The organism is Chitinophaga sp. Ak27 (genome assembly GCF_012726295.1).
Classification (GTDB): Bacteria; Bacteroidota; Bacteroidia; order Chitinophagales; family Chitinophagaceae; genus Chitinophaga.
Genome location: NZ_JABAOB010000002.1, coordinates 461,374 through 519,044 on the forward strand (window position 1 = coordinate 461,374; position 57,671 = coordinate 519,044).

44 protein-coding genes (2 of these 44 only partly in view) are annotated in these 57,671 nt (G+C 48.5%); 36 read left to right on the plus strand and 8 right to left on the minus strand.

Annotated features, from left to right (window positions below):
* Both HGH90_RS09695 and HGH90_RS09700 read right to left on the minus strand, forming a co-directional pair.
* A protein-coding gene (locus tag HGH90_RS09695; protein ID WP_248276989.1) for a M28 family metallopeptidase crosses the window boundary here: on the minus strand, window positions 1–778 show its start. It extends 842 nt beyond the left edge of the window; only the first 778 of its 1,620 coding nucleotides appear in the window; it begins with the start codon at window positions 776–778; its stop codon lies beyond the left edge, outside the window.
* A 60-nt stretch (window positions 779–838) separates the two neighbouring features.
* Window positions 839–3,538 carry a gliding motility-associated C-terminal domain-containing protein gene (locus HGH90_RS09700; RefSeq protein WP_169190967.1) on the minus strand — a complete coding sequence of 900 codons (2,700 nt, stop codon included), beginning with the start codon at window positions 3,536–3,538 and terminating at the stop codon, window positions 839–841.
* 215 nt (window positions 3,539–3,753) lie between these two features.
* Between HGH90_RS09700 and HGH90_RS09705 the strand changes: the two genes are divergently transcribed.
* From HGH90_RS09705 to rpiA, 5 genes are all read left to right on the plus strand, one after another.
* Window positions 3,754–4,677: a dihydrodipicolinate synthase family protein gene (locus HGH90_RS09705; protein WP_169190968.1), complete on the plus strand. Its 924-nt coding sequence runs from the start codon at window positions 3,754–3,756 to the stop codon at window positions 4,675–4,677.
* Window positions 4,674–6,263 (plus strand): aldehyde dehydrogenase (NADP(+)), encoded by a 1,590-nt coding sequence (locus tag HGH90_RS09710; RefSeq protein WP_168764185.1) that lies wholly within the window; start codon window positions 4,674–4,676, stop codon window positions 6,261–6,263. Before HGH90_RS09705 ends, HGH90_RS09710 begins: the two co-directional genes overlap by 4 nt.
* 12 nt (window positions 6,264–6,275) lie before the next feature.
* Window positions 6,276–7,277, plus strand: coding sequence for a 4-hydroxyproline epimerase (locus HGH90_RS09715; RefSeq protein ID WP_168764184.1), 1,002 nt, complete (start codon window positions 6,276–6,278; stop codon window positions 7,275–7,277).
* Window positions 7,278–7,290: 13 nt separating this feature from the next.
* Window positions 7,291–8,535 carry an NAD(P)/FAD-dependent oxidoreductase gene (locus tag HGH90_RS09720; RefSeq protein WP_169190969.1) on the plus strand — a complete coding sequence of 415 codons (1,245 nt, stop codon included), beginning with the start codon at window positions 7,291–7,293 and terminating at the stop codon, window positions 8,533–8,535.
* 124 nt (window positions 8,536–8,659) lie between these two features.
* Window positions 8,660–9,361: a ribose-5-phosphate isomerase RpiA gene (gene rpiA / locus HGH90_RS09725; RefSeq protein ID WP_169190970.1), complete on the plus strand. Its 702-nt coding sequence runs from the start codon at window positions 8,660–8,662 to the stop codon at window positions 9,359–9,361.
* Here the strand turns inward: rpiA and HGH90_RS09730 are convergent.
* Complete coding sequence (locus HGH90_RS09730; RefSeq protein ID WP_169190971.1) at window positions 9,327–10,610, minus strand: MFS transporter; 1,284 nt, start codon at window positions 10,608–10,610, stop codon at window positions 9,327–9,329. The genes rpiA and HGH90_RS09730 overlap by 35 nt on opposite strands.
* 258 nt (window positions 10,611–10,868) lie before the next feature.
* On the opposite strand from HGH90_RS09730, the gene HGH90_RS09735 reads away from it, so the two are divergent.
* From HGH90_RS09735 to HGH90_RS09855, 25 genes are all read left to right on the plus strand, one after another.
* Window positions 10,869–11,060 carry a cold-shock protein gene (locus HGH90_RS09735; protein WP_079472790.1) on the plus strand — a complete coding sequence of 64 codons (192 nt, stop codon included), beginning with the start codon at window positions 10,869–10,871 and terminating at the stop codon, window positions 11,058–11,060.
* A gap of 191 nt (window positions 11,061–11,251) precedes the next feature.
* The gene (locus HGH90_RS32090; protein WP_169190972.1) at window positions 11,252–13,492 is read left to right on the plus strand and encodes a helix-turn-helix domain-containing protein; all 2,241 of its coding nucleotides are present in this window, start codon (window positions 11,252–11,254) and stop codon (window positions 13,490–13,492) included.
* Window positions 13,493–13,767: 275 nt separating this feature from the next.
* Entirely contained in the window at window positions 13,768–14,523 is a 756-nt protein-coding gene (locus HGH90_RS32095; protein ID WP_169190973.1) for a (Fe-S)-binding protein, read from the plus strand.
* Complete coding sequence (locus HGH90_RS09750) at window positions 14,504–15,883, plus strand: lactate utilization protein B (protein WP_168764178.1); 1,380 nt, start codon at window positions 14,504–14,506, stop codon at window positions 15,881–15,883. The genes HGH90_RS32095 and HGH90_RS09750 overlap by 20 nt, the downstream gene beginning before the upstream one ends.
* Window positions 15,880–16,449 carry a lactate utilization protein C gene (locus tag HGH90_RS09755; RefSeq protein ID WP_169190974.1) on the plus strand — a complete coding sequence of 190 codons (570 nt, stop codon included), beginning with the start codon at window positions 15,880–15,882 and terminating at the stop codon, window positions 16,447–16,449. Before HGH90_RS09750 ends, HGH90_RS09755 begins: the two co-directional genes overlap by 4 nt.
* 982 nt (window positions 16,450–17,431) lie before the next feature.
* Window positions 17,432–19,243: a polysaccharide biosynthesis protein gene (locus tag HGH90_RS09760; RefSeq protein WP_248276990.1), complete on the plus strand. Its 1,812-nt coding sequence runs from the start codon at window positions 17,432–17,434 to the stop codon at window positions 19,241–19,243.
* 48 nt (window positions 19,244–19,291) lie between these two features.
* Window positions 19,292–20,110 carry a polysaccharide biosynthesis/export family protein gene (locus HGH90_RS09765; RefSeq protein WP_168764176.1) on the plus strand — a complete coding sequence of 273 codons (819 nt, stop codon included), beginning with the start codon at window positions 19,292–19,294 and terminating at the stop codon, window positions 20,108–20,110.
* Window positions 20,111–20,127: 17 nt separating this feature from the next.
* Window positions 20,128–22,518 carry a GumC family protein gene (locus HGH90_RS09770; protein WP_169190975.1) on the plus strand — a complete coding sequence of 797 codons (2,391 nt, stop codon included), beginning with the start codon at window positions 20,128–20,130 and terminating at the stop codon, window positions 22,516–22,518.
* A 50-nt stretch (window positions 22,519–22,568) separates the two neighbouring features.
* A complete protein-coding gene (locus HGH90_RS09775; protein WP_168764174.1) occupies window positions 22,569–23,882 on the plus strand; it encodes a nucleotide sugar dehydrogenase in 1,314 nt (437 codons plus the stop codon).
* Window positions 23,883–23,930: 48 nt separating this feature from the next.
* The gene (locus tag HGH90_RS09780; protein ID WP_168764173.1) at window positions 23,931–25,448 is read left to right on the plus strand and encodes an oligosaccharide flippase family protein; all 1,518 of its coding nucleotides are present in this window, start codon (window positions 23,931–23,933) and stop codon (window positions 25,446–25,448) included.
* A complete protein-coding gene (locus HGH90_RS09785; RefSeq protein WP_168764172.1) occupies window positions 25,448–26,542 on the plus strand; it encodes a polysaccharide pyruvyl transferase family protein in 1,095 nt (364 codons plus the stop codon). The genes HGH90_RS09780 and HGH90_RS09785 overlap by 1 nt, the downstream gene beginning before the upstream one ends.
* Window positions 26,543–26,548: 6 nt before the next feature.
* Window positions 26,549–27,097: a serine O-acetyltransferase gene (locus HGH90_RS09790; protein WP_168764171.1), complete on the plus strand. Its 549-nt coding sequence runs from the start codon at window positions 26,549–26,551 to the stop codon at window positions 27,095–27,097.
* A complete protein-coding gene (locus HGH90_RS09795) occupies window positions 27,088–28,245 on the plus strand; it encodes a glycosyltransferase family 4 protein (protein WP_168764170.1) in 1,158 nt (385 codons plus the stop codon). Before HGH90_RS09790 ends, HGH90_RS09795 begins: the two co-directional genes overlap by 10 nt.
* Before the next feature lie 4 nt (window positions 28,246–28,249).
* Window positions 28,250–29,623 (plus strand): hypothetical protein, encoded by a 1,374-nt coding sequence (locus tag HGH90_RS09800; RefSeq protein ID WP_168764169.1) that lies wholly within the window; start codon window positions 28,250–28,252, stop codon window positions 29,621–29,623.
* A gap of 6 nt (window positions 29,624–29,629) precedes the next feature.
* Window positions 29,630–31,762, plus strand: coding sequence for a glycoside hydrolase domain-containing protein (locus tag HGH90_RS09805; protein ID WP_169190976.1), 2,133 nt, complete (start codon window positions 29,630–29,632; stop codon window positions 31,760–31,762).
* A 12-nt stretch (window positions 31,763–31,774) separates the two neighbouring features.
* The gene (locus tag HGH90_RS09810) at window positions 31,775–32,737 is read left to right on the plus strand and encodes a glycosyltransferase family 4 protein (RefSeq protein WP_168764167.1); all 963 of its coding nucleotides are present in this window, start codon (window positions 31,775–31,777) and stop codon (window positions 32,735–32,737) included.
* A 4-nt stretch (window positions 32,738–32,741) separates the two neighbouring features.
* Window positions 32,742–34,109: a hypothetical protein gene (locus tag HGH90_RS09815; RefSeq protein ID WP_169190977.1), complete on the plus strand. Its 1,368-nt coding sequence runs from the start codon at window positions 32,742–32,744 to the stop codon at window positions 34,107–34,109.
* Between the two features lie 15 nt (window positions 34,110–34,124).
* Window positions 34,125–36,302, plus strand: coding sequence for a bi-domain-containing oxidoreductase (locus HGH90_RS09820; protein ID WP_168764165.1), 2,178 nt, complete (start codon window positions 34,125–34,127; stop codon window positions 36,300–36,302).
* An 85-nt stretch (window positions 36,303–36,387) separates the two neighbouring features.
* Complete coding sequence (gene wecB / locus HGH90_RS09825) at window positions 36,388–37,506, plus strand: non-hydrolyzing UDP-N-acetylglucosamine 2-epimerase (protein ID WP_168764164.1); 1,119 nt, start codon at window positions 36,388–36,390, stop codon at window positions 37,504–37,506.
* Window positions 37,503–39,395 (plus strand): alginate lyase family protein, encoded by a 1,893-nt coding sequence (locus HGH90_RS09830; protein WP_168764163.1) that lies wholly within the window; start codon window positions 37,503–37,505, stop codon window positions 39,393–39,395. The genes wecB and HGH90_RS09830 overlap by 4 nt, the downstream gene beginning before the upstream one ends.
* Before the next feature lie 6 nt (window positions 39,396–39,401).
* Entirely contained in the window at window positions 39,402–40,679 is a 1,278-nt protein-coding gene (locus tag HGH90_RS09835) for a glycosyltransferase family 4 protein (protein ID WP_169190978.1), read from the plus strand.
* Complete coding sequence (locus HGH90_RS09840; protein WP_168764161.1) at window positions 40,654–41,265, plus strand: sugar transferase; 612 nt, start codon at window positions 40,654–40,656, stop codon at window positions 41,263–41,265. Before HGH90_RS09835 ends, HGH90_RS09840 begins: the two co-directional genes overlap by 26 nt.
* 19 nt (window positions 41,266–41,284) lie before the next feature.
* On the plus strand, window positions 41,285–41,866 hold the full coding sequence (locus HGH90_RS09845; RefSeq protein ID WP_168764160.1) for an acetyltransferase: 582 nt from the start codon (window positions 41,285–41,287) through the stop codon (window positions 41,864–41,866).
* Between the two features lie 15 nt (window positions 41,867–41,881).
* On the plus strand, window positions 41,882–43,057 hold the full coding sequence (locus tag HGH90_RS09850) for a DegT/DnrJ/EryC1/StrS family aminotransferase (RefSeq protein ID WP_317166139.1): 1,176 nt from the start codon (window positions 41,882–41,884) through the stop codon (window positions 43,055–43,057).
* Between the two features lie 96 nt (window positions 43,058–43,153).
* The gene (locus tag HGH90_RS09855; RefSeq protein ID WP_169190979.1) at window positions 43,154–44,731 is read left to right on the plus strand and encodes a gliding motility-associated C-terminal domain-containing protein; all 1,578 of its coding nucleotides are present in this window, start codon (window positions 43,154–43,156) and stop codon (window positions 44,729–44,731) included.
* Here HGH90_RS09855 and HGH90_RS09860 read toward each other — a convergent pair.
* Together HGH90_RS09860 and HGH90_RS09865 are read right to left on the minus strand one after the other, a co-directional pair.
* Entirely contained in the window at window positions 44,721–45,461 is a 741-nt protein-coding gene (locus HGH90_RS09860; RefSeq protein WP_168764158.1) for a tyrosine-protein phosphatase, read from the minus strand. The genes HGH90_RS09855 and HGH90_RS09860 overlap by 11 nt on opposite strands.
* Before the next feature lie 37 nt (window positions 45,462–45,498).
* On the minus strand, window positions 45,499–45,972 hold the full coding sequence (locus HGH90_RS09865; RefSeq protein WP_168764157.1) for a GAF domain-containing protein: 474 nt from the start codon (window positions 45,970–45,972) through the stop codon (window positions 45,499–45,501).
* Between the two features lie 178 nt (window positions 45,973–46,150).
* Here HGH90_RS09865 and idi point away from each other — a divergent pair, with 178 nt between their 5' ends.
* A complete protein-coding gene (idi, locus tag HGH90_RS09870) occupies window positions 46,151–46,681 on the plus strand; it encodes an isopentenyl-diphosphate Delta-isomerase (protein WP_169190980.1) in 531 nt (176 codons plus the stop codon).
* Window positions 46,682–46,876: 195 nt separating this feature from the next.
* A complete protein-coding gene (locus HGH90_RS09875; protein ID WP_168764155.1) occupies window positions 46,877–47,851 on the plus strand; it encodes a terpene synthase family protein in 975 nt (324 codons plus the stop codon).
* Window positions 47,852–47,897: 46 nt separating this feature from the next.
* Here HGH90_RS09875 and HGH90_RS09880 read toward each other — a convergent pair whose 3' ends face one another.
* Window positions 47,898–48,926 carry a hypothetical protein gene (locus HGH90_RS09880; RefSeq protein ID WP_168764154.1) on the minus strand — a complete coding sequence of 343 codons (1,029 nt, stop codon included), beginning with the start codon at window positions 48,924–48,926 and terminating at the stop codon, window positions 47,898–47,900.
* An 11-nt stretch (window positions 48,927–48,937) separates the two neighbouring features.
* Window positions 48,938–49,645, minus strand: coding sequence for a TMEM175 family protein (locus HGH90_RS09885; protein WP_168764153.1), 708 nt, complete (start codon window positions 49,643–49,645; stop codon window positions 48,938–48,940).
* Between the two features lie 166 nt (window positions 49,646–49,811).
* On the opposite strand from HGH90_RS09885, the gene HGH90_RS09890 reads away from it, so the two are divergent.
* Genes HGH90_RS09890 through HGH90_RS09905 form a run of 4 tightly spaced genes read left to right on the plus strand, consistent with a single transcriptional unit; the run spans window position 49,812 to window position 56,315 of the window.
* Window positions 49,812–51,158 carry a TolC family protein gene (locus HGH90_RS09890; protein ID WP_168764152.1) on the plus strand — a complete coding sequence of 449 codons (1,347 nt, stop codon included), beginning with the start codon at window positions 49,812–49,814 and terminating at the stop codon, window positions 51,156–51,158.
* A gap of 33 nt (window positions 51,159–51,191) precedes the next feature.
* Window positions 51,192–52,349: an efflux RND transporter periplasmic adaptor subunit gene (locus HGH90_RS09895; protein WP_168764151.1), complete on the plus strand. Its 1,158-nt coding sequence runs from the start codon at window positions 51,192–51,194 to the stop codon at window positions 52,347–52,349.
* A 20-nt stretch (window positions 52,350–52,369) separates the two neighbouring features.
* Window positions 52,370–55,543, plus strand: coding sequence for an efflux RND transporter permease subunit (locus HGH90_RS09900; RefSeq protein WP_168764150.1), 3,174 nt, complete (start codon window positions 52,370–52,372; stop codon window positions 55,541–55,543).
* 10 nt (window positions 55,544–55,553) lie between these two features.
* A complete protein-coding gene (locus tag HGH90_RS09905; protein WP_169190981.1) occupies window positions 55,554–56,315 on the plus strand; it encodes a class I SAM-dependent methyltransferase in 762 nt (253 codons plus the stop codon).
* A gap of 74 nt (window positions 56,316–56,389) precedes the next feature.
* On the opposite strand, the gene HGH90_RS09910 is transcribed toward HGH90_RS09905, so the two are convergent.
* A protein-coding gene (locus tag HGH90_RS09910; RefSeq protein WP_248276991.1) for an FAD-binding and (Fe-S)-binding domain-containing protein crosses the window boundary here: on the minus strand, window positions 56,390–57,671 show its 3' portion. 1,649 nt of this gene lie beyond the right edge of the window; the window shows 1,282 of its 2,931 coding nt (coding positions 1,650–2,931); the start codon falls outside the window, past its right edge — the gene reads right to left on this strand; it ends in the stop codon at window positions 56,390–56,392.

Sequence of the window (57,671 nt, forward strand, 5' to 3'; positions counted from 1 at the left end):
CGGGCGAAACACCGGCCAGCTGGAAGATCTTTTTGGCAGCATCCATTGTAATCCACCCCTCCAGCGCGGTGCGATGCTGGTTGTTATCGGCCGTTTGCAGGTGCAGTTTGGAGTTAGACCAGCCGCTGCGTACCACTTTCCAGGGATAGCTGGCAGCAGCAGTTTCATGGATGATGATCACCCCCGTGGCGCCTTGCCGCGAAGCCTCTTCAAATTTATAAGTCCAGCGGCCATAGTAACTCATATTACGTCCTTTAAACAAGCTGCTGTCGGCAAATCCCGGATCATTGATCATCACGATCACTGTTTTGCCCTTTACATCCAGCTCTTTATAGTCATTCCATCCGTATTCCGGGGCTACAATGCCGTAACCGGCAAACACTAATTCCGAATGTGAAATGCTTACCTGCTCCTGTATACGGCGGGTGGCGGCTACGAAATCGTCGAGGTACGACAGCGTTACTGCGCCGCCGGCGCCTTCAATCACCAGGTGGTCAGCCGGGTGGGAGCTGATCGACACCATGGGTACTTCCTGGAAATAGCTGTTGCCATTACCGGGTTGTAACCCCAGCTGCCGGAACTGGTCCGCCAGGTATCGGATGGTGCTGTCTTCGCCGCGTGTAAATGGTTTACGCCCTTCAAAGGCATCCGAGGCGAGTACTTTTATATGTTGCGCTAAAATGTTGGCATTGATAGCCTGGATGGCGGCTGAATCCTGCGCATTAGCGGCTGATCCCAGCAAAGCGCCTGCCATAGCGAGAATAATCGGTCCCTTCAAAGTATTACAAGTTTTTTCCGGGCAAAATTTAGCGGAGTTCGGCAACAATTCCAAAAATGGCTAGCGAACCAGTACCGTGGTCCCTTTCCGGAATACCCGTTTCCCGCTTTCTTTCTCGGTATACTCCAGCATCCATACGTAAGTGCCCAGGTCGGCAGGTTGTCCTTTCACGGTACCATCCCATTTGCGGGTCCAGTCAGTGGTTTCAAATAAAAGATTGCCTACCCGGTTATATACGGCAAAATGAAGGTCTACGGCCTTATAGGCATTGAGTGGATAGAGATAGTCGTTCTGCCCATCGTTATTGGGAGAGAAGGCGGTAGGTACGTCTATATAACAGCTGGATACCACGGTAATATAATGATCGGCGGTATCCAGGCAATTGGCATCATTTTTCACAATGAGCCGGATCAGGTATTGTTGCTCTTTTTGGGTGGGGAAATATTGCATCCGGGTGGCTTGCGGACCGGTGGTGACAGCGCCGTTGCCGTAGTACCAGGTCCAGGCCTGTATTTTACCGAGACTTTTATTCTCCGGCAGTACCAGGTCCATAGGGCAATAGGGGCCGGGACTCACATCGAAGAGAGCGGTGACTTCACTTCTGAGTAAGGTATCTAAGCTTTTGGTATCGGTGCAAATGCCATTGCTCACGGTCAGTTGCAGGTGCTTCATGCCCAACGAAGTATATGTTTTTGTTACATTTTGCGTGGTATACGTATCTCCATCGTCGAATGACCACGTCCACTTGTTGACGGCATGCTGACCATCATGCTGTAGGTGTAGGGTGGATACACGGCAGTCCTGCTGAATGGTGTAGCTGAAGCCGGCATTAACGGTATCGGCTGTGCGAAAATTGCTTACCTGGTTGATAGCGGCGGGCTGCCAGCATTCGCTCAGCAGGGTGTTACCGTCTGTACCGGTTTTGAGGGTTACCTGGTAGTCGCCTGCTTTTAGAATAGGAGCGGAGAGTTGCAGTATAATGGAATCCGCCAGGTTACTGCTGTTGCAAACGCCCGTGGCTTTTATGATCTGGATGCCGCCAGGGCCGGTGAGGGTAAAGTCGCTGCCATCGGGCGCAATCGTGTTGCATTGCACAGGAACCGACAATCCCACTTTCACGGACTGCGGACTGCAGGCGATGGGCGCTATAGCTCCCAGTACCACGGCTGGTTGCGGTGCAATGGTAAAGGGTTGTTGCGATCCCGCCGGTGTTTCCTGCCAGCACTCGCTCAGCAGGGTATTACCGTCTTTTCCCGTTTTCAATACTACCTGGTAGTTGCCGTCTTTTAATATACGGTCTTTCAGTTGTAAGGTAATTACTTTCGTCATGCCGCTGGCGTCACAGCTGCTGCCGGCGCCGGTGATTACTACTGTAGCAGGACCGGTGATCGTGAAATCGCTGCCATCGCCTGCTACGGAGCTGCAACGAACAGGGGCCGCCAGCACCAGCTGTATCGTGTTTGGGCCGCAGGCCGGTGGTGTTACAGGACCCAGCGGCACAAAGGGCTCATGGGGAATATTAAACTTCGCAGTGCCACCGGGTGGAGTAGGTACGTGACATTCGTTTTCGATGGTGTTGCCATCGGGGCCGGTGGTCAGTGTTACGGTATAATTGCCTTCCTGTGTAATGTGTTTGTCCAGTTGAAGGGTAATGACGGTAGTAAGTCCATCAGCGCTGCAATTGCCGCTGGCGCCGGTGATCTTCACGGCCGAAGGGCCACTCAGCACAAAATCTTTTCCATCGGGCGATATAGAGGCACAGCGGATAGGCGCGCTGAATTGAAGTTGCAGCTGATCGGGCCCGCAGGCAGGTATCTTAATACTGCCCATGGGCACGGGGGGAGAGGCCAACACGTCAAATCTGGTCTGATCGCCTACGAGCATAGCATTGCCACAGGCATCCAACACCGTGTTGCCATCTTTTCCGACCCGGGAAACAATGGTATAAACGCCTGGGACCAGGGGCTTATCCAGTTGCAATAAAATAGAGTCAGTATCAAACCCGCTGCTACAGCCTACGCCGGTAGCGCTGACGATTTTTGGGCTCGCAGCGGTAAAGGCAAAATCGCTGCCATCGACAGCAATACTGCCACAGTTAACTTTTTTGGTGAGCTTCAGTCCTATCGTATAGGGGCCACAGTTATAACCGGACAGCTTCAACTCAGGAATAGTTGGATCGGTGATCACCGCCGTACCACCGCCAAATGCCAACTGGTAACCGCTTTGCGAACTGCCGGAAAAATGGCTGATGAGCAACAGGTATTCATGCCCTGCCTGTATGTTGGCCATTTTGCTGAATAACGGTTGGTTCATGCCACCACATACAGAAAGCGAGGTGCCGGCGGAAGAAGCCCCTGTGACACCCGATTCACCCGACCAATTCATGGTCACGAATAAGTTGATATCGGTAAATACATCATTCGGATTGCGGCCGGTGATATCGAAAACCTGCCAGTCATAATCGTCACTCAGTTGATTGGGCGTAATGGTAAATCCCAGTGTCCCCGCTGTATAACAGGTAAATTTATACCAGTAGGGGTTCATGTCCATATGATTTCCATCATCCGGGTTATTACAAACCGGGCCAGGAATACTATTGATGCCACATACCGGTACTTTATCTTGTTTGAATATTTTGGTGCCACAAACCGGGAAAGCAGAAGTGGGCGTTTGACCAATTTCCGTGCAGGCTTGTCCGCTCGCTGTTGCAGCAAGGGCGCAGAAAAGCAGACAAAAAGCAATAGTTTTCAAATACAGCATAGAGATGGATTACACAACGGGTAACATGAGAAATTAGGACAATTTTTCCGAAGTGCGGCCGAAAATTTTTCAAATAGAAAATACGCGGATTTTTATTAAATAGGAAGTAAAGGTTGTTTTTTTAGGTTAAAATTTGCGCATAATTGATTAATTACAGTAGCATACTGTCGGGTAGCACCTTCTATTTTTGTTGACATAAAAAAACAGATAGGAAAATGGCACAAGTTAACTGGCAAGGCGTATTTCCCGCATTGCTCACCCCCTTCACTGCTGATGATCATATTGACTATGATATGTTCGACAAAAACCTGCAAGCTCAGGTAGATGCAGGCGTAAATGGTATTATTCTGGGCGGCTCACTGGGAGAAGCCAGTAGTTTGCAGAACGACGAAAAGTATGCGCTGGTAAGACATGCCGTCGCTTTTCTCGCTGGAAAAATACCTGTGATCATGAATATTGCAGAGCAAACCACCACAGCGGCGGTTGCTTGCGCTAAGGCAGCCGAAGAAGCCGGTGCTGCTGGTTTGATGTTGCTACCGCCTATGCGCTATAAGGCAGATGACAACGAAACCGTTGCATATTTTCTGGCAGTAGCCAATAGCACACATTTACCCATTATGATCTACAATAATCCGATCGATTATAAGATTATGGTGACGCTCGACATGTTTGAGCAATTGGCAAAAGCACCCAACATCCAGGCAGTAAAAGAATCTACCAGGGATACTACCAATGTAACCCGTATGATCAACCGTTTTGGCGACCGCTTCAGTATCCTCTGCGGCGTAGATACCCTGGCGCTGGAATGTATGCTGATCGGGGCCAATGGCTGGGTAGCCGGACTGGTGGATGCTTTCCCCCGTGAAACAGTAGCTATCTACCGACTTGCTAAAGCCGGACGTATCGCAGAAGCGCTGGCTATTTACCGCTGGTTTATGCCGCTGCTGGAACTGGATATTGTTCCAAAGCTGGTACAATACATCAAAATGGCCGCTGCAGCTACCGGTATTGGCACCACCCATGTAAGGGCGCCACGCCTGCTGCCACAGGGCGCTGAAAAAGCATATGCGGAAAATGTGATTGCCACCGCATTGGCTAACCGCCCTGCACTGCCCGACTATTTAAAACTCCCTGCATGATTAGTGGAAAAAATATAATTGGTTTTGACACTGTCGCCGCCGGGGCCGACGTACTTCGTGCATACAGCCCCGTTAGTAATGCTACCATGCCGGAAGCATTCATGGTGGCTACCAACGCGGAAATAGCGCTGGCAGTAGACAAAGCGACCAACGCTTTTCAAATCTACCGCCAGACTTCCCCGGAAGCACGGGCGGTATTCCTGGAGGCGATTGCCACCGAAATACTGGCTATCGGCGATCCGCTCCTGGAAAGAACAGTGGCAGAATCCGGACTGCCACTGGCCCGGATCTCCGGTGAGCGCATGCGCACCGTGTCCCAACTCCGCCTCTTCGCCGCCGTGTTACGGGAAGGCTCCTGGGTAGATGCTACTATCGATGTGGCGCTGCCAGACCGTACCCCGCTACCGCGACCGGATATACGAAAAATGCTGGTGCCCCTGGGCCCGGTGCTGGTATTTCCTGCCAGCAATTTTCCGCTGGCATTTTCTACCGCAGGAGGCGACACCGCCTCGGCCCTGGCCGCAGGTAATCCTGTCATCGTAAAGGCCCATGAATCGCATCCCGGCACCAACGAACTGGTAGCCCTGGCCATACAGAAAGCTGCACAGCAATGCGGTATGCCAGATGGCGTATTTTCCAGTATCAGCGGCCCCGGCGCTACGGTAGGACAACAACTCGTAAAACATCCCGGCATCAAAGCCATCGGCTTTACCGGCTCATTTAAAGCCGGCATGGCTATTTTTGAGGCAGCCAATAAAAGACCAGTGCCCATCCCGGTATATGCGGAAATGGGAAGTATCAATCCAGTACTGCTGCTGCCCGCTAAGCTGGAAGCGGCGGCCAGCGACGTGGCTGTTCTGTATGCCCGGTCTATCACACTGGGAACAGGTCAGTTCTGCACCAATCCCGGCTTACTCATTGCGCTGGCCGGCGCTGCTACAGCGCAATTTACGGCTACCCTGCAGCAGGAGCTGAGCACCACTGCTGCAGGCACCATGCTGAACCCCGGTATCTGTCATCATTATTACGAAACCAGGGACCAGCTGGCAGGCAGGAAAGGCGTACAAACGCTTTTTGCCGGCCCGGCTGAAACGGCGCAAACAAAAGGTGCGCCAGCACTGTACCAGGTAAGTGCCCGCGATTTTATCAATGATCCGCAATTGCAGCAGGAAGTATTTGGGCCGTCATCTTTATTGGTGATATGCGATGATGCCACGGAATTGTCAGCACTGCTGCAATCACTGCACGGGCAACTCACCGGCACGGTGATGGCTACTGCAGAAGATTTGCAGTCTTTTGCACCGGCAATTGCTATCTTGCAGGAAAAGGTAGGCAGGATCATTTTTAATAATGTACCTACCGGTGTGGAAGTGGGCTATGCCATGCAACACGGAGGACCGTTTCCCGCTACTACCGATGTAAAAAGTACCTCGGTGGGCGCATCGGCGATCCTGCGTTTTGCCCGCCCGTTATGCTTGCAGGACTGCCCGCAGTCGCTGCTGCCCGATGCCCTGAAAGATAACAACCCTTTAGGTATCTGGCGTCGCATAGAGGGACAATTAACGAAAGATGCTGTTAGATCATAACCAGGAGAATTTATGTCAGCCAAAACATTTTTTTGTATAGATGCACACACCTGCGGCAACCCGGTAAGACTGGTTGCCGGAGGCGGGCCCTTATTGAAAGGGAACAACATGATGGAGAAACGTCTCCATTTTTTGGAAGAATTCGACTGGATTCGTAAGGGACTGATGTTTGAACCCAGGGGTCATGACATGATGAGCGGAAGCATCCTGTATCCGCCCACCGATGCCGCCAACGATATCGGCGTGTTGTATATCGAAACCAGCGGCTGCCTGCCCATGTGCGGGCATGGCACCATTGGTACGGTCACTATCGCCATCGAACAGGGGCTCATTACCCCTAAAGTTCCGGGTCAGCTCCGCCTGGAAACGCCAGCAGGACTGGTATTGGTCAGCTACATACAGGAGGGCGCTAAAGTGAAATCCGTAAAGCTCACCAACGTAAAGTCTTTCCTCGCCGCAGAAAACCTGGAAGTACTGTGTCCTGACTTGGGCATGTTACGGGTAGATGTGGCCTACGGCGGTAACTTCTATGCCATCGTAGATCCGCAGGAAAATTTCCGGGGACTGGAAAACTACACCGCCGATCAGCTTATTTCCTGGAGCCGGGTATTACGGCAAAGGTTAAACGAAAATTACCGCTTTGTACACCCGGAAAATGAACACATCAAAGGGTTAAGCCATTTGCTGTGGACCGGCGCTACCATCAGCCCGGAAGCCACGGCGCGTAATGCGGTGTTTTACGGCGATAAAGCCATTGACCGCTCTCCCTGTGGTACGGGTACCTCCGCGAGGATGGCCCAGTGGCACGCCAAAGGAAAGTTGAAGAAAGGCGATCGCTTTATTCATGAAAGCATTATCGGTTCCCAGTTCATCGGTACTATTGAAGATGAAACCACCATGGCCGGCTTGCCGGCCATCGTACCTGGTATTGAAGGCTGGGCCAAGGTAACAGGCTATAACACTATTATCCTGGACGACGATGACCCGTACGTACACGGTTTCCAGGTGATCTAATATTTTTAAGCATATGAAAGCAATCGTCATTGGTGGCGGTATTATTGGCCTTTGCAGCGCTTACTATTTGGAGGAAAGCGGCTGGGAGGTTACGATATTGGATAAAGGAGATTTTAGTGATAACTGCTCCTATGGCAACATGGGAATGATCGTGCCCAGTCACTTTGTGCCGCTGGCGGCGCCGGGCATTGTATCACAGGGTATCCGCTGGATGTTTAACAGCAAAAGCCCTTTTTATGTAAAACCTTCTTTGAGCCAGCAGCTGATCAGCTGGGGGCTTAAGTTCATGAAAAGCGCCAATGCCAGGCATGTAACGGAGTCCGCTTTACCCTTGCGGGATATCAACCTTTTCAGCCGTTCTTTATACAGTACCCTGGCGCAGCAAGACGGATTTAATTTCGGGCTGGAGCGGAAAGGGATTATCATGTATTATAAAACGGACGCCGTAGCGGAAGAAGAAGCACACCTGGCAAAGCAGGCCAACAATATGGGCCTGGATGCAGCAGTGCTGGATAAAGCGGCGCTTCAGGCGCTGGAACCCCAGGTACAGCTGGATGTGCTGGGAGGCGTGCATTACCGCTGCGATGGACATCTATATCCCAATGACCTGATGCAGCAGCTGATTACCTACCTGAAACAACGTGGGGTGCGGTTTTTGACAAATAGTGAAGTCACTGCCATCAAATCTTCCGGAAAAAAAATAACCTCAGTACAAACCGGACAAGATACTCACACGGCCGATTTGTTTGTACTGGCTACCGGCTCCTGGTCGCCCGCAGTGGCCCGGATGGCTGGCGTAAAAGTAGCCATGATGCCAGGTAAGGGGTATTCCGTTACCCTGAATGCTCCTTCGGTAAATCTGAATATCCCGGCCATTCTCTGTGAAGCCCGGGTAGCGTTAACGCCTATGGGCAACCGTTTACGCTACGGCGGCACCATGGAAGTGGCGCCGGTAAACGACCAGGTAAACATGAATCGCGTGGCAGGTATCGTTGACTCCGTTCAACATTATTTTTCCAATCTCCCCATTAGTATGCCCGAAAAAAGCAGCGTATGGAGCGGTTGCAGGCCCTGTTCACCGGATGGACTGCCCTACATTGGCTATGCACCTCAGTATAGCAACCTGTTGCTGGGCACCGGCCATGCCATGATGGGCTTAAGCCTGGGCCCCGCCACAGGCAAGCTGATAGCAGAACTGGCCAATAACGAAAGCACCAGTATTGACCTGGCTGCCTTCTCGCCGGCGAGATGGAGCTGAGGAGCGGAAAGCAAAAAGCAAAAAGCTATTGCAGCGAGTGATTATAGCGGGTAATTATCCGCATTGGTCATCCGCTGCAATAGCTTTTTGCTTTTTGCTTTCTGCTTTAAGTTATCTTTGAGTCATGCAAACGAACATTGGTAAAAAAGCAGCCGGCGAAAAGGCCGCCGGGTATATCAAACCTGGGATGACCGTTGGTTTGGGCACAGGCAGTACTGCCTATTATACTATTCTTCGTATAGGCGAACTCGTAAGAGAGGGCCTGGATATAAAAGCAGTGGCAACGTCTGCGCAATCAGAGGAATTAGCCCGGGAGCAGGGTATTCCTTTAGTTGATTTTGACCAGGTAGACGGTATTGATATAGATATCGACGGGGCCGACGAAGCCGATGCACAGCTGCAGCTGATCAAAGGGGGAGGAGGGGCATTGCTCCGGGAAAAGATTATTGCGGCCGCATCAAAAGAGATGGTAGTCGTAATAGACGAGCAAAAACTGGTGAAGCACCTGGGAAAATTTCCATTGCCGGTAGAAGTGGCCACCTTCGCGTGGGAACTTACTTTCCGGCAGCTGGTGGCGATGGGTGCTCACCCGGTGCTGCGGATGAAAGATAACCAGCGTTTCCTGACCGACAATGGGAACTACATACTGGATTGCCATTACCAGAAAATCCATAACGCAGCAGCCTTGCAGGCTCAGCTGAACAATGTGCCAGGCGTAGTGGAAAATGGCTTATTCCTGCACTACGCCACCCGCCTGGTTATAGGTGCAGCAGATGGCAGTGTCAGGGAAATTACGCATCCTTATCCAGCAAAGACGTCTTTTTAGTATCGCGGGACGTAATATATACCAGTAACGAAATAAAGACACAGGCGGTCACGTACCAGTAGTACATCGATTCATGCCCCTCTTTTTTAAAGTATAGGGCGATGGATTCTGCTGTGCCCCCAAAAAGCGCTACCGTCAGCGCGTAGGGAAATCCAACTCCAAGGGCCCGGATTTCTGCGGGGAACATCTCTGCTTTTACCACGGCATTGATGGAAGTATAGCCGGTCACAATCACCAATGCGGCCAGGATCAGCCAGAAAGCGGCCCATTCGGAGCTGGTTTGGCTGATGGCTGTGAGGATAGGCACCGTAAACAGCGTGCCGAGCAGGCCAAAGCCCATTAGCAGCGGTTTCCGGCCGTAGATGTCTGAAATCCAGCCAAATACAGGTTGTAAACAGGCAAATATCAACATCAGGAAGAAAGTGATGGTGGTGGCTTTTTCTATGCTCAGGTGCACCGTGTTTACAAGGAATTTCTGCATGTAGGTGGTATAAGTGTAAAACGCCAGTGTACCGCCCATAGTGAGACCTACCACGGTGAGCACTGCCCTGGGATGCTCTGTAAATAGGCGTTTCAGGGAACCTTTATCCTTTTCATTCCTGATTTTTTCAAAAGAAGAAGATTCCTGCATATGCCGGCGCAGGTAAAGCGCGAAAAAAGCGAGGGCTGCCCCAATTGCAAAAGGGATACGCCATCCCCATTCCTGCAGCTGTGCCGGTGTCAAAAATACCTTTTGCAGCAACATTTGCACGCCCAGGGCTATTAATTGTCCCCCGATCAGGGTCACATACTGAAAACTGGAATAAAAGCCACGCAACTCCGGCGTGGCTACTTCACTTAAATAAGTGGCAGAGGTGCCATATTCGCCTCCTACGCTCAATCCTTGCAGTAACCGTGCTACCAGCAGCAATGCTGGCGCAGCCAGGCCAATGGCGCGGTAGGAAGGCGTAAATGCGATGAGCAGGGAACCCAGTGACATCATCAGCACCGATAGCGTCATAGACGCCTTCCGCCCGCTTTTATCGGCAATCCGGCCAAATAGCCAGCCGCCTATAGGGCGCATCAGGAAGCCTACTGCGAAAATAGCCGCCGTATTCAGCAACTGGGCTGTGTAACTGCCCTTAGGAAAGAAAACAGGCGCAAAATAAAGGGAAAAAGTGGCGTAAATGTACCAGTCGTACCATTCTACCAAGTTGCCCGCCGACCCGGTTAAGATGGCTTTTATGCGCCAAGCGTCAGGATGTTTCATATATGAGGCAAAAATATACTTTAATGTGGAATCTGCGCCGGCAGCCCTTGTAAGAACAAAAAGTTTAAAATAAATTAGGGTTGTATTCAATAAAACACCTATCTTCGTTCCGCTTCTTAAAGATAATGTATTTCAATTCTGTTGGTAGATCACCTCTCACATTCAGCTTTTTTTTACAGTTTTTCTTCTAGTCGCCCAGGTAGCCGCCTGCTGTAAAGTAAATGGCGAGAACACGTTCACAATTAAATATTAAATATAATGCAAACAGGTGTAGTAAAATTTTTTAATGAAGCTAAAGGTTTTGGATTCATTAAAATCGAAGGTTCAGGACAAGAAATTTTTGTTCACGTATCTGGTATCAAAGAAAGCATCGGCGAAAATGACCGCGTAGTATTCGACGTGGAAGAAGGCAGAAAAGGCCCGAATGCTGTTAACGTAAGACTGGCATAATTTATTTTATAATAGTTTTTGTCGACCGTCCTGGCTTTGCCAGGACGGTTTTTTTATGCGCTTCAATCTAATTTTCGTTTATTCGTTGCCGTTACTACCCGTTGACGAAATGAGCGACCCTGCCCACACCGTTCATTTAACGCGCTTTTCGCCGGATTTTCTGTACATTTGCCTTTTCAATTTAAACAGAAATGCCCCAACCGGATCATACAAATACCATCTTTCACCTGGCGGCAGATTTCATAAATCATACTCACCGCCATATCTTCCTGACCGGTAAAGCCGGAACAGGGAAAACTACGTTTCTCAAGTATATTAGAGAACATACCCGCAAGAATACAGTAGTTGTGGCGCCCACAGGAGTGGCTGCCATCAATGCCGGCGGCGTTACCATGCACTCCTTTTTCCAGCTGCCTTTCGGACCATTCATCCCCGGCACAAAAAGAGGATTTGGCATGGATGAAATCAGCAGCACCGACAAACATAGCCTGTTTCGCAATATCCGTTTCACCAACGATAAAAAGGTACTGCTGCAGGAAATGGAATTGCTCATCATCGACGAGGTGAGTATGGTACGCTGCGATATGCTGGATGCCATAGATGTGATACTCCGCCATTTCCGCAATAAACCCCTGTTGCCCTTCGGCGGCGTACAGGTATTGTTTATTGGCGACCTGTATCAGCTGCCCCCGGTGGTACCCGATGCGGAGTGGCGGCTTCTCTCGGAATATTATAACAGCACCTTCTTCTTTGCTTCCAAGGTAATTGAACAGGCGCCGCCGCTTTACATAGAACTGAAAAAAATATACCGGCAAAATGAACAACTCTTTATCGATGTGCTCAACCGGGTACGTAATAACGAAGTATTACATGAAGACCTGCAGCTGCTGAATGAACGCTATCAGCCTCATTTTACGGGAGAAGATGAAGAATACATCGTACTCACCACCCATAACAGGAAGGCCGATGAAATCAATGCCCGCCGCCTGGCCGACATGCCGGGAAAAGTATATCGCTTCGAAGGCAAAATAGAAGGCGATTTCAGTGATAAAGCCCTGCCCACCGAGCTATTGCTGCAACTAAAAGTAGGCGCCCAGGTAATGTTCCTGAAAAACGACCTCGCCCAGCCCCGCCGCTACTACAATGGCAAGATAGCCACGGTAAAGGAAATCGACGATGATGAAATAGTACTGGTGCTGGCAGGCTCCCATGAAGAACTTAAACTGGGCAAAGAAACCTGGAGAAATATCCGCTATTCCTACAATGCGGAAGAAAATAGCATCGAAGAAGAAGAGATAGGCAGCTTCACCCAGTTTCCTATTCGCCTGGCCTGGGCTATTACCATCCATAAAAGCCAGGGGCTTACCTTTGAACGGGCCATTATCGACGCAGGCTACGCCTTCGCACCCGGACAGGTATATGTGGCCCTGAGCCGCTGTACCTCGCTGGAGGGACTGGTACTACATTCCCGTATTGGTCATGGTAGCATCAAAACAGACCGCCAGGTGATCGAGTTTGCTGAAAAGGAAAACGAGCCTAATGAACTGGTGGTACTGCTGGAAATGGAGCGCAAGAAATTCCAGGCTACCTCCCTGTTACAGCTATTTGACTGGTATCGCATGCAGGCAACGGTACGCACCCATGCCGTATGGATCCAGGATAAGAAGGTCCCCGACTTCGATGCCGCTCTTACCCTGAGCCGGCAGCTGTCCACTAAAGTGGATCAGCAACAGGAAGTAGCCGCCAAATTCGTTTTGCAACTACACCAGCTGCTGGATACCGCTGTACAAACAGGGGAAATGGAACAGCTGCAGCAACGGGTCAACAAAGCCATCGGGTATTTTACCCAGAGCATTTATGAAGACCTGATAGCGCCGCTACAGGCGCATATCACCGCCGTTAAAAAGGCGAAATCCAAGAAATACCTGCTGCAACTGATGGCCCTGGAAGCTGATTTCTGGAATAAACTGCGCCATGTCTGGGAAGTGTCTTATGCCGACCTGGTATTTACCACCGGATTAAAAGATTATACCCGCCTGCGCGACGCGGAGGCCGCCGCAGCTGCGGCGCCCATCACTGCTGCCAAAGAAAAGGCCGCTAAAGGTAAGGTAGAGAAAGGAAGCAGCCGCAGGGGCACGCTGGAACTCTACCTGGCTGGCAAGTCGATCGCAGATATTGCCACTGCCCGGCAGTTGGCCATCGGCACCATCGAAAGCCACCTGGCCCAATGTATCGAAGCAGGAGAAATGGAAATCGGCCGCTTCGTATCCGAGAAAACGATGCGCCTTATCCTGAAACATATCGGAGAGCTGGGCGCTACCGCCGCCGGCCCTATCAAGGAACGGGTGGGAGATGCCGCCAGCTTCGCGGAAATACGCGTGGTACAGTGGTATCTCAAGAAGAAACAAGAGGAGCAAATAATGAATGGGTAAGCAGAAAGCATAAAGTAGAAAGCAAAAAGCTATTGTAGCGGATGACTGATGAGGGTAATATTCGCCCAGGTTGTTACTCGCTACAATAGCTTTTTGCTTTCTGCTTTAGGCCTTCCGCTCTACAGCAGGATGGACCGGGTTGGCAACACCAATCCGGTTCTTTATTTTGTACCAGTGAAAAATAAGTCAGTAACCGGTAAAAAAGAGGTAGGATTACTATTACGTTGCCCGCTAAATTTGCAGGGTCAGCAATGATCATTTAAATTACTTTACCCGTGAAAGTAGGATTATTTATACCATGTTATATTGACCAGTTCTACCCGCAGGTAGGTATTGCCACCCTGCAGCTGTTACAGAAACTGGGATGTGAAGTGGACTTCCCGCAGGGGCAAACCTGCTGCGGGCAACCCATGGCTAATTCAGGATATGAGCACCTGACGCACCAGTGCAATAGCCTGTTCATCAAAAACTTTGCTGACTACGATTATATTGTAGGCCCTTCGGGCAGCTGTGTGCTCCATATCAAGGATCACCTGCATGATCCGGTGGCGGAACCGCAGGCAGAGAAAATACGCCAACGCATATACGAACTCACCGAATTCCTGACCGATGTGCTGAAGGTAACCTCGTTGCCGGCCAGGTTTCCCTGTAAAGTAGGACTGCACCAGAGCTGCCATGGACAGCGTGGCCTTGGCCTGGCGCAGATGAGCGAGCTGGTGGCCGCGCCTTTCTCCAAACCGGAGCAGTTACTGCGTATGGTAGCAGGAGTAGAGCTGGTACCGCTGGACAGAACAGATGAATGCTGCGGCTTTGGCGGTACTTTTTGCGTAGCCGAAGAAGCTGTGTCAGTAAAAATGGGAAAAGACCGTGTAGCCGACCACGTTAAACATGGCGCAGAAGTCATTACCGGAACGGATGTTAGTTGTCTCATGCACATGGAAGGTATTTTACGCCGGCAGCAGGCCGGCGTGAAAGTGATGCATATTGCTGAAATACTCAATCAATACACAGATGAACAGGCAAACAGCTGATCACGCCACACTGGCCGACAAGTTCAATGAGAACGAACCCCGGGTAAACTGGCATGACCAGACCCTGTGGTGGGTGCGCGCCAAGCGCGATCGCATGGCATGGACCATCCCGGAATGGGAGCAGTTGAGAGATACTGCTTCCCGTATCAAGCTCAATGCGCTGGGCAACCTGCATGATTACCTGCTGCAGTTTGAACAACAGGCTCAGCAGAACGGCGCCATTGTACACTGGGCGGCGGATGCGGCAGAACATAACCGTATCGTGACGGACATCCTCCAAAAGCATGGGGTGAAGCGTATGGTGAAGAGTAAATCCATGCTCACAGAGGAATGCCACCTGAATCCGCACCTGGAAGCCAACGGTATTGAAGTGATTGATACAGACCTGGGCGAAAGGATTGTGCAGTTGGCCAAAGAGCCGCCCAGCCATATCGTATTACCCTGTATTCATAAAAAGAAAGAAGAAATCGGCGAGTTGTTTCATGAACACCTGGGTACTCCCGCCGGCAATGCCGATCCGCAATTCCTCACAGCGGCCGCCCGCCTGCATCTCCGCAAAGAGTTTCTCCAGGCCGATGCCGCTATTACTGGTGTAAATTTCGCCGTAGCCGAAACAGGAGAGATGGTGGTATGCACCAATGAAGGTAATGCCGACATGGGAGCACACCTGGCTAATGTACATATCGCCTGTATGGGCATAGAAAAAATAATCCCGCAGCGTAAGCACCTGGGTGTTTTCCTGCGCCTCCTGGCACGCAGCGCCACCGGGCAACCCATTACCACCTACTCCAGTCATTTCCGGAAGCCCCGCGAAGGGCAGGAGCTGCATATTGTGCTGGTAGATAATGGCCGTTCCCGGCAATTGGGACGGGAAGACTTCCGCAATTCACTTAAATGTATCCGTTGCGGCGCCTGCATGAATACCTGCCCCGTATACCGGCGTAGTGGAGGACATAGCTATCACAATGCCGTAGCGGGTCCTATTGGCGCTATCCTGGCGCCTAACCTGGATATGAAGGATTATGCCGACCTGCCTTTTGCGTCAACGCTCTGCGGATCCTGTTCCAATGTATGCCCTGTGAAAATAGATATTCACCAACAGTTGTACAAGTGGCGGCAGGTATTGGTAAAAGAAGGCTATACCAGCCCGGCTAAGACCGCTGGCATGAAAGTGATGACGGGTGTATTATCGGCTCCCGGAGTCTATAAAACTGCTGGTAAAATGGGCCGCTGGGTAATGCGTGCATTTCCAGGGATGGTGAACAACCGGATGAATCCCTGGTATAAACAACGGGAAATGCCAGCGCCGCCGGCACAATCATTTTCTGAATGGTATAAGAAAAATAAAAAGTCAACATGAGCAGCAGGGAAAAAATATTAGCCGCCATAAAACAACATCAGCCGGAAGCGTCCGCTCTTCCTTCGCTGACCGGTTTATCCGGTGATATGCCCGGTACACTGGAGGCTTACCGTAAAGTGCTGGAAGGATTAGGCGGTGTGCTGTTCGAAATAAAAGCCGAAAGCGAAATACCCGCTATACTGGCGCAACAGTACCCTGGTTTACAGCGGGTAATCACTGCCAGCGATATACAACGGGTGTGGGCCAACGAAGATCCTCATCTCCTGGAGGATGTGGATATGGCGATTGTGCCGGGACAATGGGGAGTGGCAGAAAATGGCGCCATCTGGGTTACCGAACAGGATATACATGCGCGGGTATTGCCCTTTATTTGTCAGCACTTGGCTATTGTATTACCACGTGAACGGTTATTGCCTACTATGCACGAGGCCTACGAACAGATTGGAGCCCCTCAGTCCGGTTTCGGCGTCTTTATTGCCGGACCTTCCAAAACCGCTGATATAGAACAATCCCTTGTGCTGGGAGCACACGGGGCTAAAAGCCTGGTGGTATTTGTCATCGGATAAATTACGTAGGTGCTACCCGTTAGGTGCATGATCATATAAATTACGTATATACTGCTGCGTTAGCAGGTATAGAACGGCCTCACCGGTTAAACGGTGGGGCCGTGCTGTTAGTCAGGTGTCCTGATAGATGTATAATATAAATATTTTAGTAAATTTTTAAAGACAGCATTATTTGTTTAAATAGTTCGTTAACTTTAGATCATAAAAATAAATAAATTGTCAAAGTTGGTATGGTGTTTGTTCCTTGTGCGGGCATTGTAAAGTAGTCATTGACGCAGATTTTTTTGACCATATCGTATAGCCATATTTTTTAGTAACTGCGTTAACCAGAAAATTGAAAGACCATGTATCATCACTTAGCAAACACTTTAGAGCTGTCAAAGAGAAGCAAATTATCAAATAAGCAGCAGCTACTCCGTCACCAGGGTAGCAAATCAGGTAAAATTTCTGTAGTTATAGGTCATATGAATAGCAGATGTTGCTGATCTGATCTGTATTCGTGTATACGTCAGGGTTATTTCTGTATTGTGCGTACAGGTAGCGTTTGAACGAATAATCCTTCCGATACGGTGTTGTCATAATCGCTTGTCAAAGCCGGTTCGGATTCCTTATGCACTGTCGTTTTATCAAAAGATAGAGCTGTTGAAAATTTTTTTTCACACTTTACTTTTTGATAACAGAAGTTATCAAATTTAGTAGTTACTTTGTGATAACTTTGAAAACCGATAGTTTATAATCATTTATTTTCGTTCTGACATTAACTGAAAGCGCCCTTATGAAAACCTTGAAAAACCTGCGCGAATGTAGTTAGTCAGCCGAGCATATTTATATTTAATAACCATATCTTATTATTGAACCTATGGTGCGTAGTTCATCGTGGATTACCCCGTCATGGCTAATTCTTTTGTTAGACCTCGGGTGTTCCGTTATCGCAATTAATATCGCATTCCTCCTCCGGCTTAATTTTGATCTTGAGGCTTTAATGGCATATGCAACGGTAAAAACCGCCGCGATTGTGTTGGGTGTAAACCTGTGCTTGTCGCTCTTGTTGCGGACTTATCGCGGCATTGTAAGATATACGAGCCTGGCGGATATTGGCCGTATTGCCGGACTGAATATTACCAGTTGCCTGATATTGTTTACGATAGGTTACAGCCGCTTACCGGATGCGGAAATGAATGTCTTCCCTATATCCGTTATCCTGATTAATTTCTTTGTTAGTTCCTTCCTGTTATTGTCTTACCGGCTACTGGCAAAATGGATATTCCGGTATTATAAAAAAATTCTGCGGCGCAACCGTACCCGCGCAGCTATTTATTATACCGGGCATTCCAGTATGATGTTGCGTAAAGCCATCAGTGATGACCCGGCGGCCGATATCCGGATCACCGCATTCCTGGCAGATACCAACTCACATGCCGGCAAATCCATAGAAGGGCTTCCGGTATATGCTTCCCGGAAGGGGCAACTCTTTAAAATGGTAAAGGAAGGAAACATCTCCTTACTGCTTATTCCTAACGATCACCTGGATCCAGCTCACCTGAATGAACTGGTAGAAGAGTGCATGGCATTAAACATCCGGGTGCAAAAAATTATTCCCGTGAGCCAGTGGACAGAAGGTGCCAGCAACAGCATAGAGCTGAAAGACATTAATATTGAAGACCTGCTCGAAAGGTCTGTTATCAACATTAAGAATGAACAGCTGAATAAAGACCTCAAAGGGAAGAGCATATTGGTAACCGGCGCTGCAGGCTCTATAGGCAGCGAAATAGTACGGCAGCTGTTGAATTATAAACCATCCGTTATTGTCCTATGCGATAAAGCCGAATCACCCCTGCATGAACTGGAGCTGGAAATTGCAGAGAAATCAGGTGGCATACAGGTGATTCCATATATTGGTAATGTATGCGACCGGATCAGGATGCAGCAGCTGTTCGATATCTATGCGCCTGCCGTGGTGTACCATGCTGCTGCATACAAACATGTTCCGATGATGGAGAAAAACCCATCTATTGCGGTGATGAACAATGTGCTCGGGACGAAGATCGTAGCGGAATTGTCGGTCGATTATGGGGTGGAAAAATTTGTAATGGTATCCACCGACAAGGCGGTAAATCCCACCAACGTGATGGGCGCCTCCAAACGCATCGCGGAAATCTTCACGCAATCTTTCAGTAACTATCTCAGTGAAAAATACCAGAAGATGGGCCCTATTTACGGCGCACCTCCTACCCGTTTTATCACCACCCGCTTCGGAAACGTACTGGGCTCAAATGGTTCAGTAATTCCCCGGTTTAAACAACAGTTGGAAAAAGGCGGCCCTTTAACCGTTACGCACCCGGAAATCACCCGCTATTTCATGACCATCCCTGAAGCCTGCCAGCTGGTACTGGAAGCAGGTTCTATGGGACAAGGGGGAGAGATATTCGTTTTTGACATGGGCCAACCCATGAAGATTGCAGAGCTGGCCCGTAAAATGATACGGATGACCGGTAAAGAACCCGGAAGAGACGTCCAGATCATTTATACCGGCCTGCGCCCGGGAGAGAAGCTCTATGAAGAGCTGCTGAATAATGCAGAAAATACATTGCCTACATACCACGAAAAAATTATGATCGCCAAAGTAAGAGCATCTGATTTTACAGAAGTGAACGAGCAGGTGAACCAATTGATAGAATCTGCCAGGAAGCATTATCTCACGCCAACAGTGGCCAGGATGAAGCAGCTGGTACCAGAGTTTATCAGTAAAAACTCTGCCTACGAAGAACTTGATAAGGGAAAAATGATTATCTAATCACGCCCCCTTATTCATTACTAAACCAGCAACTAGAGTATTTATAATATGTGTGAGCGATCTATCAGAGATTTCAAAGGAATTATTGTTTTATTATCAGGAGTCATCACTTTATTGGTCAGCTCCTGTTCAGCGCCTAAAAATATAACTTATTTCAAGGACGTACCGGACACTGTCAGGCAACATGAAATTCAACAGGCGGCTTATTCAACGCCCCTGATCCAGGTGGATGATATCTTACAGGTGACCATCCAGACATTGGACCCTACCGCTACGGCAATGCTGAATCAAGCCAGCGCCCCCATACCGGTAAGTGGCAATACTACTTCTTCTGCAGCTGCACCCGCTGCTATAAGTGGTTACCTGGTAGATAAAGACGGGTATATCGTATTGCCCCTGATAGGGAAAATAATGGTACAGGGTAAAACCACCGACAGCGTAAGAGAAAATATCAAAGCGGTAGCCGCTACCTATTATAAAGACCCGGTAGTGAACGTACGCTTTGCCAATTTTAAAATAACGGTATTAGGAGAGGTAAACAGGCCATCTACCTACGTGATGCCCAATGAGAAGGTAACCTTACTGGATGCACTGGGCGCCGCAGGCGATCTGACCATCTACGGAAAAAGAGAAAATGTGCTGCTGATCAGGGATAACAACGGCAAGAAAGAATTTATCAGGATGAACCTGAACCAGAGCAATATCTTTTCCTCTCCTTACTTTTTCCTGAGACAGGGAGATGTAATATATGTAGAGCCCAATAAGGCCAAAGTATCCAGCACAGACTTGGCGCAGGTAAAGCGCATTTCTATCATGGCATCTGTTCTATCACTGTTGATCGTAGTGGTGTCGAGAGTCAAATTTTAAATTTTTAAATGGAAAACATGCCAGAGCACATCTTTAAAAATCAGGGCGCCCATTTAAATGGGCACGAGGCCAGGGAGCCAGAGAAAGACAATGGTATCAGTCCCCGTTATATACTCGATACCCTTATGCGGCATTGGTACCTGTTTGTCATCTTTGTGATCATTGGAGTAGGCGCCGCATGGCTGTATCTCCGCTATGCCACCCCAGGCTATAAGATCAGCGCCAAAGTATTGGTGAAAGATGACCAGAAAGGTGGTGACATCCCCGGCCAGGAAATACTCCAGCAACTGGAAGTGTTTTCTAATAAGAGCAGTGTCGACAATGAAGTAGAGATATTGACATCACGTACACTCATGCAGAAAGTGGTCAACAACCTGCAACTAAATACTTCCTACTTTGTAGAAGGAAGGGTAAAGGAAACCGAACAATACGGTAACCTCCCTTTTGCACTGCAATGGCTTTCCCTCAAAGATACCATTATGAAAACCTCCTATGTGGTATCGCCGATAGGAAAAGACAAGTTTGAACTGTCTGGCGAAAAAGGCACCCGTACCGCCTCCTGGAATGATACCCTTCATCTCCGTGAGGGCGTCGCCAAGTTTGTGCTTACCGGGATACCCTTTACAAGATATGCATATACTGTGAAAGTAGCATCTGTAGATGAAACGACGGCGAACTATCAGCTCCTGCTGGATGTACGTATTCCGAATAAACAGGTAAGCACCATCGACCTGACCCTCAATGCCAGGGTCCCTGAAAAAGGAGAGAAAGTGCTGAATGAACTGCTGACAACTTACCTGAAAGCCAGCGTGGAAGATAAAAACCGTATTGCCGACAGTACTATCGCCTTTATCGATAACCGCCTGGTGATCGTTACCCAGGAGCTGTCGGGCGTGGAAAAAAATATCCAACAGTTTAAACAAGCCAATGAACTGGCCGATATCGAAGCCCAGTCGAAATTACTGGTACAAGGTACCGGCGATGCCCGCAAACAACTGCTCGATCAACAGGTACAGCTGAACGTAGTAGAATCGCTGGAAGAATATATGCGCGATACGGAAAATAGTAAAAGGGTAGTGCCCTCTTCCCTGATTGTGCAAGACCCTACCTTCGTTGGACTGGTACAGCGGTACAATACCCTGCAGCTGGACAGGGAGCGGCAACTGATGTCCAGCACGCCTACCAACCCGGTAATTGTGACAATGGATCAGCAGTTGGCCGGTATCCGGGCAGACCTGCTGAGCAACCTGGCTTCCCTGAAGAAAGGAATTGAGGTAGGCATCGCCGAGCAACAAAAGAATGCTGGCGCCCTCGATCAAAAGATCCGTCAGGTGCCGGCCAAGGAAAGAATATTCCTGGATATCTCCCGCCAACAGTCTATCAAACAGGAACTGTACCTCTTTCTCCTGAAAAAGAGAGAGGAGTCAGCGATTTCCAAAACATCTAACCTCGCCATCGCCCGCATTATCGACGATGCCAAAAGCGATCCGCTGCCTTATAAGCCCAAACGCCTCCTCATGCTCCTGGTAGGAGTGGTGCTTGGCTTAGCGCTGCCTGCGGCCTATCTCTACATGAAGGAACTCCTGAGCAGGAGAGTGAAGAATAAACAGGATGTGATCAGCAATACGCCTGTTCCTGTATTGGCAGAAATTGGTCACAGCCCTAACAATATGATTATTACCAAAACGGATTCCCGTTCGCCGGTAGCAGAACAATTCCGCGCATTAAGGACCAACCTCCAGTTTGTGTTGTCTGATATCAGTAATAAATCAGTGATTGTTACCTCCAGTATGGGAGGGGAGGGGAAATCTTTCGTATCTACCAACCTGGCAGCCGTGTTGGCCATTTCGGGTAAAAAAGTAGTGCTGATGGAAATGGATTTACGCAAGCCCCGGATTGCAGAACGACTGGGATTGCCTAACCATGAGGGCTTTAGCACCTACGCCATCGGCAAAACTTCTATCGATGCGCTGATCAAACCATCGGGTATTCACGATAACTGTTGGATAATCAGTTCCGGGCCTATTCCGCCCAATCCTACCGAATTGTTCCTGCAGGCCAGAACGGAAGAGTTGTTTAAAGAACTGAACGAACGCTTCGATTATATCATCATCGACTCCGCTCCGATAGGACTGGTTACCGACGCGCAGATCCTGGGCCGCTATGCAGATGCCACACTGTACCTGGTACGTCATGGCTTTACTTTCAAGCAACAGCTGCAGATCTCCAAAGATCTTTACCTGCAGCGTAAGCTGCCAAGGCTCAACATCGTGATCAACGACGTGAAAAATAACAGTGCCTACGGATATGGTTATGGATATGGCTACGGCTACGGATATGGAGAAGAAAGCCAACGCAAGGGCATCCTCGGAAGACGGAAAAAGAAAGCGGTGCTGGATGGAAAGTAAATAAAACAGTATCACAAGACCTAAAAAAATAAAAGAGGAATAAATATTTTATGGTGAAGATTAACAACAGCGTTGAGAATATCCACCTGGCCGTTATTGGCCTTGGCTATGTTGGTTTGCCGTTAGCAATAGAATTTGGCAAAAAATACGATGTATTAGGATTTGATATCAACAAGGAAAGAGTTCAGGAATTGGCTGCAGGCAGCGATCGTACCAGGGAAGCCAATATGGAAGACCTGACTGCGGTAATGGCCCTCAAAGCCGATAAGAAATCTGATATCGGGCTCTCTTTTTCTTCCAGCATTGCTGAGCTGAAAAAATACAACACCTTTATCGTTACCGTGCCTACACCGATAGATGAGTTTAAGGCGCCAGACCTGGGGCCGCTGATCAAAGCCTCCGAAATGTTGGGAGGTATACTTAAAAAAGGAGACCTGGTTATTTATGAGTCAACCGTATACCCCGGTTGCACAGAAGAAGATTGCGTACCGGTACTGGAAAAAGTATCGGGACTGAAATACAACACCGATTTTTTTGTAGGCTATTCCCCGGAAAGGATTAATCCGGGCGACAAAATAAATACCCTCACAAAGATCCGGAAAGTAACCAGCGGCTCTACCCCGGAAATTGCCGATAAAGTAGATGCCCTGTATGGTTCTATCATTGAAGCAGGTACCCACAAGGCGCCCAGCCTGAAAGTGGCCGAAGCTTCCAAAGCGATTGAAAATGCACAGCGCGATGTAAACATTTCATTTGTGAATGAACTGGCGCTGATCTTCGATAAAATAGGTATCGATACCAATGATGTTATTGATGCTGCCGGTACCAAATGGAATTTTCTAAAGTATAAGCCAGGATTGGTAGGCGGTCATTGCATTGGCGTAGATCCTTATTACCTCGCACATAAAGCAGAATCGGTAGGCTACCATCCGCAGGTAATCCTTTCCGGCCGCCGGGTAAATGATCATATCGGCCACTTTGTAGCCAATAAAGTAGTGAAACTGATGATCGATAAAGATCATAAGATCAAAGGATCCAGGGCGCTTATTATGGGCATTACCTTCAAGGAAAATTGCCCGGATGTACGTAATACCCGCGTCGTAGACATCTACCACGAACTGCAGCAGTTTGGGCTGAATGTAGATATCTATGATCCCTGGGCTGATCCGGCAGAGGTAGAAGAAGAATACGGCGTAAAAATATTAAATGCTATAGATAAAGCAGCGGTATATGATGCCATTGTTGTGGCGGTTGCCCATAAAGAGTTTTTAACCTTTGATTACCTGAAATACAGGCGTAACAACGGGGTCATTTTTGATACCAAATCTTGTGTAGACAGAAGCCTGGTGGATGCCAGGCTGTAGAACCGGTAACCAACATATAGGTATAAGTAAATTGTAAATTGATAGTTGATGTCAATGAAAGGAGTGAGCTATGAGATGTCGCTGAACCTGGGGACTAACTTTTTAGCTTTGGTTTTAAATATTCTATTAGGACTGGTAGTTGTACCGTTCTATATAGCTAAGATTGGTGTAGATGGCTATGGTATTATAGCGTTGGCTACTTCTTTCAGTTCATACCTGTCTATTATAACGATTGCTATCGACGCATCGGTAGGCAGGAACTTTACGCTGGCAATGAGAAAGGATGATCATGCGTCTTCCAACGCTATCTATTCATCCTCTATTATCTCAGCTTTGCTGTTGATTGTTGCCATCTTACCGTTGATCGGTTGGTTCCTGTATAAAATAGACAGCCTGGTGAGCTATCACGGACATACCGTGAACGAAATGAGGTGGGTGTTTGTCGCTATCATTACCTCCTTCGTACTCACCTTTATCCGCGGGTTATTCCTGGTACCGGCTTTTGCATCGAATAAAATATACATTCAACGCATTATTGCCATCCTGGAAATAGTGGTCAGAACGGCGCTGGTATATTTATTACTCAATGCTTCAGCCCAGCTAAGCCTGATAGGGATAGCCTTTTTCCTGGCATCGCTGGTATCATTTGTGGCCGCTTTGATCTGGATTATCCGGAAGTTCCCGTTCCTGAAACTGCGGGCTTCCAGCTTTGATAAACAGATCGTGAAGTACGTAGGATCTATGAGCTTTTGGTTGGTCATTAACCAGATCGGTACATTGCTCTTTATTAATATTGATATCATCTTACTGAATCATTATTATGGACCTACAGCTACCGGGGAATTCAGTACAGTAGCGCAATGGCATACCCTGTTGCGCTCTTTCGCGGGGGTGTTTGTGGCCATCTTTACGCCGGTGGTATACAAGTATTACGCAGAGAAGGATTTTAATAACCTGCTGAAATTCTCGAGGTATTCTGTGGTGGCCATGGGAGTAGTGCTCGCAATTCCTATCGGCATTATTGTAGCCTATTCGGATGTGATACTGAAACTTTGGATTGGTGAGCGGTTTGTTCATTTTTACCCGTTGATGATCCTGCTGACAGGCCATTTGATATTTAACCTGTCGGTGCTGCCGATACTATCGATCAATGCGGTATACAACAAAGTAAAAATACCAGGACTCACCTCTTTTTTTTGTGGAGGGCTTAACCTGGTACTTGGCATATTGATCATCAAATATTTTGATTTGGGTATTTACAGTGTAGCCATAGCATCCGCTATCCTGCTTACTTTAAAGAACCTGATCTTTTCCCCTACTTATGCTGCTAAGATATTAGAACAACGTTTTTGGTTTTATTATCCCAGCATAGGCCGGGGAATGGCATTATTTCTATGGGTATTGCTCATGTCGTGGGGTTGCAGGCATTTCCTGGTACCCGGTTCCTGGGCGGCGATGTGTGTATCATGTGCACTGATTGGACTGGCAAGCATACCCTTCGCCTGGTTTGTAACATTGAATAAAGACCAGCGATTATTAATTGAAAAACTTATAAGGAGAAGGTAATGAAGAAGGCACTGATAATTAATGAGGGATTTTCTAATAACCTGGGCGACCAGGCTATCAGGGAAAGTATGACCAGCTTATTGCGGGATAGTGACTTTAGTACGGAGTTCGCCTATTTTACTAATCCGCGGTTGGCGCGATTGCCCGAATATGATTACCTGGGCGCCGCGGCTACCGGCAATGTAATAGCGCCTATGTCGCTCAGCAGTAAAGTAAGATTGAAATTGGCTTTCTACTATTGGATCGGCATCAACTATAACGCTATCCGGAAGAAATTATCAGAAGGGGCATATGATGTGATCGTTATAGGAGGTGGACAGTTGATAGAGTCATCTGGTAAAGACTATCCCAGCAGGTTTTCTATTGCTTTATACTGGTGGACATATCTGATTAAAAAGTTCAGCCAGGCTAAGATCTATATTATCGGGGTTGGCGTTGGCACAACGTTCAATGCCAAAGAAAAAAGCCTGTTTGCCAAAGCCTTATCCCAGGTAGACCTGATATGGGTGCGGGATCAGTTTTCCAAAGTACGCCTGCAGGAACAATTTGGTCATAAAGCCATCGTGACACCGGATATTGCCTTCTACAGCGGCAAAAACAGGATGGAGGAAGCAAATCCCAACCGGAAAGCACTGATCGGTATTACCAACTACAAAGAAGTTTTTTCTAAGTATAACAAACTGGCAAAGTCGAGCGAAGCCTATTACGAAGAGTGGTATGCGGAAATAAATAACTACCTGCGCCAGGGGCTAACGGTGGAACTGTTTTATACCACCATTACTGACGCGGCAGAAACCATTGCCTTCCGGGATTATATACGCAGTAAATACAATGTAGAAATTCCCGTCGCTAAACTGGCCTCTATCGAGGATTTGAAACAGCTATATAAGTCAGCATCAGACGTGTATTCCGGGAGAATGCACGCCCTGATACTGGCCATGAAACACCAGTGCAAGGTAAAGGCCTACCTGATTTCACAGAAACTGAAATCCTTTAACGAGGAGTATATTTCTTCCGGCACGCAAACAATTGAATATAGCAAGAAGATCCGGGGCACATTCAACGACCTGATGATTGATAATATTAAACTATAGGATAGCATGAGCGCCTGGAAGCTGATAAAGTCAGATTTGTACCGATATCATGGAAGAACCGGTGGAAAAGATTTACTGAAAGGATTTTTCCTGATAGAGGGATTCCGGTATATGTTTTTTTTCCGGTTATGTGCTGGCAGTAAAGGGTTGCTGCGGCTTTGGTGGCGCCTGTTTCTCCGGCATTATGCTTATAAGTATGGATTCCAGATACCACACACTACCCGCATAGGAAAAGGTTTTTATATCGGGCATTTTGGTACGGTGGTGATCAACGGAAATGCCAGCATTGGTGATAATGTAAATATTTCACCAGGGGTGATTATCGGGCAGGTGAGCAGGGGGCGGCTAAAAGGAGTACCTACAATAGGCAATAGAGTATGGATAGGTTCCAATGCAGTGATTGTGGGAAATATTACGATAGGAGATGAAGCACTGATTGCGCCTGGTGCTTATGTAACCATGGATGTGCCTGCCGGCTCGCTGGTAATGGGCAATCCGGGTGTGGTTTCACCAGGTAAAGGCGTAGAAGGTTATATTTTGAATGAATGCAGATGATGAAAAATGTATTAATCATATCTTATGAATTTCCACCCATCATTGGTGGGGCGGGCGTATATGCGCACGACCTGGCAATAGGGCTGGTGAAAAATGGGCATAAGGTGAGCCTGCTGACCTACAGCACCCCCAATAACCGGCAGTTCCTGGCCGATTTTGGGAAAAAATACCAGGTGGCTTGTTATACGATACCCGCCAGAAAAATTATTCACTTTTACCTGCTTTACCTAAAATTTAAGGAGATACTGAAACAGGCATCATTCGATACCATCATCTTTAGCGATGGCCGCTCAAAGAAGATGGGAGCCCTGTTTCAGTCTTCGCTAAAAGGTATCCTGGGACGGTCGGTTTCTATTCTTCACGGCAACGAGAAAAATAGTTTCTTCGAAAAGCCTTCCCTGGCACTGAGATTGTTTGGCATGCAGAAAAGAATGCTGAATTTTTTCCTGCAACAAAAGAAGATCATTGTGGTGAGTGAGGCAGAGCTCAGCATATGGCAGCAAACACCGCTGAAAAACCAATTGCACTTAATCAGGCACGGTATTGACACTGATATCTTCCAACCCAGAACAACGGCAGAAGTAACGGTGCTGAAAGCCCAGCTGGGTATTGATAAAGAAAGACCCGTACTGCTCAGCGCGTCCAGGATCGTAAAAGAAAAAGGACAGGAAGTGGTGCTGGAAAGCCTGGATAAAATATTGCAGTCGGTGCCAGATTTACTTTTTGTGATTGTAGGCAATGGTGATCATTTGCCGCAACTGCAGCAGATGGTGGCTGCACGTGGATTGCAAAACCATGTGGTTTTCGCAGGTGGCGTGTCCAGGGATATATTGTCTACCTACCTCGCTGTTTGCGACCTGTTTATTTTGCCCAGCCAGTATTATGAGTCATTCGGATTGGTATACCTGGAGGCCGCGGCTTGCGGTAAAGCAGCTATTGCAGGCAACCGGGGAGGCACCAATGAAGCGGTGGTAGACGATGTAACCGGGTACCTGGTAGATCCATTGTCGAGAGAAGCGATTGCCGACAAGGTGATCAACGTATTACAAAATAAGCCGCTGAGAGAACGTTTACAAACCAACGCCCTGAAAAGAGCGACCGCCGAATTTTCAAATATGCGCATGGCGGAGCGGATAATAAATTTTTGATCGGATGATAAGGAACCGAAGCGCCCATATTAATATTTTATGCCTGCTGAACTTCGTTTTTGCAGGAATAGCCGGCATCGTATCTGTTAGCCTGGCTACTTTCCTGTTTAACGTATTGTTGGTGCTGTTTGGAATGGGCTGCATTCACCTGATGGCTAAAGACGCAGTAAAACGACAATCATCCTATACGATCTTCCTGTCTTTTTTCCTGGTGTACGGTACTTATATGATGATTACCAACCAGCTCTTTGTACAGGACCCATTCAAGGATATCTTCTATGCAAAGGATTCGGTAACCTTCTATACGTACGTCGACAAAGTATCAGGTGCGGGCAGCATCGGCGAAATCGGAACTTACTATCGTAACGACTTCTTTGCGAACGACTGGAAAGGATTTGCCTATTTTTCTACTGTGGTAGCCTTCATTGCAAAAGGTATAGACATCAACTCCTTACTGCTACAGAAGTTACAGATTGTGGCCTGTTCCAGCGCCATACTGGTTATCCTCTATAACCTGCTGGCCAATTATATCACGGACGAATACAGTGTGCGGATGACCGTTATATACGGCTTCCTTTCCTATAACTTCTTTTATTCTGCCATTTACCTGCGGGATGTGCACATAGGCTTGTTCTTCGGGCTTTATTTCCTGTTGATCGTTTTCCGGAAAGGGTTTGCAGGCATCTTTTACGGCCTTTTGCTTACCGTTGTGATCTTTTTCTTCCGGCCTGAACACGGTTATTTTTCTGTGTCTTTTCTGTTCGCCTATATTTATTTGCTGGTAACAGATAAGAATAATGTAACGGCCAATAAATTTAAGATTCCCATCCTGATTATGCTGGCATTACCGGCACTCACACAGATTGCGGTGCTGCAGGAAGGGCTCAATACGATACAGAATACGAGCGACAGCTATCGTGATTTCTCCTCCTCCAGCGCGGGGCTGGGCTCCTTTGGCAGCATGTTGCTTCGCCTGCCTTTTGGGGTGAGACATATTGCGGTGGGCCTGTTTTCTCAAACGCTTCCCTTCCCGTTCTATTCGGTTTGGGAAGAAAATCTCTTTTTCATACCCTGGTCTGTTGCCGCGGTATTCTGGTTTGTGGTGTGGGTAGTGATTATTTACACCAGCCTGGTAAAGCCGAGGAACCCGTTATTCCAGTTTAAAGAATTGAATATTTTATTTGCGATTGCCATCCTCTTGATCCTGGGTGCCAGCGCAAATGCAGATACACGAAGAATTATGTCGGTATACCCCGTTGTCTTTGTCATTTTTTCGGGGGGCATTTTATCACTGGCTAAAGCAAGACGAAAGCAACTCGTTGCCCGGGGATTGTTGTTTTATTTCACCCTGATTTTTGCTTACGCCTTAATAAAATAAAGAACGATGATGCGCAAAATTCTTAACATAATATGCTCCGGCGGAACCCGATACGCGAAGATGTGTATCATCATCGCGGGTTGCCTGATGACTTCCTGTGCAGACACGTTTTCCCAAAATATTGCAGACAAGGCGGCGATTGCTGTTACGCCGGCGCCGAACTATACATTGACGAAAGACAAGAGCCAGAAAGAAATGCTGACAGATGGCCGATACGCCAGCGTACTTTCCTTTTGGAAGGATCCCGCGGCACTGGGTTGGCAGAATGTGAAGCAGGTGACCATCGACTTCTCTTTTGATAAACCGGTACAGGTATCCCGCGTTAACCTGAATACTGTAACGGGGCAGAAAGCAGAAGTGAGTATGCCACTCAGCGTGCTGGTATTTATCAGTAACGATCAGCAGCAGTGGCAGTTCCTGGGCGATATGACGGAGCAATCTGGCGCCAAAGATGAGTATTATAAAATTATCCCGCTGTCTTTGAAGGGACTTCAGGCCAGCGGCAAGTATGTGAGAGTACTGGCTATTCCGAATGGCAGCTACTTTTTTACAGACGAAATACAAATAATAGCCGGTAAAGATAATGCCGGGAAAGCCGGCGCCTATAAAACTGTAAGCGATAACGACCTGCCGGGTTTTATTAAGACCTGCCGGGATGCAGCTATCGGCAAGCGCTTTTCAAATGAGGCGAGCAGTGCAGCGGTAGCCAAAAGCGCGCCACTGTCGGTGATGTCGGCTACCACTTCCGGTCAGTCGGGTGTTACCCTGGTACCGCTGGCGTCGCCGTTTTCGCCGGACCTGCAGGCGGTAAATAGCCCTGTTCCAATAGAAACGTTTAAGGGACTGTCGTCCTACAGCGGATGGCTGATCTCCAACCCTGGCAGCCAAAGCGCCACCGTTACGTTGTCATACACCAGCAGCGCCGCAGATCTGGGCGTAAACGTGTATTGGGCCAAACCGGTGAAAAGCCGCGATTTTAAAGTGATCCCCGATGCCCTGATGGAACTGCAAAGCGGCGCCTCCGTTGAACTCGCGCCGAAGGAAAACCGCCTTATCTTAATGAAAACCCAGGCTAGAAGCGCGGGGAATGGCAAGGTAACACTGAGCATAAAAGACCCGCGCCATACAGCCAGCAGCGAGCTGCCGGTTAGTGTGGGCAATGCCTCTTTATCGGGCTATATGAACCTTCGCCCCGACGTAAACGTATGGGCCTATTTTAGCGATCCACTGCTCCAGGGCCGCGAAGCTAGCGCAAGGCAGGATTTGCTGAATCACTATGTAAATACCTTCGTGATTCCGCCAGGCATATTGCTGCCCAATGTGCCGGTTGCCAGCAACCAGAAATTACAGGCTTACCTCCAATACATAAAAGGATTTGATAAGGTATTACTTTACCTCGATTTCTCTGTGAATGCGAAGTCCGGCTTCCTATCTGATGCCTGGAAGCAATCTTTCCTTACCTGGTACGATGCGTTGATGAAAGCTATTATGAGTGCCGGTATATCCGCAGATAACGTATACCTGTACCCGTTTGATGAAGTGAAACCCGCGCAGCTCAATACTTTCCAGCAGTTTGCCGACTGGATTAAATCTGCCCGGAAAGACGCCCGCATTTTTGCCACTATTTCCAATGCCGGTACTTTAAAGTCGATAGGCAACAACCTGGATATCTGCCAGCTGTTTTGCAGCCCTAATATCCTACGGGAGAAGCAGCAAAACTATGCACCCCGTGGTAAAAACTGGCTATACGATATTAAGAAACCTACCAAGTCGCTGTCTCCCTACGGCTATTACCGGTTAATGGCCTGGAAGGCATATGCCTCGGGTATTACCGGGATCGGCTTCTGGCAATATGCCGATGTAGGGCATGAAGCTAATGCCACCTCCGTATGGGATGATTTTGATGGTAAGTCGGCCGATTTTGCGGTGATCTACGATGACGGCAATAAGGTATTATCCAGCAGGAGATGGGAAGCTTTTAAGGCAGGTGTGGAAGATTATATGCTGTTATCGGCCTACGCCCGGAAAGCGGGGCAGCAGGCGGCGATGGACTTGTGCCGCAATGTGCTGGCCAACGAAGGCCAGGCCCAGGCAGCAGAGGATGCCAGGAAGAAAATGATTAAAACACTGGGAAATTAAGATGAATAAAAGATGAGAAAACCGGCACTATTGATATTGGCTACCATGCCGCCTCCCATTGGCGGAATCACGATGCACATCAAGCGGCTGCGGCAGTTCCTGGATGGTAACGGTTACGATTATACGTTTTCAGATATCAGGAGAACCAAACCTGCCGACACCTTGAAAAGTATCTGGCAGCACCGGTTTGTTCATTTTCATGTGTCCAATCCCCTGTTGAGATGCGCACTGGTAACAGTCAGTACCTTGCTGGGCAAGAAAGTGGTATTTACTTACCATGGAAATGTGGGACAATATAATGCCATGAAAAACCTGGCCGACAACTGGTCGTTCCGCCTGGCTTATCAGCCAATTGTACTGAACCAGAGGAGCATGGAGCTGGGCAGCAGGATGAATAAACGTACCCGGTTTATCCCGGCATTTATACCGCCAGGGAAGGAGGAAGCGCTGCCGGCAGCTGTAAAGGAGGTGGTATTGCAACAACACGCCCGCCTGGTTTGCGCTACCAATGCATCCAGCGTTTCGAGGGATAAGCAGGGACGGGAAATCTACCAGGTATCGTTGCTGGTAAAAATATTCAACACATGGCCGGAAGCGTGTCTGATCATTTCCGACCCGTCGGGCAGCTATAAAAGATATTTTGCCGAAACAGGAGAACACCTGTCGGATAATATCATACTCATTGACCAGCCGCATAGTTTTTTCGAAGTGCTGAAAATGTCGGATGTGTTTTTACGGATCACCACCACGGATGGTGATTCTTTGTCGGTGAAAGAAGCACTGTACCTGAAGAAACAGGTGCTGGCAACAGATGTGGTAAACCGCCCTGCCGGCGTGCAGCTGGTACCGCTCAACGAACAAGCCATAGAACAGGCGATCCGTCAACTTAAAAAAGGAGATAATAATATACCAGGAGTTCATTTAAAGAATGCAGCCGCCGAATTATTGGAGCTGTACCAGGAAGTAATCAATTAGCTGTATGAGTTTAATCGTTTTTGTTAAAAAGAATCTGAATATAAATAGTCCTTTGATCGGGAAGGCTTTGTCGCTGATCCCCTTTGAAAGCAGACCCGGCGTGGGAAGTGTGTACCAGCGCAGGCGGTCGGATATTGAGAGCTATGAGGCCCTGGATATAGAAGGAAAGCGGGCATTTATATTTCAGCGCTTTCGTAACATATTAAACTATGCTTATGAGCAGGTACCGTTTTATAAATCCTACTACGATCAAAAAGGATTTTCTCCGAAGGAAGTACAATCTTTTGACGATATACAACGGGTACCCGTGATCAATAAAGAGATACTGAAGCGATATGCTGTGGAAGAAAGAACGGCCGACATAAAAGATAAGTACATCGCTAATACCGGTGGATCTTCCGGTAACCCGCTTTCGTTTTATGTATCCTCGAAAATGATTGCCAACGAATGGGCGCATATGCATCATATCTGGGAACGGCTGGGATATAAACCAAGCAGCCTGAAATTGACCTTTGCGGGCAGAAGTGAGTTTAAGAAAAACTGCGTGGAATATGATGCCTTGCGTCATAGCTACGGGGTAAATATTTATGAAGACCTGAAATTGTGCGCGGCAGAGCTGAAGAAAATTCTGAAAAGGCAGCGGATTGAATACCTGCATGGTTACCCCAGTGCGCTGTATGAATTCAGTTTGTACTGCCGGGATCATGACCATGAATTGATCGGGCTCCTGAAAAAGAACCTGAAAGGGGCTTTCCTGAGCTCGGAATACCCGATGCCCTTATTCAGGGATACACTGGAGAAGGTATTTGGCATACCTACTATTTCCTGGTACGGGCATACAGAAAGATGCGTATTGGCCTACGAAACGGAGAAGTTTGTATATACGCCTTTTCAGACCTACGGATATACCGAGGCGTTAGATAATAACGCCGGCAACGGTACACAAAACCTGGTAGGTACAGGGTTCTATAATATGGCTTCTCCCTTAATCAGGTATGATACCTACGATGAAATCAACGATGCAAAGTCAACCCATGGGGTATTGCAGTCATTTTCCATCGCAGGGGGAAGGGCCGGCGAGTTTGTGCTGGATGCAAAAAACAAAAGGATTCCTTTGACAGGGCTCATTTTTGGGCGTCATCACCGGTTGTTCGATATGTGCTCGCATCTCCAGATTGCTCAACGGCAGCCGGGAGAGGCGACGATTCTGTATGTACTGTCTGACAGTATCTCCGAATTACAACACCCGGAAAAATTATTTGATAGCAGTAATGTAGATATACGATTTGAGTTTAAGTTAATTGATCGTCCTATTAAAACCGTTTCAGGAAAGGTAAACCTGTTGGTGAACCATGCTGAAATAACAAACTAATAAACTATTGAAGCAATGAAACAATTGATCCAGTCTTTCAAAACAGGAGAAACCATATTGGAGGATGTGCCAGCGCCGGGTATCAGCCGGGGTTGTGTACTGATCCAAACTACCCGTAGCCTGGTGTCGCTGGGAACAGAGCGTATGCTCGTGGAGTTCGGGAAAGCCAACCTGATCCAGAAAGCGCGTCAGCAGCCTGACAAGGTAAAGCAGGTATTGGATAAAGTGAAAACGGAAGGTTTAATGCCTACCCTGGAAGCTGTATTTAATAAACTGGGACAACCACTTCCTTTAGGATATTGTAATGTGGGAAAGGTAATTGCCGTAGGAGAAGACGTACGTGACTTTAAAATAGGCGACCGCGTGGCCTCCAACGGGCAGCATGCGGAATTTGTATGCGTACCACAAAACCTGGTGGCAGCCGTTCCCGATAACGTATCGGATGAAGAAGCGGCGTTTACCGTGATTGGTTCTATCGGGCTGCAGGGTATCCGGTTGTGCAATCCTACCCTCGGTGAAACAGTGGTGGTAATCGGCCTCGGCCTGATCGGTTTAATGACCGCAGGCTTGCTGGCAGCCAATGGCTGCCGGGTCATAGGCGTAGATCTCGATGCAAAGAAAATAGCACTGGCGCGTGAAAAAGGTATTATCGGTATTAATCCCCGGGAAGGAACAGACGTGGTAAAAGCCGTGATGGACCTCACTGGTGGCATTGGCTCCGACGGTGTTATTATCACCGCCTCCGCCAAAACAGATGATATCATTTCCCAGGCTGCCCAGATGAGCCGCAAGCGTGGTAGGATTGTGCTGGTAGGCGTAATCGGACTCAACATCAGCCGGGCAGAGTTTTATGAAAAAGAGCTCACCTTCCAGGTATCCTGTTCGTATGGGCCTGGCCGTTATGACGAAAATTATGAGCAACGTGGCCAGGATTATCCATTGCCTTTTGTGAGATGGACGGAAAAAAGAAATTTCGAAGCCATACTCCAGGCCATCAGTGCCGGGAAGCTGGATGTAGCTTCTTTGATCACCGAGCGGGTGCCATTGGCAGAATACCAGAAAATATACGGAGACATAGGGCATAGCAATGCTATTGCCTCCATCCTGGTATACCCGGAACAGGCCACGGCGGAGCGGGTAGTACAGGTGATTCCGGGCGCTTCCTTCAAAGGCTCCAAAGGCGTTTTTGGCATCGTGGGTGCGGGTAATTTTACCAAGATGACCATGCTGCCAGCCCTGGAAAAGGTAGGCGCCAATATTAAATACATAGCCAGCGCCGGCGGCGTTACCGGTACTGCCCTGGCCAAAAAGCATAAGATCGCCTACAGCACCACCGATTACCAGGAACTGCTGCAGGATGCAGATACTGACGCCGTGCTAATCACCACCCGTCATAACGCGCACGCAGGTATGGTAACAAAAGCCCTGCAAGCTGGTAAACACGTGTTCGTTGAAAAGCCGCTGGCACTCAACCGGGAAGAACTGGAAAGAATTGTGGCGGCGTACAACGGATCTGTAACACTCACCGTAGGATTTAACCGCCGTTTTTCGCCGCATGTGCAAAAAGTAAAACAACTGGTAGGCAACACGCCCATGAATATCATCGCCACGATGAATGCGGGCGCTATCCCGGCCAACGTTTGGGTGCACGACATGAAAGTAGGCGGCGGCCGTATCATCGGAGAAGCCTGCCACTTTATAGACCTGATCACCTATCTGACCGGTAGCAAGGTGAAGGCCGTTTGCATGAATGCCATGGGCACCAACCCGGCAGAAAATACAGACAACGCCTCCATTTTACTGCAATATGAAAACGGTTCCACCGGCGTAATCAACTATTTCTCCAATGGATCCAAAACATACGCAAAGGAAAGGATAGAAGTGTATTCACAGGAACGGACAGCGGTCATCGATAATTACCGGGTCACCGAAGGATACGGGTTTAAAGGGTTCACCAAATTGAAAACCAGCATTGATAAAGGGCATAAGGCCCAATTCGGCCTGCTGACAGAGCGTATCAAAAATGGCGGCGCGGCACTCATTCCTTTTGATGAAATCATCAATACCACCCTGGCCAGCTTCGCCGCAATTGATAGCCTGAAGCAAGGGAGGTGGGTAGCTGTAGAGCCTATAGGCGCTGCCGCGAAAACCCGCACGGAGAAAGCGGAAGAGAGATCCATAGCAGTAGTATAGATTCGTCTGTAGTATATATGTGAAGAACCATGTAGCAATAGCCATAGCCGAAACACCATTAATCATATTTAAAAACCATATCGATATGAAGTTAACCATCATCGCGGGAGCGCGCCCTAATTTCATGAAAATAGCTCCTATCATTGCCGCCGTCCAGGAAAAACGCCGGGAGGGATACAATATCAGTTACAGACTGGTGCATACCGGCCAGCATTACGACAAAAACATGAGCCAATCATTTTTTGAACAGCTGGGAATACCCGAGCCAGATGCTAACCTGGAATCAGGCGGTGGTACACAGGCGGAACAAACAGCCAATATTATGGTCCGCTTTGAAAAGGAACTGACGGCGCATCCCTGCGATTTGTTGCTGGTGGTGGGAGATGTGACTTCTACATTGGCCTGCGCCATTGTAGCCAAGAAAATGAAGATCAAGGTAGCACACGTAGAAGCAGGCATCCGCTCCGGTGATATTACCATGCCGGAAGAAATTAACCGCCTGGTAACCGATGCCATCACCGACTATTTCTTTACCACCTCTGTAATTGCCAATACCAACCTGCAAAAGGAAGGAAAAACTGCTGAACAGATTCTCTTTGTAGGCAATACTATGATTGATACGCTCCTGAAACAACGGAGTCGTTTTACGCCGCCACCCATATGGGAAAAAGCCGGCCTGCAACCCCAGCAATACCTGGTAATGACGCTTCATCGCCCCGCGAACGTAGATGAAGAAGATAACCTGTCCTTGCTGATCAATGAAATTATGAACAATAGCCAGCAATTGCCGGTCATTTTCCCGGTACACCCGCGTACGGCCAAGAACCTGGAAAAAATAGCAGTGGCGCATCCCCGTCTACACCTGGTAGAGCCACTGGGTTACCTGGAATTCAACTACCTGGTAGAAAATGCAAAAGCGGTGATCACCGACTCCGGTGGCATTACTGAAGAAACTACCGTCATGGGAGTACCCTGCATGACACTGCGGGATTCTACCGAACGTCCCGAAACATGTATTACCGGCACCAACGAATTACTGGGCACCGATCCCAAAGCATTGGCGCCCGCTATGCAGAAATTATTTGCCGGGCAGTGGAAAAAAGGAGCTGTCCCCGCGCTATGGGATGGCAAAACATCAGAAAGAATTGTAGAACACCTGACAAAAATATTTGCTGTAAAACAGCAGGAGACAGCAGTAGTATGAGTAGCTTGAATACAGTAATAAATGGACTGAAAGTAGTGCGGAACATGGGTTGGCGGTATGTGGCATTCCGTTCTGTTCATGAGTTGAACCGCAGGACGGGACGCCTTAAAAAGCGTTTTCCACAGGCGCCTGCGTTTCAACGTTACTTGTCATTGGATGAGTGGAAGCAACAATCAGTAGTGTTTTTCTTCCAAAGCCGCGAAGAAGTAACTGCCGCGCGCAAGCCTACGCCTGCGCTGGCCGCGCGGTTTAAACAGCTCAAAGAAGGAAAACTCACCTTCTTCAATGGCGCTTCTTTATCGCTCGGCAAAGACTTTTCCTGGATGAAAAATCCGGATTCAGGATTTTTATATAATGGAGAACAGCACTGGACCGAAGTAAACGACTATTCACTGGAGGCAGGCGATATTAAATTTGTATGGGAGAAAGCACGTTTTGCCTACCTGTATGACATTATCCGCTATGACCATCACTTTGAAAAGGATAATGCCGCACTGGTGTTTAATGACATCCTTTCCTGGATCAGCGCTAACAAGGTAAACAGCGGGCCACACTACAAATGCAGCCAGGAGATCAGCCTGCGGGTGCTCAACTGGACGTTTGCCCTGTACTTTTACCGGCATTCACCGGCGCTGACAGCAGAAATTTTTGACCAGGTACAGTATGCTATTTACTGGCAGCTGCACCATGTATTTCATAATATCAATTTTTCCCGTATCGCCGTACGTAATAATCATGCCATCACGGAAACGCTGGCATTATATCTCGGCGGACTCCTGTTCCCGTCCCTGCCAGGCGCTGCTGCCTGGAAAGAGCTGGGTAAGAAATGGTTTGAAGAAGAAATTGCTTACCAGGTATACGACGATGGCACCTTTTTGCAGTTTTCCATGAACTACCACCGGGTGGTGATCCAGCTGTTTACCTGGGCATTACGGTTATCGGAGCTCAACGGCGAATCGTTTGCGCGGCAGGTGAAGGAGAAAGCAGTTAAATCATTGCGTTTCCTGCGGGTATGCATGAATGATAGCAACGGTTGGCTGCCGAACTATGGCGCTAACGACGGCGCCTTATTCTTCCGCCTCAACGACCAGCATTACCGCGATTACCGGCCGCAATTAGAGGCGCTGGCAGTGTTGTTGCAAATGGGCGCCGGATTCCCGGAAACCAACGAAGACCTTTACTGGTATGGATTGCGGCCGGCGGCTGGCAATGACACCGTATTGGAGAAAGATAAAGTACTGTATTCATTCCCGGAGGGCGGATATTTTGTTTGCAGAGAGAAGGAAACGCTGACTTTCCTCCGTTGTGGCAATCATAAAGACAGGCCCTCCCAGGCAGATAACCTGCACCTCGATATCTGGCATAAAGGTGAAAACCTGCTGATGGATGCAGGTAGCTATAAGTATAATACCGATGAAACCACCCTGCGTTATTTCATGGGTACCGCTTCCCACAACACCGTGATGCTGGGTCATTACGACCAGATGCTGAAAGGCCCCCGTTTTATCTGGTATAACTGGACGCAGTGCTCACGGGCAAGGTTATACGAAACGCCGGATGAATATATCTGGGAAGGCGCTATCAGTGCCTTTCAACAAGTGGGCGCCGACATTGTTCATATCCGCCAGGTGCGGAAGAAGAAGAATGCGGCGGAGTGGATAATAAAAGACCATATCCAACATAAACCTGGCCACCTGTCTATGCGGCAGTTGTGGCACACCTGTACACCGGAAAAATTGAATACCAGGTCGGAAGATAGCAGTGGCGCCATTTTGCAGCCTAGTTGTCAGCCAGGCATGTATTCATCTCTGTATGGGGTAAAAGAAAAGAACAGCAGCATCGTTTTTACGACCACTGCTGATACTATTATTACTGAGATCATAATATAATTATCCATGAAAATTTTATTAGTACACCAATACTTTTTGGAAGAAGATGATCCCGGAGGTTCCCGATGGAATGAGATCACCAAATCCTGGACAGAGCAAGGCGCCGAAGTAACGGTGTTAGGCGGCATGATGCACTACAACGGCTCCGCTAAAAGAGAAGAGTACAAGGGGAAATACTTTGTGAAGAAGCAACAGGGCGCCATCACCGTATGGCGCTGTCATGTGTCGGAATCTTACAACGCTAATTTTCTCGGCAGGTTGTGGGGATATTTCTCGTTCATGTTTTCTTCCCTCTGGGCAGGCCTCTTTAAGGTAAAAGGTAAGTTTGATGTAGTAGTAGTTACTTCTCCGCCATTATTCGTAGGCTTTTCAGGATACCTGTTGTCCAGGCTAAAGAGAATGCCATTGGTATTTGAAGTACGTGACCTCTGGCCGGAGTCGGCCATCGACACGGGCGTACTGAAGAATAAACTCGTGATCAAACTGGCTTATTGGGTAGAGGATTTTATTTATCGGAAGGCAGCCATGATCAATGTATTGACGCCGGCTTTCTATAATACCCTGCGCGACAAAAAGAACGTACCGGAGCAAAAACTCATCTTTATTCCCAATGCGGCAGATTTCTCCTTGTCGGATCACCTGCTGGAGTCGTTCGACCGGGACAGCTTCCGCCGTGAGCACCAGTTGAGCGACAAATTCGTGATTACCTATGTGGGAGCACATGGCGTGGCCAATCACCTGGAGCAAGTGCTGGATGCCGGCAAAGCATTGGAAGATACACCTGTGTTATTCCTGTTGATCGGGCAGGGGATGGAAAAGCCCCGGTTACAGCAGCTCGCGGCAGAAAAAGGCGTGAAGAATGTACGCTTCCTGGATGCTGTTCCCAAGGCAGATGTATTTAAATATATCCTGGCTTCTGAAATGGGCGCTTCTATACTGAAGAAAGTAGACACCTTTAAAACGGTGTACTCCAATAAAACATTCGACTACATGGCTTGCCGTAAGCCTATCCTTATGGCGATCGACGGGGTGTCGAGAGAGCTGGTGGAAACAGCAGGAGCAGGTTGTTACGTGGAGCCTGAGAATACAGCCGCTTACAACACGATTATCCGGCAGTACCTGAAAGATCCGCAGCGCCTGCAAACGGAAGGCGATAGCGGCTTCCGTTATGCGAAGCAGAATTTCGACCGCCAGGTATTGGCATCCCGATACCTGGATTTTATCAGGAAAAAAATCACTAAAGAAATAAAAGCAAACAATGCACTGGTACAGGAACCTGTTTAAACCGCTGATGGATATCACAGCAGCACTGTTGGCATTGGTGATATTGTCGCCCGTGATGTTGATACTGGTGTTGCTATTGGCCATCGCTAACAATGGCCGCCCTTTCTTTTTGCAACCTCGTCCGGGTAAAAACGGACGGATATTCCGTGTTATTAAGTTCAAAACAATGAACGACCGGAAAGACGCAAATGGCCGGCTACTGCCCGATGAAGTGAGGCTGACACCGGTGGGAAAGTTCGTCCGGAAAACATCACTGGATGAAATTCCCCAGCTGATCAATGTGTTAAAAGGAGATATGAGCCTGGTAGGTCCCCGTCCTTTACTGGTAGATTATCTCCCGTTGTACAACGATACGCAGCATCGCCGTCATGAAGTGCGGCCGGGGATTACGGGCTGGGCACAGGTGAATGGCCGTAATGCCATCAGCTGGGAACAGAAGTTTGCATATGACGTATGGTACGTAAACAATATCAGCTTTGCCCTGGATCTCAAAATAATCCGGATGACGCTACAAAAAGTGATTAAGTCAGAGGGGATCAATGCGGCAGGCGTTGCTACCATGGAGCGTTTTATGGGAAATGGATGACTGCATTAAATAATAAAGTATGTATTTATTTGGCGCCGGTGGGCATGCAAAAGTGATTATCGAAATACTGCAATCCGGGAAGGTTCCAGTGGAGGGGCTATTTGACGGCAATCCCGACCTGAAGCAGGTTTGGCAATATCCGGTAATAGCTTATTCACCTGAAATGCCGGTTGCAGCAATTATTATAGCGATTGGAAAGAACGCTGTCCGGAAAAATATCGCGGAACAATTATCCATTCCTTTCGGCACTGCGCTGCATGAAAGAGCTAATATCTCTCCCTCTGCGATGATAGCAGAAGGAACCGTGATCATGGCGGGAGCTACGGTAAATGCAGATGTATTAGTGGGTAAACATTGCATTATTAACACCAATGCTTCGGTCGACCACGACTGTGTGTTGGAAGATTTTGTGCACATATCTCCTAATGCCGCACTATGTGGTAATGTAAAAGTAGGAGAAGGCGCGCACATCGGTGCGGGTGCAGTGGTGATTCCCGGTATCACTATTGGCAAATGGGCCGTTATTGGCGCAGGAGCCGTTGTTACTAAAGATATTCCTGATCATAGCGTAGCAGTAGGAAACCCTGCACGTAAAAGATAAACCTAAAAAATTACCATGATGAATAAGAAAATATGGTTATCCTCCCCTCATATGGGAACAAAGGAGTTAGAATTTATAAAAGACGCATTTGATACTAACTGGATTGCACCATTAGGGCCTCATGTGGATGGTTTTGAAAGAGATTTGTCAACATATACCGGTGCTGCTCATGTGGCGGCATTGTCGTCGGGAACGGCAGCCCTGCACCTGGCATTGATTACAGTGGGAGTAGCGCCGGGTGATGAAGTCATCTGCCAGAGCATGACCTTCTCTGCTTCCGCCAATCCAATAGCCTACCTGGGCGCTACACCTGTTTTTGTAGACAGTGAAACGTCCACCTGGAACATGGACCCTGCATTGCTGGAACAGGCAATAATAGATCGAATCGAAAATGGCAAAAAGCCCAAGGCAATCATTCCTGTTCATTTGTACGGCATGCCGGCACAAATGAATGAGATCATGGCAATCGCCAACCGTTATGAGATTCCCGTTATTGAAGATGCAGCCGAGGCGTTGGGCTCCTGGTACCGGGAGCAAGCCTGTGGTAGCATCGGTAAACTAGGTATACTCAGTTTCAACGGTAACAAGATCATTACTACCAGTGGAGGAGGTGCATTAATAAGTAATGAGGAAGCGCTTATCAGTCACTCCCGCTTCCTGGCCACACAGGCACGTGATGCTGCTCCCCACTACCAGCATAGCCATATCGGCTATAACTACCGTATGAGCAATGTTTGCGCGGGTATTGGCCGTGGACAAATGCTGGTGCTGGAAGAAAGGGCAGCACAACGCAGGGCAAACTACCGGCATTACGTGGCACAGTTATCTGATTTGCCAGGCGTTACTTTTGTATCAGAGCCCGTAGGTTTCTTTAGCAACCGCTGGCTCTCCACTATCCTGGTAAACCCGGCGCAGAGCAATGGTATTACCCGTGAAACTATACGCCTGGCGCTGGATAGAGAGAACATTGAATCCAGACCACTTTGGAAACCCATGCATATGCAGCCCGTTTTTGAGAAAATGCCGGCCTATGTAAACGGTGTTTCCGAAAAACTGTTTGACAACGGATTATGTCTGCCAAGTGGATCCAATCTCACGCCGGCAGACCTTTGGCGCGTTACGGACGTAATCAGGGGATTGTTTGCCGCCGCAAAAGTAAATGCTTCCCGTACGTATCAGTCACAAGACTAAATGGATACCAGAGGTTACGCTTATTTTATTTTCTTGCCTGAAAAGAAAATAAGTGTAGCCTTCTCCTGTTATCCCACCCTATAAACCCGATCAACGATGACACCACTGCTGTTGAAATATTCCGATGCTTTGTCCGGTGTATCTAAACACCTTGCAGCAGTATTGTTTTTTATCATAAGTGCCTTGCATCCCGTTACCGCACAGGATATTTTGCTGAAAAACCCTTCCCTGGAAGGAACACCGGGAAAAGATAAAGTACCCGATTTATGGAAACCAAGAAACACCCCGGATGTACAACCCGGCACATTCGATATTAATCTGCCACCTTCCAACGGCGCCACCTATGTAGGTATGCATAGTGGTCCTGCCTACCTGGAAGCCATTAGCCAGGAGGTATCACTGATCGGTGGCAAAACCTATACAATAGCACTGGACCTGGCTTATGCTACTAAATATTCTTCGCTCACCTGTTATGGTAATCTTACGGTATATGGCGGCAATACGCCCACTGATACAGCAGAAAGGCTATGGAGCTCCGGCGCATTTACACATACGAGCTGGAAGCGCTACTCCTTTACTTTCCATCCTTCCCGCAGTTATAAGTTTATCACCTTCATGGCCGATGCCACGATTCCCTGCGATAAAAGTATTTATGGTTCCGCTGTGTTGATGGACAACCTGTCGGCTGCATTGCTGGAAACACCCCAGCTCACGCTGTCGCTGAAAAATACCTGTAAGGGAGAACATACCGGGGAGGCTACCGTTACTGTTACGGGCGTATCTGCCACCTGTGCTATCCGCTGGAGCCGTGCAGGAGAAACCACGTCGCGCATCACAGGTTTGGAGCCCGGCGATTACGATGTTACAGTAACACATCCCAATGGCGTAAGCGTTACGCAACACTTCACCATTATAGGCTGGGAAGTAAAAAGCAAGATCACGGTGACGCCATCCCGCTGTTACGGGCAGCACAACAGCACCATTGCACTGGAAACCACAGGCGGTACTCCACCTTACCGGTATTATTTCAATGGTAGCACCACCGGTACTTATACGGCTTCTTTCGAAAAATTATCTCCCGGAAATTACAGTATCCGGATAAAAGATGAAGAAAACTGCGCAGAGCAGATTGACAATATTTCCGTAGTGGAACCTGCCCCCCTGGCGATTGCTGGCATACGCAAAAAAGATATCAGCTGCGCTACCACTTTCGATGGGAAGATTGCGTTGAATGTTACCGGCGGTACACAGCCTTATACATATAGTCTCGATAACGGGCTTTGGCAGCCGGATAGCAGCTGGGGAGGACTAGATGCCGGCAACTTCCATTTCAGGATCAAAGACGCACATGACTGTGAAACAGATGGGCAGGCAGACATTATCCGCAATAACCGCGAGTGTGCCGTGTTTGTACCCACTGCGTTTACGCCCAATGGCGACGGGTTAAATGACCTGTTCCGCGCAAAGGTACACGATGACGTACACGATTACCATTTGGAAGTATACACCCGCTGGGGACAAACGGTATTTAGCACTAATGATCCGGAAGGTGTGTGGGATGGCACGTTTAAAGGAAATCCATTACCGGGAGGAAGTTATGTATGGATGTTGTTGTATACCGATAGTAAGCAACAGGCACGTAAACAAACCGGCACGGTAACGCTTATAAAGTAGCGTTACCGAAAGGATACGTATCCAGCAGTTTCCGCAGCTTGTTGTTTTTAGCGATGCCGGTAATAGCTTGAAGATGTTTTTCGTGGTGCAGATCAGTACCAATAAGATCAGGTAAACCGGCTGCCATCAGCTTTTCCGCCGCTTGTTGCACATGCTTGCCATAATACCCGGTCAGCGACAGCAGGTTAAGCTGAAGCAGGCAGCCTTGTTTTTTCAGTTGTTCATATTTGACGATGTCTGCATGATAATAGGCATATCTTTCCGGATGCGCGAGTACAGGCTGATACCCGGCGGCCTGTATATCAAATAACCACTGCGCCAGCTGCAAAGGAGGCGAGATGAAAGAAATTTCCACCAGTACCTTATTGCCCGACAGTGTCAGCAGGGGCTGTTGGAGCAGTGTTTCAAACTGTTCGTCCATATAATACTCAGCTGCATAATGAAATGGAATCGTATTGTTTTTCCGGGCAAGCGCTTCCACCACTTCCTGGTAGGGTGCTGCAATAGTAGCGGCGGAGTTGGGATAACGGTCCATCATAATATGTGGAGTGGTCACAATTTTCTGGATCCCCATATGTTGTAGCTGCTCTATAAACGCCATTGCTGTAGCTACATCCGGCACTCCGTCGTCAATACCAGGAATGAGATGCGAATGTATATCTGTGCCCATGAAGGCCAGCAGCTGTGCCGGCACTGCCTGATCGGTATTTCGTTTACGGAAAAAAAGCATACTTGTCTTTAAGGCGATGAAGTAATTTTTCGCTCTCCTATATCACAATCAGTGCCACAATTTCTTCCAGGTACCGCTGATCTGTTTCATCAAAATGAGATAAGGATTCGCTATCTACGTCCAACACAGCTTTTACCTCGTTGTTGCGGATCAGTGGGACCACGATCTCTGATTTGGATAGGCTGCTGCAGGCGATATGTCCCGGGAAGGCTTCCACATCAGGTACAATTAGTGTAGTAGCCTGTGCCCAGCTGGTACCACATACGCCTTTGTTCTTACGGATACGTGTACACGCTATTGGTCCCTGAAAGGGGCCTAATACTAATTCTTCTCCCTTAACGAGATAAAATCCTACCCAAAACCAGCCGAATTGCTCTTTCAAAGCTGCTGCTACATTGGCCAGGTTGGCCACCAGGTCTGGCTCTCCGTCCAATAGCCCCTTGATTTGCGGGATCAGGGAGCGATATTGTTCTTCTTTGTTTCCCTGTACAACATGTAAGTCTTCTGCCATAATCATTGCTGTTAATAGCGCAAAAATCCGGAAATTTTATATTATATTAGCTGAATAACCGTTAAAGTATTTATTGTTAACCATTCAACCGGTAAAATTTGTATGAAGCATTGTTTTTTGCCAGTTCATCCTATTTTCCGTCTGCCGGAAGCTTAATTAAAATATCTTTGTCAATGCTATGAAATCACCGGACGTAATTTTAGTGAACGAAAAAGATGAGGCTATTGGTACTATGGAAAAGATGGAAGCACACCAGAAAGGGGTGTTGCACCGTGCATTTTCTGTATTTATTATAAATGATGCCGGAGAGCTGCTATTGCAGCGCAGGGCGCTGGAAAAGTACCATTCTGCAGGGTTATGGACCAACGCCTGTTGCAGTCACCAGTTTCCCGGTGAAACTACCGCCGCAGCAGCGCACCGCCGTTTGCAGGAAGAAATGGGATTCGACTGCGAATTGCATGAAATCTTTGCCTTTACGTATAAATCGGAATTTGATAATGGGTTAACCGAACATGAATTCGACCACGTATTGCTGGGCGTTTATAATGGTAACATATCTCCCAACGCGGCAGAAGTATGTGATTACCGTTACCTGCCCACAGGTCAGATCCTCGAATTAATAAAGAACGAGCCCGACACCTTTACTATCTGGTTCCATAAGGCACTGCCTATTGTATTGGAACATATGAAGATCCCGAGCGTTGGATAAAATTTTATTTAGCTATGCCAATTTGCTGTTAACCGGATTGCTTTAAGGAAATAAATTACCGCACCTACCTGATTTAGCCGCTTCATGTGGCCTGCTTTGGCGTGCCTGTCACAACTATATTATGCCATATACCCATATGGCTATCCCTATCTCATTTTCAACCCTCTATTAATTCACTATTTAAACGCAATTCTCATGACAACCATTCAAATGCCAACAATCAGTTATCCCTTTACTTCGGGCGTAAACCACCATGTAAATGAAGCCCAGCAACACATTACCAACTGGGTGCAAACCCACGGGCTTATTACTTCCGCCACGGCCCTGAAACGCTTTGAGAAAGCCCGTTTCGCATGGCTGGCAGGAAGAGCCTTCCCCGATGCGGCGCTGCATGAATTATGCATTATCGCCGATTTTAACACCTGGCTCTTTATTTTAGATGATCAATGCGATGAGGCTGCCGTTGGCCGCAAAGCCGACTACCTCAAAAGCGTGATGGCCGGCCTGATGGATATCTTGCAAACCAACCAGACCGTTACACTGGCCAGCGGCGGCCCGCTGGCTGCCGGTCTTAGCAGCATATGGGACCGTATGCGCGCTATCAGCTCACCCGCCTGGCGTTTGCGGTTTATCCGCAGTATGCAGGATTACTTTATGTCCTGTATCTGGGAGGCGGAAAACCGGGAAGCCGGTCGGGTCCCCTCTGTAGAAGACTATATCCATATGCGCCCGTACACAGGCGCCCTCCTGGCGGACATAGAAGCAATAGAAATCATCGAAAAAATCTATCTCCCACGCCCGGTAGTGGAACAAGCCCTGTTGCAACGTATGATCCAGGCCTGTAATAACGTCGTATGCTGGTCGAACGACCTTTTCTCCTGTACTAAGGAATCCCGCCAGGGCGACGTGCACAATCTCGTGCTGGTACTGCAACACCAGCGGCAGATTTCCCTGCAGGAAGCCGTTAACCAGGCCGCCCGCATGCACAATGAAGAAGTAGCCATATTCGTGGCCCTGGAAAAACTGTTGCCCCTGAAAGGCGATGAAACAGATTATGAATTGCTCCGGTATGTAGCAGTACTACGCTCGTGGATGGTAGGCAACTTCGACTGGAGTGTGAAAGATACCGGTAGGTATGGACTGGAACAACAAGCCATAGTCGCCGCATAAGTCAACGGCCCCCGGCATTTTCCACCAAACTTCCCGGGGGCCATTTTTAACTACGCTTTATCCGCTTTTCGATCAACCGCCCCACCCACCAGAACGAAAGCGCCAGGATACCAAAGAAAAGACCCTTATTGGTATGGTCCCAGAGATATTCGAAATAACGGGTATACAGGTCCAACAGGAGAAAGATCACGCCCAGGTCGCGCAACAAATCATCTTTTACTCTGATGCCTAGTAATATCATGCCCACACATTGAAGACTGTACACAATCACCCATTGCAACAGGTGGATCTGCCGTAACTGTTGCCATTCTTCCCAGGTGCCGCAATTACCAAAGATAGAAATCAACCAACCGGAAATAATGAACAACAACCATCCGCCGGTCCAGCTGATATTCTTGATAGGCGCATATACCTGGAGTTGGCGCAATCCCCAGGCCATCCCTATCAGCAAAACCCCTAGTAAAGCCATGCGGCAGGGAAGGTTCATACCCAGGAAAAAAGCCGCGTCGCCGGTCAGATAGTAAGTGAGCTTTACATAAGCCGGCACCAGGCATAATAATGTGGCTATCCACATCAGCCGTGAACGCAGGGCAATGCCCAGCACGCCATAACAAACGGTAGCCAGCAACCAGAAAACCCCATAATTGCCTTCCAGGTATTGCAGGCTCTTTCCCAGGTATACCACGCTTACGCCTATACTGAGTACAGGCAGGAGCCAGAAAAGCTCCCGGTTAAAGGAAAACAACGGCTGGTGCCGGTTACGCCGCCACCCCTCGTAACAAAGGAAAATACTGACGGCAGCAAACAGCACGGCAATGACCCCATCGGTCATGGAAAATTTCTTCCGGATAATCTCTATCCATTTCTCATCCAACACGAGCGAACCGAAGGCCATCAATGCACAGGATACGGCGGCAATAAAAATATACAGGGTAAGCGTTTGCCAGTCGGTACTCACCACCTTATAACTTTGCCGCAACCGGCTGGCCTGCTCGGTGGTGAGCAGCTGTTCCTGCTCCCATTGATGGATGGCCCGCTGCAGTACCTGGGCTTCCCGCTTATCTAGTGTTAACATAGGCGATATTTTCAGCTGTGTGGTCCTATTTTATGTACCAATCGAAGCGTATTACGTTTTTTTATCTTTAAACGGAAATGGTTAAACAAAGCCAGCGCCGGAATAGCCATATAACTGATACGTTGGTACGCAGTATTGTCGGGGTACAGGAAATAGGTCATGGCAATCACCGTGAAACCCGTTGCCATGGTAAGAAAACCGTATTTTAAGCGCTGGTATAGCAGTGTTTTCTCTGTATGATGTCCCTCTGTCGCTAAATCCGGGTTTTTCTGGAAAATAAAGTAACTGATCCAGAACAACGCCGCCAGGCATCCTGTGAGGTTACACAGGTAAATAAAGAAAGGCAGCATAAAATGACTGCTGGTATGCAGGAGCGCGGAGGTAGAAAACGGAAATAACACAATAAAAAACAAAAAGAAAAGATGCCGGTGTATCAATCCTTCGTTGTAATTTTGGAGCAACCGGCATAGTTGCAGGTGCCGTACCCAAAAATTACCAATAAATATAAAACTTACTGCAAAAGCTAGTAATTCAAAGGCTGTAGGCCGCATTAACTCCCAATAGTCACGATCGACAGGCATTTTAACCGGAAGAGCGGGCAGTTTGATTTCGATGACCAGTAACGCAATAGCAACGGCAAACACCATATCACAGAAAAAAATAAGTCGCTCCAGCTCAAACACACGATGTAAAGGTTTGGGTTCTTTGATAACAGACATAGACATAGTTAACAATATACTTTTCCGAAAGATACGAAAATAGCTTTTAGCAGCCTGTAATCGTGCTTTCCACCTGCCCGGATAATCCCTTTTATCCCCGCACAACCTTTTTACATGTTTATTGTTAAGTATCTATCAATCATCATATACTTTCAAAGTAATAAGTATGCGTTGTCGTTATATTCTATTCACCCTACTTTTATGGACCCAAACAACTATCGCTTACGGGCAGGTGGATACCTCACGGTCTGGTAATTATGACTTTAACCTGGCCAATTGCATACAATACGGCCTCGCACATCAGAACGATGTAGTTAATGCCAGGCTGGATGTAAACTTTTCCCAGGAACAGATTAAAGAATACACAGGGAAATTTTTGCCCCACGTAAATGTGAACGCTAGTATTACTGACAACCTCAAACTCCAGACCTCCTTAATTCCCGACATTGCCAACGGGAACTACGATAAGAAAATACCGGTGCAATTCGGCACCAAATGGGCGTCTGCCGCCACAGGACAGGTGGACCAGGTGATATTCAACAGCGATTACTTCCTGGGCCTTAAAGCTTCCCGGGTGTATGGAGATCTCTCTAAAAAGACGCTCAAACGTACGGAAATAGATACCCGGGTAGCCATTACCAAAGCCTACTATGCCGCCCTCGCCGCAGAAGAAAATATCCGGCTGGCAAAGTCTAACATGACCCAACTCTCCAAAACACTGGCAGATACCAAAGCCCGGTACGACGTGGGCGTAGCCGAAAGGGTAGATGTAGACCGTATCCAGGTGTCTTATAATAATATTGTGACGGATATTGAAACCCAGATCAGGGATCTCGTATATGCGATGCAGTTATTGAAATTCCAGATGGGCATGCCGCAGGAGAACAAATTGACCCTCACCGAAACGGTACAGGACCTCAATGCAGATGTTTTTATCGCAGATACAGTCGATTACCAGGTGCAAGACCGCATTGAATACAGCATGCAAACTACCCAGGTAACGCTGGATGAGCTGAGCCTGAAAAGTAAAAAACTGGGCATCCTCCCCCAACTGAATGCCTATGTGAATTATGGATATAACTATTTCTCTACTAAGTTCAGCGACCTGTATAAAACCGGCTACGGCGCCTCTGCACTGGGGCTCACCCTGAAATGGCCCATTTTTGCAGGAACAGAACGGTATCACCAGATCCAGGAAAACAGGATTACGCTGGAGAAGTCGAGAAATACACTACAATACATCGGTGAACAAATACAGCTGGATGTGGCCAATGCCAATACCCAGTACCAGAATAACAAATCAAGGTATGTAACACAGAAAACCAATATGGACTTAACCCAGGGCATATACGACCGTATTGTGCTCAAGTTTGAACAGGGAGTGGCTACCAGCCTGGATGTTACCTCAGCAGAAAATGACCTGAAACAGGCGCAGGTGAATTATGTGCAGGCGCTGCTGAATACACTGACCAGTAAAACAGACCTGGACAAAGCCATGGGCAAGATCAAATAAGCTATTATTCGTAATTCGCAATTAATTTCTCATATGTATCCAGTCAATTACAAGCGGACATTTTATGTGGCAGGAATGATGCTCTGTGTGGCCTGTGGTAACAGCAAAAAGCAACAACAACAGCAGGCCGCTATGATGGGGAAGATGAAACCTACGGTAGTAGCCGTGGAAGTAACGCCTGCTTCCTACACCGTCGCCGAAAAATTTCCCGCCACCCTGGTGGCCCACGACGTGGTATCCCTTCGCCCCGATGTTACCGGCTACCTGGAAGCGATCCGTGTGCCAGACGGCAGTAGTGTAACCAAGGGCCAGCCCCTGTATGATATTGACAGAAGCCGCTATGCCGCGGCCTATGGCCAGGTAGCGGCCTCCCAGGAACAGGCCGAAGCCGACCTGGCGCAGAAAACGAGGGATTATGAAAGATATAAATCGCTGCTCGAACATGATGCTATCTCCAAACAAACGGTAGACCAGGCCAACACAGCCATGCTCACCGCCAAAGCCAACCTTACCGCCGCCAAAGCTGCCGTGGCAAAAGCCGGTACAGACGTAAGCCATGCGGTGGTAAAAGCACCCGTGACCGGGAAAATAGGCATCGCCCAAATTAAAGTCGGCGATATCGTCAACGCCGGTCAAACACTCATCAATACCATCGTCAACGAACACCCGATGTTTGCCGATATGGATATTCCACAGTCCCGCCTGCCGGAATTCCAGCGGATGCAGAAAGGACAGGGCGACCATAAATTCTTTATCCAGTTTGGCGACGGTACCCGCTATGGGGAAGAAGGAAAAATACTGACCATCAATAATATTGTAGATCCTCAAACCGGTACTGTCCGGGTGCGGCTCGTATTCCAGAATAGCGATGGCATGCTGAAATCAGGAATGAGCATCGTAGCCGTGATGCAGTATGGCACACCGGGTACCCAGCTGGCTATTCCTGCCAAAGCGATTATCCAGAATCTTTCTGAAACCAGCGTGTATACGCTCAGCAAAGATAATGTGGTTGCCGCGAGGGATATTATACCTGGCCCCGTTACCGATACCATGCTGCTGGTTACCAGCGGGTTAAATGCCGGCGATAGGATAGTAGTGGAAGGGTTACAACGGGTAAAACCCGGAGATACCGTGAATATTGCCGGACCCGGCGCCGCACCTGGCACAGCTCCCGGGGCAGGTAAACATTAATCCTAAATCACTCTCAGGGTATGATCTCAAAAACATTTATAGAGCGCAAGAATACTACGATCGTCATTGCCATCATCATTGTGATTGTAGGACTCATCTGCATGTTTAACCTGCCCATCGCCCAGCTGCCGGATATTGCACCACCGGTAACGGATGTACGGGCCAACTATGTAGGAGCCAACTCCACCACGGTAGAGGAAACAGTGACCACCCCCATAGAAAACCAGGTAAACGGTACTCCCGGCGCCATGTATATCCAGTCGGTAAGCGCTAACGATGGATCTATGAGTATCACGGTCACCTTTAAACTGGGCACCAACCCCGATATCTCCACCCTCGACGTACAAAACAGGGTGAGCCTGGCTTTGCCCAGTACGCCCGATGAAGTAAGGCGTGTGGGCGTTACCGTTAAAAAGCGCTCCAATGATATGTTGATGGTAATCGCGCTCAACTCTCCCAAAGGAAAGCACAGCCGCGAATTCCTCGATAACTACCTGAATATTTACCTGAAACCGGAACTGGCCCGTATCAGTGGAGTGGGCGACGTAAATGCCTTCTCCCAGGACTATAGTATGCGTATCTGGCTCAACCCGGATAAGATGGCCGCCCTGGGTCTCACCGCCGGCGATATTTCCCGCGCTATCACCGAACAAAACCAACAGGTACCGGCCGGTAGTGTGGGCGCCCCACCCATGGGCAGGTCACAGGCATTTGAATACACCGTGAGCGTGAAAGGACGCCTGGCCACTTCGGAAGAATTCGGTAATGTAGTGGTAGCTACCAGCCCCAATGGCGGCCTGGTACGCCTCCGCGACGTGGCGCGTATCGACCTGGGCTCCTTTACCTACGCCATTGAAGCCAAAGCCGACGGTAAAACCGGTAGCGGGATGGCCATCTACCTGTCGCCCGGTGCCAACGCCCTCGACGTAAACGACCGGGTGATCGCCAAAATGAAGGATATGGCCAAAAGCTTCCCCGACGACGTAAACTGGCTCATCCCCTTTGAAACAACCTCCTTCGTAAAAATATCGATCGATGAAGTAATACAAACATTTATAGAAGCCCTCGTGCTCGTGGTCATTGTGGTGTTTGTGTTCCTGCAGAACTGGCGGGCCACCCTGATTCCCATCCTGGTAATCCCCATCTCTTTGATTGGTACCTTTATCTTTTTCCAGCTGCTGGGCTTCTCTATCAATACACTCACCCTCTTCGGGTTTGTGCTGGCCATCGGTATTGTGGTGGATGATGCCATTGTAGTGGTGGAGGCGGTGCAGCACCATATCGATGCCGACCTCATGTCGCCCCGCGAGGCCACCTTCAAAGCCATGGCAGAAGTGAGCGCCCCGGTAATCGCCATCGCGCTGATCCTGGCGGCAGTGTTCGTACCAGTGGCCTTTATCCCGGGCGTAAGCGGAAGGCTGTACCAACAGTTTGCGTTAACCATCGCCTTCTCAGTATTATTGTCGGCCTTCCTGGCGCTGACGCTCACGCCGGCACTGACAGCCATTTTGCTCAGGCCCGCACACCTCACCAAACAATCGCACGGACTCAATAAACTCTTCTTTAAATTCAACGAATGGTTTGGCCGGTTTACCAATCGTTATGGGAATGGCGTAAAACATTCCATCCGCTTTACGCCCGCGGTGCTGATCATCCTGGGAGTATTGTTTGCTATCGCCGCTTTCCTGTTTAAGAAAACGCCGACCACCTTCGTACCCCAGGAAGATATGGGCGCCCTGTTCATCGCATTGGAATTGCCGGAAGCCTCCTCTACAGAACGCACCAAAGAGGTGGTAGCAGAAATCAGCAATATCCTCACAAAAGACAGTGCCGTAAGTCATTTTTTTGGGATCACCGGTATCAACTTTGTGGCCAACGCTACCAAACCTAACTCCGGTACCTTTTTCGTGAGCCTCAAACCCTGGGACGAACGATATGCCCACGGCGACAATATCAATACCGTATTAGGACGTATACAGGGCGCTGCCGGCCGCATTATTGGGGCCAACGTCATCTGTATCCCGGCGCCCACCCTGCGTGGATTGGGTACTTCCGGCGGTTTCTCCTTCATCCTCGAACAACGTAGCAACCCGGATATCAATCAATTCCTCCAGGTGATGGGCCAGTTCCTGATGGCCGCCAATCAACGGCCGGAAATTGCGCGGGCGTATGCTTTCTTCAGTGCTAACACACCACAGTTCAACGTGGAAGTAGACCGTGATAAATGCAAGCAGCTCGGCGTAGCCGTGAGTGATGTTTTCAATGCGTTGCAAACATTCCTCGGGGGACTTTACGTCAACGATTTCACTAAATTCAGTCGCAGCTTCCGCGTAGTGCTGCAAGCCGATTCGTTGTACCGCACCAGTATCAATAACCTGAATACTTATTATGTAAGGAATAATAACGGGCAAATGGTGCCGCTCAGCGCATTGATCACCACTAAAAAATCTGCCGGTGCCCCGGTAATCAACCACTTTAACCTGTACCGGTCTGTGGAAATCGATGGGGATAGTAAAACCGGCTACAGTAGTGGCGACGCCATCAACGCACTAAAGGAAGTAGCCGCTTCTGTATTACCTGAAAACTTCAGCTACGAATGGGCCAACGTATCCCTGCAGGAAATTGAAGCAGGTAATAGTAGCCTGCTGATCTTTGGCCTATCTATTCTCTTTGTATTCCTGTTGCTCACAGCCCTGTATGAAAGCTGGTCGGTGCCATTTTCTGTACTGCTGGCAGTGCCGGTAGCCCTGTTCGGATCTATCGTGGCATTGTCGCTTACCAAACAGGCTAATAGCGTATATTCGCAGATAGGCCTGATTACCCTGATAGGTTTGGCTGCTAAAAATGCCATCCTGATCGTGGAGTTCTGTAAGGAACGTGTGGATAGGGGAATGCCCTTGCTGGAAGCCACACTGGAAGCGGTGAAACTGCGGTTACGCCCCATCCTGATGACTTCCTTCGCATTCATCCTCGGCGTATTGCCCTTGTGCCTGGCTAAAGGCGCTGGTGCCGCGTCCCGTGTTAATATAGGCTTCACCGTAGTAGGAGGGATGCTGGCAGCAACATTGCTGGGGATCTTCACCGTACCGGTATTATATGTACTGATCACCAAGCTGGCCTACGGTAAGAAAAAACTGGCCGAGCTGGAAGCACATGGTAATGAAGAGAAAAAACCTAAAGGTTTAGGCGAATAACCGTAACAGGATGAAAAATACAGAACGTTTCAGTACCCGCGTAGAAAACTATGTCAAATACCGGCCGCATTACCCGGCGGCTATCATTCCTTACCTGGCTAAGGAAGCAGGATTGACCCGCGACACCGTAGTGGCAGATATTGGCGCCGGTACCGGCATTTCCGCACAGCCTTTCCTGGATAATGGTAACAAGGTATATGCCGTGGAGCCCAATACAGAAATGCGGGAAATGGCGGAAAAACTCCTGCACCGGTATCCGGGTTTCCAGTCAGTAGCCGGCAGCGCAGAGTATACCACGCTGCCCGACAACTCAATAGAGCTTATCCTGGCAGGTACGGCCTTTCACTGGTTTGATCAATCCGCCACAGCGGCCGAATTCCAGCGCATCGGCAAAGATAATGCGGTCATTGTGCTAATGTGGAATGTACGGCAATCTGAACTTCCCTTTGAGAAAAGCTACGAAAAGCTGCTACACCAATATGGAACTGATTATAAGGAATTGCAGCACAGGAACGTAGGTGCGTCGCAGTTAGCCTCCTTTTTTGCGCCCGCTGCTATTCATGAAACGTCATTCCAGAATGCGCAGATCTTCGATTTTGCCGCGCTGAAAGGACGTATGCTTTCCTCTTCCTACGTTCCGGAAAAAGATCACCCTTCCTATCCCGCTATGATGAAGGACCTGGAAGATATTTTCTGGAAATACCAGGAACAGGGTATGGTGAAGTTTCACTATGAAACGAAGTTGTATTGGGGAAGAATTTTGAAGAAATAAACAGGAAATATATAAAAAGCAAGCAGGGGAATAACACGTTATTCCCCTGCTTGCTTTTTATATTATATCGATAATTACTTGAGACTGTTATACAATATCTCTACCGGGTGCAGCGCTTTAACGCCGGTACCATCTTTTACCTGGTGGCGGCAGCTGGTGCCTGGCGCCGCAATCAGCGTACCTGCGGCGGCATTGCGTACCGCGGGGAACAATACCATCTCGCCAATCTGCATGCTCAGGTCATAATGTTCGGTTTCATATCCGAAAGATCCTGCCATACCGCAGCAACCGGAAGGGATCACTTCTACGGTGTAGTTTTTCGGCAGCGACAACATCTTCTTGCTATGCAGGGCAGATGACAACGCTTTCTGCTGGCAATGTCCGTGTAATTTGATATGTTGAGGGGCATCGGTAAACTGATCCGCACTGATATGCCCTTTCTCTGCTTCGGCCGCCAGGAATTCATCTACCAGGAATACGTGTTTGGCTAATGTTTTTGCGGTGGCGCGCAGCTCTTCTCTTACCAGGTCGGGGTACTCATCCCGGAAGCTCAGGATGGCAGAGGGTTCTATTCCCAATAGCGGGACGTTTTCATTGATAACGTCGCTGAATATACGAACATTCTTTTCGGCATACTCGCGGGCCTGGCGTAACAATCCCTTCGACATATAGGCGCGGGCACTTTCCGGGTGCTCAATCATTTGTACGTCGTAACCCAGCCGGTGCAGGAGCGCTACGGCTTTGATACCAATAGTGGTATCGTTATAGTTGGTGAATTCGTCGCAAAAAAGATACACTTTCCGTTGACCGGCCGCAGCTCCCTGTTTTTCGAGCGGCCATTTTTCTTTGAACCATTTCCGCAGCGTCGTCGTGTGTAAGCCGGGCAGGGAACGTTTGGCCGCAAAGCCGGAAAACTTCCGGATGATGCCACCGGTAAAGGAATTGTTGATCACCGCATTGTACATGCCGGGAGCAATAGCTGCCAGCGCCGATAACTTCGAATAGTTACCGATCATCCGCGCACGCAATGGCACCCCATTGGCATCGTAGTAGTGCTGCAGGAATTCCATTTTCAGTTTGGCCATATCCACGTTGGATGGGCATTCGGACTTACAACCCTTGCAAGCCAGGCAGAGGTCCAGCACTTCGTAAATTTCTTTATGGTCGAAACGGTTTTCTTTGGTGCTATGGGTGAGGAATTCACGCAGGATATTAGCCCTGGCGCGGGTAGTATCTTTTTCATTCCGGGTGGCCATATAGCTGGGGCACATGGTACCACCGCTCAACTGCGTTTTGCGGCAGTCGCCGGAGCCATTACACTGCTCCGCATGTTGCAGCATGGTTTGATCCGGAAAG

What these genes read in the sequence shown, in the direction of transcription:
- HGH90_RS09700 (WP_169190967.1), bottom strand. Translation starts at nt 3,538, where the DNA reads ATGCTGTATTTGAAAACTATTGCTTTTTGTCTGCTTTTCTGCGCCCTT.
- HGH90_RS09705 (WP_169190968.1), top strand. Translation starts at nt 3,754, where the DNA reads ATGGCACAAGTTAACTGGCAAGGCGTATTTCCCGCATTGCTCACCCCC.
- HGH90_RS09710 (WP_168764185.1), top strand. Translation starts at nt 4,674, where the DNA reads ATGATTAGTGGAAAAAATATAATTGGTTTTGACACTGTCGCCGCCGGG.
- HGH90_RS09715 (WP_168764184.1), top strand. Translation starts at nt 6,276, where the DNA reads ATGTCAGCCAAAACATTTTTTTGTATAGATGCACACACCTGCGGCAAC.
- HGH90_RS09720 (WP_169190969.1), top strand. Translation starts at nt 7,291, where the DNA reads ATGAAAGCAATCGTCATTGGTGGCGGTATTATTGGCCTTTGCAGCGCT.
- rpiA (WP_169190970.1), top strand. Translation starts at nt 8,660, where the DNA reads ATGCAAACGAACATTGGTAAAAAAGCAGCCGGCGAAAAGGCCGCCGGG.
- HGH90_RS09730 (WP_169190971.1), bottom strand. Translation starts at nt 10,610, where the DNA reads ATGAAACATCCTGACGCTTGGCGCATAAAAGCCATCTTAACCGGGTCG.
- HGH90_RS09735 (WP_079472790.1), top strand. Translation starts at nt 10,869, where the DNA reads ATGCAAACAGGTGTAGTAAAATTTTTTAATGAAGCTAAAGGTTTTGGA.
- HGH90_RS32090 (WP_169190972.1), top strand. Translation starts at nt 11,252, where the DNA reads ATGCCCCAACCGGATCATACAAATACCATCTTTCACCTGGCGGCAGAT.
- HGH90_RS09750 (WP_168764178.1), top strand. Translation starts at nt 14,504, where the DNA reads ATGAACAGGCAAACAGCTGATCACGCCACACTGGCCGACAAGTTCAAT.
- HGH90_RS09755 (WP_169190974.1), top strand. Translation starts at nt 15,880, where the DNA reads ATGAGCAGCAGGGAAAAAATATTAGCCGCCATAAAACAACATCAGCCG.
- HGH90_RS09760 (WP_248276990.1), top strand. Translation starts at nt 17,432, where the DNA reads ATGGCATATGCAACGGTAAAAACCGCCGCGATTGTGTTGGGTGTAAAC.
- HGH90_RS09765 (WP_168764176.1), top strand. Translation starts at nt 19,292, where the DNA reads ATGTGTGAGCGATCTATCAGAGATTTCAAAGGAATTATTGTTTTATTA.
- HGH90_RS09770 (WP_169190975.1), top strand. Translation starts at nt 20,128, where the DNA reads ATGCCAGAGCACATCTTTAAAAATCAGGGCGCCCATTTAAATGGGCAC.
- HGH90_RS09775 (WP_168764174.1), top strand. Translation starts at nt 22,569, where the DNA reads ATGGTGAAGATTAACAACAGCGTTGAGAATATCCACCTGGCCGTTATT.
- HGH90_RS09780 (WP_168764173.1), top strand. Translation starts at nt 23,931, where the DNA reads ATGTCAATGAAAGGAGTGAGCTATGAGATGTCGCTGAACCTGGGGACT.
- HGH90_RS09785 (WP_168764172.1), top strand. Translation starts at nt 25,448, where the DNA reads ATGAAGAAGGCACTGATAATTAATGAGGGATTTTCTAATAACCTGGGC.
- HGH90_RS09790 (WP_168764171.1), top strand. Translation starts at nt 26,549, where the DNA reads ATGAGCGCCTGGAAGCTGATAAAGTCAGATTTGTACCGATATCATGGA.
- HGH90_RS09795 (WP_168764170.1), top strand. Translation starts at nt 27,088, where the DNA reads ATGCAGATGATGAAAAATGTATTAATCATATCTTATGAATTTCCACCC.
- HGH90_RS09800 (WP_168764169.1), top strand. Translation starts at nt 28,250, where the DNA reads ATGATAAGGAACCGAAGCGCCCATATTAATATTTTATGCCTGCTGAAC.
- HGH90_RS09805 (WP_169190976.1), top strand. Translation starts at nt 29,630, where the DNA reads ATGATGCGCAAAATTCTTAACATAATATGCTCCGGCGGAACCCGATAC.
- HGH90_RS09810 (WP_168764167.1), top strand. Translation starts at nt 31,775, where the DNA reads ATGAGAAAACCGGCACTATTGATATTGGCTACCATGCCGCCTCCCATT.
- HGH90_RS09815 (WP_169190977.1), top strand. Translation starts at nt 32,742, where the DNA reads ATGAGTTTAATCGTTTTTGTTAAAAAGAATCTGAATATAAATAGTCCT.
- HGH90_RS09820 (WP_168764165.1), top strand. Translation starts at nt 34,125, where the DNA reads ATGAAACAATTGATCCAGTCTTTCAAAACAGGAGAAACCATATTGGAG.
- wecB (WP_168764164.1), top strand. Translation starts at nt 36,388, where the DNA reads ATGAAGTTAACCATCATCGCGGGAGCGCGCCCTAATTTCATGAAAATA.
- HGH90_RS09830 (WP_168764163.1), top strand. Translation starts at nt 37,503, where the DNA reads ATGAGTAGCTTGAATACAGTAATAAATGGACTGAAAGTAGTGCGGAAC.
- HGH90_RS09835 (WP_169190978.1), top strand. Translation starts at nt 39,402, where the DNA reads ATGAAAATTTTATTAGTACACCAATACTTTTTGGAAGAAGATGATCCC.
- HGH90_RS09840 (WP_168764161.1), top strand. Translation starts at nt 40,654, where the DNA reads ATGCACTGGTACAGGAACCTGTTTAAACCGCTGATGGATATCACAGCA.
- HGH90_RS09845 (WP_168764160.1), top strand. Translation starts at nt 41,285, where the DNA reads ATGTATTTATTTGGCGCCGGTGGGCATGCAAAAGTGATTATCGAAATA.
- HGH90_RS09850 (WP_317166139.1), top strand. Translation starts at nt 41,882, where the DNA reads ATGATGAATAAGAAAATATGGTTATCCTCCCCTCATATGGGAACAAAG.
- HGH90_RS09855 (WP_169190979.1), top strand. Translation starts at nt 43,154, where the DNA reads ATGACACCACTGCTGTTGAAATATTCCGATGCTTTGTCCGGTGTATCT.
- HGH90_RS09860 (WP_168764158.1), bottom strand. Translation starts at nt 45,461, where the DNA reads ATGCTTTTTTTCCGTAAACGAAATACCGATCAGGCAGTGCCGGCACAG.
- HGH90_RS09865 (WP_168764157.1), bottom strand. Translation starts at nt 45,972, where the DNA reads ATGGCAGAAGACTTACATGTTGTACAGGGAAACAAAGAAGAACAATAT.
- idi (WP_169190980.1), top strand. Translation starts at nt 46,151, where the DNA reads ATGAAATCACCGGACGTAATTTTAGTGAACGAAAAAGATGAGGCTATT.
- HGH90_RS09875 (WP_168764155.1), top strand. Translation starts at nt 46,877, where the DNA reads ATGACAACCATTCAAATGCCAACAATCAGTTATCCCTTTACTTCGGGC.
- HGH90_RS09880 (WP_168764154.1), bottom strand. Translation starts at nt 48,926, where the DNA reads ATGTTAACACTAGATAAGCGGGAAGCCCAGGTACTGCAGCGGGCCATC.
- HGH90_RS09885 (WP_168764153.1), bottom strand. Translation starts at nt 49,645, where the DNA reads ATGTCTGTTATCAAAGAACCCAAACCTTTACATCGTGTGTTTGAGCTG.
- HGH90_RS09890 (WP_168764152.1), top strand. Translation starts at nt 49,812, where the DNA reads ATGCGTTGTCGTTATATTCTATTCACCCTACTTTTATGGACCCAAACA.
- HGH90_RS09895 (WP_168764151.1), top strand. Translation starts at nt 51,192, where the DNA reads ATGTATCCAGTCAATTACAAGCGGACATTTTATGTGGCAGGAATGATG.
- HGH90_RS09900 (WP_168764150.1), top strand. Translation starts at nt 52,370, where the DNA reads ATGATCTCAAAAACATTTATAGAGCGCAAGAATACTACGATCGTCATT.
- HGH90_RS09905 (WP_169190981.1), top strand. Translation starts at nt 55,554, where the DNA reads ATGAAAAATACAGAACGTTTCAGTACCCGCGTAGAAAACTATGTCAAA.